The sequence below is a fragment of the Bradyrhizobium sp. NBAIM08 genome, from assembly GCF_020193935.1.
Taxonomy (GTDB): domain Bacteria; phylum Pseudomonadota; class Alphaproteobacteria; order Rhizobiales; family Xanthobacteraceae; genus Bradyrhizobium; species Bradyrhizobium yuanmingense.
This window is the reverse complement of sequence record NZ_JADYVR010000015.1, coordinates 1-57,671: the sequence shown is the minus strand read 5'-3', so window position 1 is coordinate 57,671 and position 57,671 is coordinate 1. Positions and strand designations below refer to the sequence as shown.

Sequence of the window (57,671 nt, the reverse complement as noted above, 5' to 3'; positions counted from 1 at the left end):
TGAGAAATTGATGGGGACCATTCGCCATTTTGTCGCTCCGCGGTCCGTCAGCTTATCGACAGCTAGCTCTCGTATCATGAACGTCGCTACTCGCTTGCAGGCTCGGCTCAATGGGCACAGATCTGGCAGGCGAGACCAGGGTGGACCTCAACATCAACCGATCCAGGAGGCGAGACTTCGCCCGGGTTCGCTGCACCGTCTGCAGTTCCTCGGTGTCGCAGCAGCGTATTCGCGCCAGTCGTGCGTGACGGCCCCGCTCTGTGATCGCAGCTCATTGCAGTTAGCCGGTGGAGCGCCATCCATGGTTGGGGATTACCGGTTCTAAGATGCGCCGCCCCGGCGAGTTCGCTTAATTTTTGCTACCGAAAAGACGACATCGATGAATGCAGAACAGCTCGGCCCTGGTACTCCTTCCGCAACTTCCAATTCGGAAAGCTCCGAACTGGGCTCTGCGGGCGCATCGCAATGGGGAGAGGCCTTGACGGACGTGCAGGCGTCCGCTGCCGAGGCCACTGCCTGGCAGGAGGAGGTGTTGACGGATTGGGCTGCCGAAGACGGGCAGGGGCAAAATGAGGATCGGCAACAGGCGGTCAGTCGAACGAGGGCTTGGCGGCGCGCGGGTGATATCAACGAGCTGCTAGATCTGTCGTCTCTGTCCCTGACCGCCTTGTCTGCGCCCATTCTGGCCGGGGTGCGCCGCCTGAATGTCGATGACAATCAGCTCAACAGCCTGCCCGAACGCCTACCAGCAACGCTTCAGGAGTTGGACGCCCGCGGTAACCGCCTGACCCAACTGCCCGGGCTTCCAGCAGGGCTCCAGCGTCTGAACGTCGAGTACAATCAGCTGACGGACCTGCCCGAACCTCTTCCCGGCGAGCTCGAATGGCTCAGCGCCAGCCACAACCGGCTGACCAGCCTGCCTGAGACGGTCCCGCCCCAGCTGATATGGCTCGGCGCCAGCAACAACTATCTGACCAACGTACCCGAGACCCTGCTGACGCAGCTAAGCAGTGACTCGAGCGTTGATCTGGAGAATAATCCGCTCGCCGAGCGGGTGCAGGCCGGCTTGGCAACGGCGATGCATGCCGGAGACTATGCCGGCCCTCAGGTTTTCTTCTCAACCGCGGATGGACCGGTGGAAGTTCAGCCGCGGTCCCTGCAAGAGGTTGCCGCGGACTGGCTCGAGGGCGAGCCCACGGCAATGGCCACTTGGCAGCACTTCGCCCATGAACCGGGGGCCGCGGACTATGCACGCTTCCTCGACAGGCTCCGGGGCACGGTGAACTATGGCAACGAGGCGTTCCGCCAAGCGGTCGCCGAAGATTTGCGGCAGGCAGCCGTCAGGCCGCATTTGCGCGAGGAGTATTTCGAGTTGGCTTCGGGAGCGAATGCGAGCTGCGAAGATCGCATTACTTTGGCCTGGAACGGCATGCAGACTGCACGCCTGAACGCTGATGTCGAGGACGGCGTCTATGATGGGCGACTGGGCGAACTGCTCCAGCACGGCCGCGTCATGTTTCGCTTGGAAGCTCTGGACGGAATCGCGCGCGAGAGGGTCAACTCGCTTCGTCGTGCCTATCCCGACGTCGATGAGATCGAGGTCTACCTTGCCTATCAGACCCAGCTGCGGGACGCGCTGGAGCTGCGGCACATCGCTCCCGACATGCGCTTCATGAACGTCTCTCACGTGAGCGAGGACGATGTGGCCAGGGCCGAGGCATCGGTGCGGAACCAGGAAGCCGCGGAATTTCCGGACTATTTAGCAGCGCGCTGGCAACCATGGGAAAGCGTGGTGAGGCGCATCGCACCCGAAGACTATGCTGAAATGCAGGAGCGCCTCGTCGACGCGATGGGCGTACAGTTTCAAACCCGCTTGGATGAGCGACTGGCCGAGCATGGTCTGACAGGCGATGCCGATGCCGAGCGGGTGCTCGGTGCCCAGATACGCAACGAGATCGCCCGCGAGATCAAAAGCGCGGTCATGCACCAGGTGCTCGGGAAACTCGGCATTGAGCTAAGAGCGCCCTCCGACGCAAGGGCCCGTCGATCTGCCTAGTCGTCCGTTAAGAAGGCGAATTGAGCGCGGCGCGACAGCCGAACGTGCGCCATAGCTGGAGCAGGATGAGGCACAAGAGTTCTCTGAGCCAGGCGAGGATGCGGCGGAAGTTGTGGCCCACGGCTGAGAGGATGACGTTAGCCGCATCGCCGGCGCGGCCTTTGAGGTAGCAGCGGCCGAGGTGACCATCGGCCTTCAGGTGTCCGATGATGGGTTCGATGGCGGAGCGGCGGCGCAGCTCGCGCTTGATGACACCGAAGACGCCGCGCTTCTGGCCGGAGATGAAGATCCGTCGGGGATTTTGTGCGTCGTGGCCGCGGTATCCCTTGTCGACATAGGCCCGCTCGATCGCGCAGCCGGTGAGTGTCTCGGTGCGGTCGATGACGTCCCGCAAGGTGTGACCGTCGTACGGGTTATCGGGTAGCGCCCTGGCGTGCAGCACGAACAGGCCCCCGGGAGAACGGCGGTTGTTGGTGACGATGGAGGCTTTGACGCCGAACTCGTAAGGCGCGGCTGCTTTGCCCTTGCCGATGCACTCCATCTCCGGGGCGTGGAAGGAATAAAGCTTGAAGCCGCGCTGGCGCTGCTGCTGCGAGCGGATCTGCGAGGCCCGGCTGAGCGGGAGGGCGAACGTGTTCTCAAGCACAGCCTGACCTTCGATCTTGCGGCGGATATCGCGGATGATCCGGCCCAGTCGGCTGCGCAGGATGCGCAACTGCCGCTGATGCCGCTTGAATTGCTTGGCATGGCCGTAGCGTCCCGCCATCATTGTCGCGGTTTTGGCAATGCGCAGATAGGACTGCCGCAGCTTGACCCCGTGCTTCCTCGCCAGACGGTTGAGCCCCTTGATCGCCGCGTGCAAGAGCTTGGCATCGGTCGGGAAGGTGATCGCCTTCGGCTGCACAGTGGTATCGACTGTGACCCGCTTGATGTCCTGGCTGCGTAACGCGCCGGCCTCGTGTGCCACCCGCAAGCTCTCGGCCAGCAACAGCTCCAGCTTGTCGCCGAGCCGCTTGCGCCAGTGGCTCAGGTCCGAGCGCTCGTGCGGGAATGCGTGCTGGAAGAACTCTTCGCCGGTGAAGTACTGGAAATATGGGGCGTGGACCCAGCGCTCGCACACCCCCTCATCGGACAGCCCGTAAATGTGCTTGAGCAGCAACAGCCCGATCATGAAGCGGCTCGCGATCCCGGGCCGACCATTCTCGCTATAGAGCGGCGCGATCTCGCCGTCGATCCAGTCCCAATCGACCTTGCCGGCGAGCTGAACCAGCTCGTGCTTCATATTGATGATTTGGTCCAGCCTGGCCCGGAACAGATCGCCCGATCCCGTCGTCCTGTGCTCCTTCGGTCGCATCGCCACCTCCGATGCGATGACGGAATCATGGTTGGCGATTCGACGGAATCCCGAAAATGAAATTGCAAGGTTCCGACGCCCGAAGCATCAAACCCCTGCAAACGCAAAACAGTCCACAACGACAAATGCGATTCTAGCTCAATCGGAGCCACTCTTCACGGACGACTGCCTAGCTGCTCACAAGGTCAAGACAGTCATCGATCCTTTCGAGGACGGGCGTGTCTACTTGCGGCATCCGGCGAATGAGCTGACGTCAATTACCGGTCGCGCGGTCCGTGCGGACGATCACGGTAAAGATGCGCGATCCAAGCGAAGAGTCGTATACCGCAATTCATGCGTTCGCGTTGCGAACGCCATTGAAGTCATTGGTCAACGACCACTCATAGGCCGGACGAATAGATGGCGAGCAGACCGAAATCTCAAGTGGTCCTTGTGAAACGTAGGCTATCGATATCCGTCCCCCGCGATCGATAGGACCCTCGCAGCATCACACTCAAGTCCAGATCGCGAAACATGCTGTAATTCCGTCGGATCCATTGATGCAGCTCGGTGGACCAGTCCTTCTCGTTGCGCAGATATCCCGTGAAGGAAAAGCCAAGACGGTCTATATATCTCTTGAGGAACAGCGGAAGTGCGGGAATCCGAATCACCCGCTCGCCATCCATCGGATCAGGTAATCCGCCGCGCAGCACGAATTCATTGTGGACGGTGACCAGCGACGCCGGCGGAATTCGCCGGCGCAGCATTTCATAACCGCGAAAGGAGATACGGTCTGCGCCCGCGACGTAGAGGATGATAGGGGCGACATAGCAGCGCGCCGTCTCCTTCATGAAGCCAATCTCCTCGCACATCTTGAAGAATTCGTCGAAGGCGTGAAATCCGAGATCAATCACCTTGGGTACCCGATCGTGGATGATAAGAGGGTCCATCAGCTGCATCTTGCCGTAAGTGTCGATCACATCCGCGGTTTCCGTGATGTTGGGGAGGTAGTCGAGCAACGATGGCTCTTTCAAGTTGACATCAAACGACAGCGCTGTGCCGTTTTTCAGCAGCAAGAACTCGCTCATCGCCCGAGCGATGAGGGTTTTACCGACCTGCGGGCTAGGAGAGCAGATAATGTAGATTGGGGTCGCTAACATAGCCAGCAGATCAATTTCGTTTCGTACGTGGGCCCGGCCTGAGCTCGCCGAATATGCGATTACTTCTCGCCGGCACGGGTGGCGGACTTGGCGCCGGCCAATTCCGTCAAGTTGATGCGATCAAATTCGTTCCAGACATTTGCCAGCCAGTGCCGGACATAGCCGCGCAGCACGAAGGAGTTGTTCGCAGGTTCATCGTTCCGCCCCTTGTTTGCGACGAAGTCTATGAATGGGACGGATGCGACTTCCACCTGCTCATAGGCCATCTCGTTAAGCTTCGGTATGACCAACTCGGTCGCATGTTTGATGCGGTGAAAATAGGAATTGTATGTCGCTTGATCCCACTGGAAGAATTGAGTGTCGTTGATGAAGTTCTTGACTAGGTAGTACTTCGCGCCGCTCATAAAGGTCGCGGTTTCCGCGATCTCGTCTAGCGAGGCGATGGACGATCCCAGGATATGGAACACGGCGAATGTTATCTGGCCAGACCGCGCCGAGTCCAGAAATCCGATGTCGCGCAAGGAAGCCAGCGCAGAGGACAGTAAGCCTGCGCGAGCATCGATGACAGTGACGGACAGCCCTGAGTTCAGGGTATCGAAGATCTTCATCTGGTCCGCCGTCGTCGTCATGTCGACGATCTCGGTGATCTCGGGATAAAAGCGCTTCAGCGTTCCCCGCGGCGACTCCGTGTCAAATGCGCGTGTTTGCACGTTGTTGACGCTGAAGTAGTCCAGTAGCGTTCGTGATACGGTCGTCTTGCCGACACCTCCCTTGTCCGCACCGACCACAATTACAACTGGCTTCACCATGGAAATCTCCTGAGACACTCGCTATCGCGGCGCGCAAAGTACGCAACCGGCGCGTCTCTGCTTTGGGTGCGAACATGGCAGAAAGAAGGGGCAATGAACCTTCGATGCGAGAGCTCTGCAACCGATGAACGTTTTCAACATCAAGCGAGTGACGTCCTTGGATCGCAACGACGATGCAGGCCGAAAATGGAGAGTAAATCACTTGTACTGGTGATCTACGTGAGGTTTGTAAACGGCTGGAATGCGCGTCACCAAGTATCAACGGCTGCCTGTGGTGATCGTGGCGATTGCCATAGGATATCTATCGCTGCTGCTATGATTGGCATGAAGCGGCCGAATCTTACGTAGCGTCAGATTGCGAGCTCGGTGGAAGCGCAATCGAGGCGGTGCTACGCGGTCCAACTATGACTTGGCAGATCATCAAAGGTATGCTGGATCAGATCGTCGTCTTTTCGGCAGACAGCGAAGTGGCTGGTCAATCACTGAGAGATGACCCTGAACGACCGAACTCTCACTCTGCTGAAGAATATCGAGATATGCGAGCGCTGATGCTGACGCAAACAGCAAGCATGCATCTGTTCGCGCCGAGGCGAGGTATCGTGTCATGGGAACAGGATCGAAGGGTGCACGGGGCTCGCCGGCCGATGGCGGTGACGAAGCGATATCGAGGACGCTTCGTCAAAAGAAAGTCGGCGTCGAGCGACCGGGACGATCTTTGTCTTGGGCACAGATTTCGCCGATGAGGCTACGTGCAGGTCGAGAAGAATCTGCAGGGAATGAACGATGGCCTGGCGCGTGCGCGCTCTCGCTGGGGGGTGCGGCAGACGGTGTACATTACACTTTTGAAGCGCCCACTCTGACCACCTTTTTGATTTGCTAGGCAAGCCCGCCGGTGCGAGATGCGCGTCCAGTTCTCGTTTCTTCTGGTCGGTCGCGCTTTAGATAATTGGTCTGCATATTCGGCCTGGGCGTAAAGCCACGTCATGCTCACCTTCATATCCTTCATGGGGCAACCACCGAAGCTTTGTTAGGCCCCTAGAGCTCTAGGCGGCATCGATCCCGCTGGCGCCACGGTACGCACGCCAGCCGACCAGGGTAACGCAACTCGAGCACAACTGAATGCGATCAAGGCGGATGCTTACTGCAACAATCGAGGGAGGGGTGGAAAACAGGAAGTATCGACCTCATTGCTGCCGCCGAAGGCCGCGGAAAGTAGCGATCCCCTGCCGCCGCGAAGAGCTCCGATCCGGCGATCGCTGGTCAGGCCGGAAATGAAAAGAAATTAAGAACAAGCTATTTGGTAAGCGGTTATCTCCACGTCTGTGCCATTCCTCCAATGGCACGACCACAGTGAAAGCTCTGCCTCAGCGTAGCCCCCGCCGAGGCCGTCTTGCTTGGTGATGGCTCTATTTTTGCATTTCGCTACGCTGAAGACTTCACGCCGGACTGCCGCCTTGTTTGGCAAAGCGATTGAGCAAAAGCGGCACTCGAGCGGCCGCATGGTAACTGCCCGATGATCGAATATCTCCGCGAGCTAAAGGCGGGGGCTAGACACTCTGCGCGCAACAGGGAGGCGCTTGCTAAGCGCCTGGGCTGCTAGAAAGTCAATTCGGTGGCGCCGTCGGGGCGGCGCCTAGCTGCTCGGCGCCTGGCGGGGGTGTTGTCCCCGCTGGCATGGTGTTCGGCCGCGCTGCGTCCTTTGGGGAGCGGCCGACGATAATTGTGAGCAGACCCCCGCCCCACAGCCGCTGCGCTGCTCTCTTGGCGTCCTCCAAACGTCACCAAATCGACCATGGTGTTGTGCTTTTCGAAATAGTCGATGGGCAGCTTGTCAAGCTGACGCTGCAGCAGCGTTCGTGCCAGCTTTGATGATGTGTTGAGAGCCAGCGCTTGCGAGCCCTTCAGGTAGGACTTTGCATCATCGAGCTCCTGCTGAGTCGGTCCTTCCTCGGCGACGTGGCGGACCTGCTTCTCGATTTCTTCGACCGTTTCGTCGGCACGATCGGCGCAGGTGGCGCTATTGCCGAGAAACATGGCTGAATGATCCAGCGGACCAGGTTCTCACGGATCGAATAGACCAGTCCGCGCTTCTCGCGGACTTCGCGGAACAGGCGCGAAGTCAGGCCGGCGCCGCTGGGGACGTCGCCTCCGAGGAAATCCGCTCGATGGTCAAGGAGAGGTTTGGCGCGCCAACCATCAGGTGAACGGCTCGCTGAGCAGATGGTGGCGGCGGCGACAATGCGCACGACGCGTCAGGACAACTTGGCGTCAACTGATAGAATGGTAAACTTGCAGAAAAGGTGGATTGATCGGCGATGTGACGCCGGTGCAACTTTCGCCAGGCTCGCTGCACACATCTCGCTCTACACGATGAGTGGCTTGGCAATATTTCTCATGGTCGCGAGGCGGGAGTCGGCGAGCAACTCCTTGGAGTAAACTGCGCCGAAATAGTCCAGCAGGAAGGTGCCAGAATAGCGTAGATTATCCGACGCGCGGATTAGGTTATCGAGAATTGTGGCGGCTTGGTCGATGCGGTCGCGATAGCGTGCGCGGATAACGTTAACCGCGTTCATCGAGTGGACCGCCTCGTCGGCAATAACCTCCCGCAGCCAATGATGGAACGTGTTGTTCCCAAGGGCATCATAAAATGGCTTTTCTGCTGCATAGGCGCGGCAAGTGCACATCTCATCAAACGCGATTATAACCATTAAGGAGAATTCGTCCTTCAGGTGTTCAACGATCGCACCAAAATCATGCGTGCGGGCGTCCAATCTCGCCCGAAGATCCTTTTCCGACCCGTTAGCGACAAGTTCAATGATTCGGATGAATCCGTCGGTGTGGCGCCGTTCGTCAATCGCCCAAGCGTTGAAGAATGCCGCAGCTTCATCGGAAGCAATAAGATTTCGCGCCACTAATTCTTGTTTCAGATACCGGGCGTCATCTTCTGTGTACAGATCTGGCCACAATTTGTCCCAACGTGCGCGGACAGCCGACGGCTCGGCGGCGAACATCGCTGGCGTAAGAGCATCGAATAATTCTTTTGGACTCCAGTTCCGTCGAAACGGCGTGATCATCAGTGCCCCTAATCGCGTACCGTCCGAGCGCTCCGGCGCAACATTTGTCATCTGTTGTCAGCCGTACGCTCGCACGGCATATGCTACAAACAAACAAGAGAGCCGTCGTCTCCTTGTTTTGGTAGGCTGATGGCCAGAGGCCTTTCGGCTGGCTGACGCGTCCGCTTGAATGGCGCAGTAGCCTTTCGTGATGCACACGGCCGCAAAAACCGGGGACACTCGTCATTGCTAGTCGCCGGTGCAACACGGCCTCACCTGACTCTGGCGGCGCCGCCATGCTGACAGGCACCATAGTTTCAGCAGATCCACGACGCCGCCTGTTGAGGGGGAGGACTGCGGCACGTTTTGAAGCACAATGAGCGGCACACGTGGCATCGGATGGGAGGCCGGGGCGTCAATCGGATGTGGACCAAGGGGTGGTTAGTCTACGTCCCAGGAGATCCCGGCCGTTAGCCTCGTTCGCATAGTCTTTCTTATTTTTCGGAACTTGCGGCGATACTACTTGAGATGAGCATCGATGAGTATCTCTGGCCTTCTTCGATTTCGCTTAATGAATCCCTGTGCACTCCCGCCGTGCAAGCGCACTGCTAGAGCGTTAGCCGATCAAGTTGCGAGTAGCCTGCGACGGCGAAGTAGTTTGTGGATTCTGCGGGCGTATAGGTATCGATGATGCGCCCAACAGCATCCCAGAGGCCGCCGACGGTGCGTTCGGCGGCCTCTCGCAAATTTGCTGTGAGCTTGGCGAAGGCATTTTCGATTGGGATTGAGGTCGGGACTGTACGGGCGGAAGAAAGAGAAGCGTAGCGCCGGCCGCCGCGAGCACCTCCCGTATGCGCGGCCCTTTGTGGCTGGAGAGGTTGATGGGGTGGACGCCCCCTCACGCCATCGCTGTGCCAAAGTGGTGTCGTTGACCATCACTTGAACGGAGGCGTCCATGTCGGAAGTTAGCATAATCGGGTTGGATCTGGCGAAGAATGTGTTCCAGATGCACGGCGCGGATGCATCGGGAACCGTACTTTTCCGCAAGAAGCTGCGCCGGGACCAGGTGCTCAAATTTCTTGCCGCGCAGCCGATTTGCACGGTCGCCATGGAAGCCTGCGCCAGCAGCCATTACTGGGCGCGCGAGATCGGAAAATTGGGGCATGCGGTGCGACTCATCGCGCCAGACTATGTAAAGCCTTTCGTGAAACGGCAGAAGAATGATGCCGCCGATGCGGAAGCGATCTGCGAAGCCGTCCAGCGGCCGACGATGCGTTTCGTGGCGTGAAGAGCGAAGAGCAGCAGGCGGCGGCCGTTGTGTTTCGCGCCCGCGACCTCCTGGTGCGTCAGCGCACCCAAACCATCAATGCGACCCGCGGCCATCTGGCCGAATTTGGGATGGTGGTTGCGCAAGGCCCCTTTCATGTTGCCAAACCTATGTCCGCGATCGACGACCGACATTCCTGAGTTGGCCAGAGCGATCCTGCGGCTACTCGCCGAGCAGTTGCGATCACTGGGCGAGAGGGTGGCGCTGCTCGACCGATAGCTCGCCCGACGCGCCAAGGAGGATGTCGAAGCGAAGCGGCTGATGACAATCCCAGGAATCGGGCCGATCACGGCGACGGCGCTCTTTGCCCTGGCACCGACGGCGCAGGCCTTCAAGAGGGGACGCGACTTTGCGGCCTGGCTGGGGCTCACCCCGCTGCAGCGCTCCACCGGCGGAAAGCAGAAGCTCGGCGAGACATCCCGCATGGGCGAACGAACCCTGCGCCGACTACTGATCATTGGCGCGAGCGCGGCCGTGCGCTGGGCAATGCGCAAAGGCTCGACAGCAAATCCTTGGCTTGCGCGCATGCTTGCCCGCAAGCCGCCCATGCTGGTGATCGTCGCCCTCGCCAACAAGACCGCGCGCATCGTCTAGGCATTGTTGGCGAGAGGCGGAACTTATCGGGTTCCGGCTGCGGCGAAGTAGCTCCGCGGCAGGGACCGTGAGAGTGTGAGAAGGTCAACCGGAGAGTATGGCGCAACGGTTAACGAGACGGGATCGGGAAAACCAGATCATGGATACGCGCCTCGAGCACGCGAGGCTGAATTGGACCAGTTGGGCGTCTGGCGGAAGCATCGGGGATGAGCACCTTTTCGACATAGGTCTCAGAGGCATCGCGGTTGATCGGGCCATCGAGTACCCAGGGGGCGATGATGCCGCGGTTGGTAGAGCGGCTACGCAAGTTATTGTTTTCCAGTGGCCGTGAGGGACGCTGGCCCGCAGGCGTTCTCCGCGCGGGTCAGTCGGAGCGTTGCGGACGGCAAGGAGTTGACGGCAGAGGACGATTTTATCGTTGCGCCCGCCATTGGCGAGGAAGCCATAGTGGCGGATGCGATGGAAGCCGTCCGGCAGGGTGTGCAGGAGAAAGCGACGAATGAACTCACCGGCATTAAGGGTCATCACTTTGGCTTTACGATTCTGCCGAAAGTCCTTCCAGGCAAAGCTCACCTTGTCGTCGGCAAGCGAGATCAGCCGACTGTTGGCGATGGCGACGCGATGCGTATAGCGGCTGAGACAAGCCAGCACCTGTTCGGGCCCGCCGAATGGCGGCTTGGCGTAGACGACCCAGTCGGTCCGTCGAAGTTGGGCGAGGCGCTCGGCGAATGCGGCGGGATCGGCGAGATGGACGAGATCGCCAAAGAAACCCAGCTGACCAGCCGCGAAATCAGCTTGCAGCTCTTGCAGAAACAGGCGGCGGAACAGCCGGGAGAGGACGCGCACCGGCAGGAAGAAGCCGGGCCGGCAAGCGACCCAGTGTGTGCCGTCGAGTGAAGGTCCACCACCAGGTACGACGCAGTGGATATGCGGATGGTGTTGCAGGGGCTGACCCCAAGTATGGAGGACGGCGGTCACACCGAGCTGAGCGCCGAGATGCTTGGGGTCGGCCGCGATGGTGGTGAGCGTCTCGGCCGCGCAGCGGAACAGAATGGCATAGACCACCGCCTTGTTCTGGAAAGCAATCTCTCTGGCCGGCGCCGGCAAGGTGAAGACGACGTGGAAGTATGGCACGGGAAGGAGTTCGGCTTGTCGCTCGGCAGGCCATTGCGCGCGCGCCGAGCCCTGGCACTTCGGGCAATGCCGATTGCGACAGGAGTTGTAGGCGATGCGGGTGGCACCGCAGTCGTCGCATTGCTCGACGTGGCCGCCAAGCACAGCCGTCCGGCATGCCGTGATCGCGCCCATGACGCGCCGCTCGACGCGGCCCAGATGCCCGGCACGGGCTTGCCGAAATTGCTTCGCCGTAGCGGCGGAAGATATCTGCCACTTCCAGAACCGGAGCCATCAGGTCCGCTCAGCCGGGCGGCACGACCTCCAGGCGGAGCCGGTCAAGTGGACTTGGGGTATTGCTGATGGTCTTTGTGGCGACTTGGGTATAGCGCGCCGTGCTGGCCACACTGGCATGGCCGAGCAGCACCTGGATGATGCGTACGTCGGCCCCGTTCTCCAGCAGATGGGTCGCGAATGTGTGCCGAAGCGTATGCACTGTCACCGACTTGCTCAAGCCGGCCGCAGCACAGGCTGAGCGGCAGGCGGCGTGCAGCACATTTGGGACGAGCGGACGCTCGTCGTCGCGGCGGGGAAATAGCCATCGTTTTGGCCGAGTGAGCCGCCAATATGTCCGCAGAATCCTCAAAAGCTGCGGCGAGAGCATTACGTAACGGTCCTTGCCGCCCTTGCCGTGCTCGACCCGGATCAACATCCGTTGGCTGTCAATGTCGACAACCTTCAAGAGGACCACTTCCGATACGCGCAAGCCTGCGGCATAGACAGTGGTCAACGCGGTACGGCTCTTGAGGCTCGGGATTGCTTCCAGGAAGCGGACGACCTCGTCGGCGCTCAGCACGACCGGCAGTTTGCGCGGTTTACGCGCATAGGCGATGCGCTTCGGAACGGTGTCATGACCAAGCGTCACAGCGTAGAAGAACCGCAGTGCGCAGACGATCTGGTTCAGCGCCGGCCAAGACATCCCCGTCGCAACCAGATGAACCTGGAAGGCGCGGATATCCTCCAGGTCGAGGCGGTCGGGAGAACGACCGAAATACCGGCTCAACTTCGCTACGGCGTTGAGGTAGGATTGCTGCGTCGCCGGCGACAGATTGCGGACCGTCATGTCCTCGATCATGCGGCGGCGAAGCGGGCTGATCTCAGCCATCGGAAAACCTCCTGTCTAAAGGGTTGGGCTTCGAAAACCCGCAATCCTCTCAGACAGGAGGCAATCCTTGCTATGCCTCCCTACATGCCGCGCCAGCGGCTTCGTTCAATCCCCGACGATTCAGTCAGATGGCCTAACGCTCTAAATCAAGTAAACCGAGCCGCGGAAGGTTATGCGATTACCTACACGACCTGGTAGATCGCCTAGGGTTGCGAGATTAAGAGGATCTGTCTCTAAGCAGCATTTCGGTTGTCGACCGGCGAGGTAAACAACTGCTCAGTCTCGCTAGCGTCGATGAGACGGAGGAAGTCACAGTTGCGTGCCGTTTGCTGTTTATGGAGGCAAAGGGATGCCGACAAAGCATCGGCCCTCTTCGTCCTTCAAATCACCAATAAACGGATTACTCATTACTTCTGAGGATTCGAAGACAGGCCAGATCACAGTCGTCTGATTGAGATTGCAAGCCGAAACGTGCTTCGTTGCCGTTAGCTATTTCTACATTCCGCTATCCAACCAATAAACTGAGACAACGGGGTGCAGAAGCGCCCGGATGGAGCACTGCCGAGCCGGGTGGATGTGCGCCTTGTGGAAGACGTTCATTATCGGTCCCCCTCATGCCGACAAGATTCTGCCAACCATTCACGCCTTCCACTCCGACTGCTAACGGATCGAAAACGGTTTTCGAGCAAGTTCTTGCCCGGGATAGCAGGGGAGGAGATCCACACATGACCGGACTGGCCGTTATGGAAAACGTGCGCCGCTATCGCGCGATAGCTTCGTTGTGCCGTCAGTCCGCCGCATTTCGGCCAATCCAACGGGACTCATTACTAGTGCAAGCTGCGGAATGGGAGGAACGCGCGATCGCGGAGCTCGAGAGATACTTTAGTTCCTCGGCCGCATGTTTTCGTTAACGGCAGCGGGCGCTTCGCAGATTTACGATCGAACAATAAGTAAGGTTCACGAGGGAGAACGGTGGCCAGGTGATCCGGTTGCGCAAGCCAGCCGTCGTGAAATCATGTCGGCGTTGGCGCTACTGTCTTCAGCTGCGGCAAAGATACAAGCTGCCTGCTGGCGCATTTGGCATCTTTGTTTCTTGTTCCACTTGTTGCCCTGCTTGGCGGGATCAAGCGCCATCATCGAGTCGCTTACCTCAGCAAAACCAAACGCTGCTGCGCGAGCTTTCGCTGGGCGATTGGATGAGGACGAGCGGTTCGTCGCCATTGAGCCGGAGCTGACGTTCCAGGAGGATATCGCCTGGGTTGTTGGCCAACGGTGAGTGACGCTGAGATCTATCGTCGAGGTGCTTTCATCTCATCCAGCAAACTGAAGACTTTGAGATATCAACCCTGGCGGCTTGGAAATGAGCGAGTACGGCGGGGTTGCCATCGAAGATCGACCCGGAGGAAGAATTCGATAGCGCCGAATTCTTAGTAGAGACTATGTCCTGGAAACGTTTGGCCATCAGTTCAGTACGAGACATTGTTCGTGAGTCACCTCATTCATCCGTCGCGGATACACTTGGCGTGTGGTTGGGTTACTGATCCTGGTTATACATGTCGGTTTCATTGTACGAAATGATGTCGCTTCGCAGGATATTTACGTCTTGAGCCTCCACGGCGGCTAATAATCCGCTAGCTGTCGGTAAGCTGACAGACAGGCACTGAGCAGCTGCGATCGGCTCTTGTTCGTTGACTACCTCTAACGGTACGGTGCGTGCCGGCCATCCGCTTGCAGTTGTGGGTCCGGATTGCCGTTCTGCGTCGTCCCTTCAAGGGCGAGCGACAGCTTGAGATTGTTGCTCAACATCGGATTTTCTGGGTCAATTGCCAGAGCTTGGCGGTATAGCGTTTGCGCCTCGTGATGGCGGCCCTCGTGATCGAGCACAACACCTTTGGCATTCAGTGCGCGCAGGTCGCCGGGTGCTGCAAGCAAGATGTTGTCGAGCACCTCAAGCGCCTCATCAGGGCTTTCACGCATCAGCAGGCCCCGCGCAAGAGGAATTGCCGCATCGACATTGTCCGGTCGTTGCTTCAGCGCATCGCGCAAAGCCTTCTCGTCAGCATCCCTACCGAGGGCGTGTGAGATGCGATCGCGCATAGCTGGATCGACCTCCTTGGCCCCAACGAGCTCTGCCGTAGACGTCGGCTGCTGTGAAAGTCCCGACGTGTGCGAGTTAGCGCAACCCGCGAGCAGCACAATAGCAAGCATGGGGAGAAAGGCCGAGCACGAATGGCGACGAAAGTTACGCCAGCGCCGCAGAACATTAATCTTACATGAATTCATAAGCGACCTCACGACCCCACACCTGTGCTCGTCAGCCGGCCGCAGGCAGGAGGTCACGATGCCCGCCTGTAGGAGTCTTGTCCTTGCCAGGCGCAAGTTTGACGGAGCCAATCGGCTGGACGGTGAAATCCGAGGCGAGATCCTGATACGAGAGAACAGGTAGGTCTATTCCATTGCGGGTGAGAAATCCGCGGACGAAGCGGCGGATATCCATCGAGCCCAGGATAACTGGCTGGTTCTGACTGCGCGCGATGCTCGAATGAATCTGGCGAAATTGTGCAAGTAGCATCTCGCTTTGCCGATCCTCCAAAACGAGGTAGGGACCGACAGCGGTCTCGCGCACCGCACCTCGCACGATATCCTCGGTCTCACGCTCGACGATAAAGGCCGCCACAACACGATGGGCGTTGGCATAGCGGTGACAGATCTGCCGCTTCAGAACGGAGCGCACATATTCGGTGAGCAATACGGCACTTTGCTCCCGTTCGCTCCATTCTGCAAGCGCCTCCAGAACCAAACGGGTGTTCCGGATCGGGATGCCCTCGTCCAGCAAGCGACGTAGCACATCCGCGATGCGAGGGATCGGTGTCGTGCGCAGCACCTCCTTCACCAGATCGGCATATTCCTGCTCCATCCGGCTAAGCAACTGACGCGTTTCCTGAATGCCCACCAGGCGCTGAGCATAGCGTGTCAACGTCGACTGGACGCGCAAGGCGATGATTTCGCTCGGACGGTGGTGCCCTATTCCGGCAGCTTTGAGAGCGGGCGCGTGGCCTTGTTCGATCCAGATCCGATTCGTGTCTGGATCCTGCCAAAAGGGGATCCCGCTCAGTTCAATGTTCGCCACGTCGTCGTTAAGTAAGAGTTGTGTCGGGTCAATGGCGCCCTCTTCCACCGGCACTCCTTCGACATCCACCCGGAATTGCGATTGGGCGAGGTGCTGTGCGCTTTGGGCGGGAATGCGTGGAATTGTGATGCCAAGATCAGCTGAAACCAGTGCCGAAACCCGTGCGACGCACTGCTCGAGTTCCCCTATGTCGATTGCCTGCATCAGGCTCGGCGCTAGCAACAGCGTAATCGGAAGTGCCTCCGCGGGCACGGTTTGCTTCTGACCTTGTGCGGAAGCGGCGGCCGAACCGGTGGGACCGGCGCCGGCCTTGGGAGCGGTCTTGCCCTCTTGCACGCCAACCTTGAGAAAGCTGGCGGCGGAGAACAGCGCGGCCAGTATGACAAAGGGCGGCAAAGGGAAGCCAGGAACGAACCCCATCACAAGCAAGACACAGGAGGCCAAGCGTAGCGCTTGTGTGCTGGCCGTAAGTTGCTTGACGATATCGGCGCCGAGATTGAGTCTAGAAGGACCGTTGACACGAGTGACAATGGTTGCGGCTGTAATTGACAGCAGCAGGGCCGGAATCTGCGAAATGAGCGCATCACCGATCGTCAGGATGGTATAATGATGCATCGCCTCCTCGAGGGACATGCCCTTGGAGAGCGATCCGATCGTGATGCCACCCAGCATGTTGATGCAGATGACTATTAGTCCGGCTATGGCATCGCCCTTCACGAATTTCATAGCGCCATCCATCGCGCCGTGCAGTTGGCTTTCTCGCTCCAGCGCGCCGCGCCGGCTGCGGGCTTCGTGCTGATCGATATGGCCGTTGCGCAGCTCCGCGTCGATCGCCATCTGCTTGCCCGGCAGCGCATCGAGCGTGAAGCGCGCCGATACCTCCGCCACCCGTTCGGCGCCCTTGGCGAGAACCATGAACTGCACCATGGTCACGATCAGGAATATGACAATGCCGACGGCGATGTTGCCGGATATGACGAAATCGCCGAACGTATGAATGATGCTGCCGGCATCGCCCTCGGCTAGGATCAGTCGCGTCGTTGCAACGGTAAGAGCGAGACGAAAGACGGTGGAGATCAGGATGACGCCCGGCAGGGACGAAAAGTCGAGCGGCGTGTTGAGATACAGGGCTACCATCAACAGCAATATGGCAAACCCCAGATTGAAGCCGATCAGCATATCGATCACGACGATCGGGATCGGCATGATCATCATTCCGATCGCCAGAAGAAGCATCAACGCGACCATCAAATCCGGGTGAGCCGGCGCGCGCGTGATGAGATTTCGTAGAAGGTTGGCCATGAGAAGCCTTATTGTTGTTTGACTGCAGCTGTGCTGCCCCGCAACAAAACATAGCGTTTGAAGGCGGCTTGCGCTTCGGTCATGCGGCCAGCGTGGCGCAGGGCGTGGCTGCGCATCAGCATCAAGGGCGGACACGAAGACGGCTCGTCATCCAGTTTGTCAAGCCTGTCCAATACCGACAGTGCTTCGTCACCGCGACGCTCCGAGATGAGAGCGTAGGCCAGGATGCGGAGCAGGCCGATGTCTTGAGACTGTTCGTGAGCGACCAGCCGCAACAGAGCCAGGCTCTTGGCGCTCTGTCCGCACGCAAGGTAGACATAAGAAAGCACGCAGAGCAAATCTCGCTCCGGCCCGGAGATCAGCTCGATAGCGCCGGGTTCGGAAACGATCGGCGGCTGTGTAGATGTGAAGTGTTGCACTTTGTCTGGCCCGACCATTGCTAGCCTTTGATCAAGCCGTTGTGACTCTGCCGGAGCAGGATTAAACGTTGCAGCTCCAGTTGGAGAAGGGCGGCCCCTTCACGTGGCACCAAATCCTCTGGCGCGGCTGATAGCGTATCAGCCAAACGCTCCAGAAGAAGGCCGTGTTGCTCTGGACGCAGAACATGCGAATGACGTAAGCGCGGCGTCACGAAGGAGAGCAGACTGTGCGCGAGATTGGGCTCGTTAAGCCAAGCGAGTTCCGAGCTTGGCTCGATCTGACCTGGCGGGGCGCGCGCCTCGTCTAGATTGATGCGCGAAACTGCATCGATCGAACTGAGCTCGAGCGCGCTCTCGATCGTGGCGTCCACCAACCGATCCAGCACGTCACTATGGCGAGAAATTGAGGTGTGGCTCTTGTGATCATTGCCGCGCGTCCGGTCGATCCCGATGGACTTGGCTCGAGAATTGACCCGCGTGATGGCAGATGCATGATGATCAACGTTTGGCTCCTGAAAAGAGGTGGCGGGCTCGACGGGATTGGGGGGCAGCCTAGTCATGGCACTTTGCTTCCTTACCTGCGGCCTAAAACGCTAATAGGGCAGAGTGGCAAGCCGGCCATCCCGGCTCAGCAGAACACGCCCTTCCTCAATCGCGTAGACGGTCCATCCATTGCTCAAGAGCGCGCCGACGAAATACTTTTGACCAGCAATGACAATATAGGGGTCGCTCCCGCGCCAAACAGCTTGGACCCCAATTGCGGGAGGCGTCTTCTCATCCTTGATAGCCACCGCATTGACGAGCGTATAAGCGCCATTGCTATTGTGATCAAACCGCTGCTGGACGTCTCGCCATGTGGCGAGCGAGGCGGGCGTAACTGAGCCATCGGCGGTGACAACGCCCGCCCCAGAGCCGACCTTGATGCCGACAAGTCCCGCTCTGTCAACTTCCTTTTGCAACCGTTCGGCAGCTGCATCGGTGGCCAGAGCATCAGGAGCGCTGAGCGCCAGCTTGGGCGCAATGTCCGGAGCAGGGGACGACGGACTTGACGCCACGGTGGTATCGGTCTGGACAAAACTGGATGAGACTGCGCCAACCGCGGCAGAGCTGATCAGGACCAAAGCGAGAAAGGCGAGCGATATATGCCGGCAGTCGATGGAGCCAGCTTGTTTGTAGTCCTCGATCGTCCAGCGAATGGACATCGCCCCGGCATGCAAAACGACAGGAAGAGGGACAACAATGGATTCGTTCGGTAAAACAGTCTCGTGCCCCTCGATCCTAACGTCCCTCGCAAGGGCCTCGATCTCGATTGAATTGGAATGAGGGGTGACACGAAGATGGTGCGGTTCGAGGCCTTGTTCGACGAAGATTAAGTCAGCATCGAGGCTGCTGCCAATCAGACACGATCCGACCCCCACTTTACTTGTCAGCCCGGAGTAACACCCCGACAACACTTCGAAATGCGGGCAATTTGGTTCATTCACGATCGGTTTCCTGAACAGCGAACGGAACCGTACGGCAAAACCGTACGGCCCGTGCGACTTCACAGACTAAGCAGCCGGGGAAAGTGGGGCGGCGACGTCGCCCCATCTCATCCCTTACTGCACCCGCTCATCGGCCGCTTTCTTGACGGTCGAGAGCTCGGTCGAGACGACGCGAAGTTCAACATCCCTCTCAGCAGCCTTTGTGCTGGTCAAGGTCAGAGCGGCGATTTGCCGTTGGAATGCCGCCTCTCCAGCAACTTCAGCAGCCGTGGAACCGGCTGCAGCAGTAGCGGTGCCGGCTGCCCCACCTGCAGTCGAGGTATGAGACGCACCAACGTTTTTAGACATACTATTCTCCTGTGTGCTCGAATTTCGCCGCGACGTGCGGCTCCTATTTCCTAACGTCGCAATATGCGACGTCAGGAATCCTCCTCTGTCTCGGCCATGACATCGTCGAAATGGCTCATTGCACTATTCGCAAATTGGAGAGCAACGGCTCCCAAAGCGACGCTGAACGCTTGCTGCATAGCGGCTTCTTGCGAGTTGCCGCCCATGGACGCGCCGCCATTTACGGGAATGTTTGCATCAGGCGATCCGGCATGATCGTCGCGCTCGCCAGGCTTGTGAGATCCTTTTTTGCCGCCGCTTTTGCCGCCAGCCGCATGGAGGTCAGCATCAACGTGCCCAGCGACGCTAGAGCTCGTAACGCGCATCGGGTTCTCCTATGTCAATTCGATCGTGCCAATGGAGGCAGTTTCCGCCCTCCACTATGCAAGTATTAGCTTTCGACAAGCTGACGAGTCGTAGAAAATGTAATGAGCCGATGGTCGATCATCATTATATGTCTTCACCAGCCGACCGTATTTGAACAAGTTGCCCGCGAAAGCTGGAGATCAGATGGTTAAGACAAACAATCGTTTGTGGAGCTTGATCGGGTGAGCACGTTGCTCATCGTTTCGAAAGCTTCAATAGCGAAATATCAAAGCCACCACTAACAAAAGCGTTTTGAGGCCGACGTGCTGCAATCTCGAACTCACGTCCCTTGCGATGCCTCCGAGCTCTTTCGACAATTTGCTTGGAGTCAGGCGAAGCGGCATGGAGCTTGACCTGGTCGGAGCGAGGCGGAAAGCCAGAGTGTTGACGGCCGATTCAGCGGCCAAGAGCGGTCTCTCGGTCCTGGCGGGCCCATAGCAGATCCGTCAATCGCGACTTACTTTCAGGGAGACCGAGCAGAAGCCCGCCACTCGAGAAAGAGCCCTTCGGACTTCTACCCGCTCTGGACCAATGTGCTCTCGATCCTTGCGCAACCGGCAGGCTCCGCGGCTGCGGCCGGTCTGTCGCGTAGTGTTAATGCATCGCGGTCTTGACAGGCGGCGTATGCAGTCGATGTGAACTTCACAGCGGCAGACTGGAGTTGAGGTCGGATTCGAACGATCGAGTGCGGCCAACATAGTTTGTACGCAGTGAAGAAGCCGAAATAAGTTCCTCGGATTCGGAGGCGGTCTCAAGTATGCTAGTAGAGCTTGCGCGACCTACTGCTCGGCAGAGAGGCCCAACCGCGCGGAGGCCGCGCAAGCTCGATTAGCGTTTCCAGCGTGATCCTGAGAAGATAGCGTCGCTCCGCCTAGGCATTAGCGCCTGCAGCTTGCAAGCGCTCGGATTCGATGCGAGCCTTCAGGTTATTCAGATAATCCTCCGCGTAGGACTGGGCCACCGAAACCGGCAGGTTGACGCCGGCCGTCGCGGCTTCTTGAATTGCCTGCTTCACCAAGCCTTCTCGCATTGCTAATTTGACTTCAGGTCCGGCGATGCAGCCCACCGCCTGTGCCGCAAGGCTCAGCCCGGCTTCTTCCAGCGCTTGCTTTATGTTGCCGCCACTGATGGCAGTGTGAAGAAGATTTGCAGCTTGCGCCTCGGCTTCGAGCACCATTGACGCCAGATCGGCCAATTCACCCAAGCCTGGAATGAAGCCAAGTACACCGACTGCTGTCGCGGCCCAGTCGAATACCTTAGAGCCAACTTTGAGCACGTCATTAAGTGCGTGCATGAAGGCGCCACCGTTCTTTTTGGGAGACTTGATGTCGGGCTGGTCTGCCACTCCCATCGTCATGTCCGCGACCGCGTCCTGCTCGGCAGGCGTTCGGACGGCATGCGTCTTCACTTGGTGAACGGTGCGGTTCGCACCCGACATGTTGTTGAAGAACTGGTTGAAGTCGGTGTTGCTGATGTTGCCGGAATCGACCGTATGGCCGCCGCCGAAGTCGAAGAACTTATGGTGGGTTTTGTAGCCCGTAATCGCGTTGTTCATCAACCCGAACAACACAGGATCGGAGAGCAGCTGGGAGGCCGCCTTTCGCACCTCGGGCGCGAGGCTCTTGTCATCCACCATGCTCGCCAGCTTTTCCCGGGTCAGATCACCCTTCCCGAAGAAAGCGTCTTGGTTCTTGCTGATCGTATTGAGCGTATCGAGCTCGGCTTGCGTGAGATTCATCGATGATGAAGCAACCTGCAGGAAGTCCTCTTTGTGGACCTTGTCTATCGAGCCTCCGTACAAGTGCTTCCATTCATCCGGGTGGTCGAGGAAGTATTGAGCGGCCGCGAGGACCTGTGGCGGGCATTTGCCGGTCTTAGCTTCGCCGTCGACGATCCGCTTTAAATCCGCAAGGCTCAGGTTCTTAGGCAGGTTGTCGGAATACCGATAGAGCTCGCGCAATGCATCGGTCTGGGTCATCACCGATGGCTCGCCATTCCGGGTGCCGTCGGAAGGGATGTAGTTTTGCGTATAGCTCTTTGCCCGCTGCTCCTGGAAAGCAGAAACCTGAGGGTGGTGATCGGAGAAGCCGGAGAGATCACCTGCTTTGATCTTCCCGCCGCAGCGGCCGTCACCTTGCGAGCCTATCGCATAGAAGAGCTCTGGGTCCTGTTGCAGAGCCTCGATCGCCGCCTTTAGATCCGGCGGTGTGGAGGGATCGTTGGCCAAATCTCCAAGAGATTTCCAATCCAGCGGGCATTTGTCTTTGTGTCGGTTCAGCACCGACACAATCTGCAGCTCGGCATCAGTCAGCGTGCCGCTGTTCCACGTGATCCTGGAGCTTTGTACGGGTGCCTCTGCAATCTTCGGGGCGCTCGCAGCGGAGGAGGACTCCGCGGAGGATGGCTCTGGGGCCTGCTGACATGCGTCCAGTGCAGCCTTGATCTCCGGCGGGAGGATGTTCCGCACCTCCTGCGTGAGTTCCTCCGTCAGCTGCTTGGCTGAGTCTGCAGCCGGCGGATCCTGTGCAGTCGAACGGTCATCGTCTTTCAACGAGAAACTAGCCAGCATCGCCTCGAAGTTTGAAAGATCCCGCGCCGATGAGGGTCCGGGGGCCAGCCCGGACAAGCTCGAGTTGGCGGTTAGTGACAGGTTGTTGACTGACATTATACGTCCTCTGATTTGAGATCGCACCACAAGCCGGTCATGTGGCGCAGCCCGAGAATCGCGACGAACAACGAGCAAGAAATGTCGATGGGCTTCGATGGCTCCTACCACTTGCTTCCGATTGCTCAGTGCGCCCCCAGCGCTCAGTTCCGCTACAATCTATAGGCACATCGCCGTCTAGATATTCACGCCACATGGTAGGTTCGATTAGCTTTCCAAAAGCTGACGGCGCTCAGAGGTTTCACAACGAGACGCGCAATGATGGTGTGAGAGGCGGTGATGGGTTCTCGATATCGGAATTGCCTTGCTTGTTATGCTCGATCGCTCGCCTCCGGGCCCACTAGCTCAAATTACAGAGGCCGAGTCTGCCGCTCTGCGGATGGTCACGTGCGATGATTCGTGAAACAAGGTCGCAGGTCTCCGCAGCATCTTATGGTGGAAATCACCCACGCGTAGCGACCTCGCGCCTGCGCCCCACCAGTTGGCGCTTGCGTAGATGCTCGAAGAGTCCGACGGTATTGTGCGGCCCCTATTGCCCCGAGCGGATCGAAGCTCAGCTGCACTCGGCATTCTTCATGTCATCATGCTTAGCCGCTTGGCGAGTGTTCGCTCGAACCCACAGGCCAAAGGGAAGGGTCCAGCGACGGTATGAGACGAATAAAACCTTCTTCTCGCCATTCCGCCGTGTGAGGCACACCCAGGATGGTGAACGTTGTTGTCCGGACACCCCTGGTAGGTATGAGATCGCGGCTTCTTAGCATTTCGATCTGAGCGGGCGTAGCTGTTTGGCCAGTGAAGACCCAGTCGTCCTTGGCGCGACGACCGTTCGCCATGGCGAAATCTCCAATTTCCGGCGGAGCAACCCCTGCGTGCAACGCGGGCCCAGCTTGAGACGGTCCAGCGTGAGGTGACCCGGCCCGCATGAGCCAAGGCTCAAGATCTTGCCAAACAAGGTCGTTGCCGAAATCGGAGGCGTCCGCGCGGTGTTGAGCGATCGGCTGTTGGGAATTGGACCGCTCGCCGCCGCTCAATGATGGCTCGACACGCGATGATCTGCCTCCGAGTTCCTGCCAAATTAGGTCCTGGCTGTATTCGGGTATTTCATGCAATGCCATTAGTTCACGCTCAAACTCCCTTGGACCGGCGGGCGATGAGGAGGAGTGGGACGCTGGGCTGTTGTCCGCCCGGCTTAGCGCGTTGAAGTCCATCCTGTTCCTCCTTTTGGACAGCGGAGTGGCTTTCATTCTTATGCGACGAAGCTCGTTTGCATGACGGACTTCGTGGAGTTGTTCAAAAGCTCGCATGAGGCGCTAAAGTGGAAAAGCACGCTCACCGATGCTGCTGGCATATTGCGCCACCCTGCGGCATCGGCCATCTACACATCCGCGCTCTGACAATGGCAGCAGTAGCTTTCGAAAAGCTGACAGAGGGCATAAGCAGACGCATTGCATCTCTTCGAGGCCATCTGTTGTCATCAAGTCATTTCTTACCTGCATCGGGTGTTTGGACCACGCCGTCTTGATGTGGTGCCTCCGGCGAAGGAGCGTCATTCGGTCGTCCTTCGCGAATGACCACGCTGGAGGATCCGCGAAACAGCATCAAAACCGACTCGTGCGGCGGCTTTTCGGCACCGCTCGGGTTTCGCCGTGCCTGTGCCTCCGCCGCAAGTCCTTTTACTGTTTGCTCCACAAGCGCGACAAAGCGGGGTGGACCAGAGGCGAAGACGAGGCCATCTCCCGGTACGGGTCTCACGATGTAACGCTCGTCGGAGATGTCGAGCGCATCGAGTGCCGCCTTGAACGCATCAAAGCTGATTGGACTCAAGACCAAAAGGCGGCTTTGCGCCTCATGCGCATCGGATACGTAGAGCACCAGCCCATCGTAGTACCATTGAAGATTGTAGAGATTAATCAGCCGTTCGAGGAACTCTCGCGGTGGTAGATCCGGCATTCGCCCCCGAATCCGACCCTTCACCCCGGTGCTGATATTGACTCTGATATTTAGGTTGTTGCCGAATTCCTGCAGTGCGGCCGCGAGGTCCTGATCCAGAACTGTGTAACTATAAGGCGTCGATGGCAGCGCCAGGGGAGCGCCGAGCGCCTCGACGACGCCAAAGCAAATGAAAACACCAGCATAGAGAACTTTCTTCAAGATGTGCAGCCTTGTGGATGGGATGAGCATTCCTGCTATTTTTACACTTGAGAACAAGCACCGGAATTTGTCCCAAAATTTGGAAGCCGATGCTTCGTCCCAAATTGGAAGCTAACCGTGATCATTAGATGACAGATGCTCGTCAGTTTTTGGTCAGCTTGCTTCTCTAAGGTGCGGCCCATTCGTGTGAACGAACGGCTCATCTCACCACGTGACAGAAATGATTTCCTCCATGTTGTTTGGCGTTACGTCGATCCCTGCCAACTCCGTAGAGTGTGCCTCTAACGGCTGTTCGCCGGCGCACACTCAGTTTGGCGAGAGTCTTGCGCAGGTGGCCTCGAACCAAGGTGTCGTCTCTTCTGTGACCGAGCACGCGCCAGCTCCATCGCTGCCGGAAGTGCAGCGCGCAGTAGCGCCGGCGAGCCCGCTAGGCGATCGCGTCCTTCAGAGCATTTCTGCTATCCACCAGGGCAAACCATTTCCGTCGGGTGCAGTTTCGCCGACGCTCGTCGGCGAGCCTAATCCTACCAAGAGTCTGCAGCTTGGGCCGGCCGCACAACCGGTCTTGCGTGTGCAGCAAGTGGAGGTGCATCCAGTGGGAAAACCGGAGGGTGCGGATCATTTCGACTCGGCGCTGGCGAATCTGCGGGATGTTTACAGCGGCGTCATCCAGGTTTCGCTCATCTCCAAGGGGACAGGTGCTGTCAGTTCGTCTCTGAATAAGCTTCTATCGGCGGGCTGAGCGGGCCGTTGGCTGTCTTGACGAAAGACAAGATCGGTAATGGCCGGCCCGCAAGAAAGCGGCTTGATGCTCTCGTCCTGTTGCTGCTTTTGCTGACCCTCGCCGGTTGCAAAGCTGATCTGTATACCAAAGTTCAGGAGCGTGAAGCCAACGAGATGCTTGGGCTGCTCCTGAGCAAGGGCGTCGATGCCATCCGTGTGGTCGGTAAGGATGGGACCAGCACGATTCAGGTGGAAGAAAGGCAGCTCGCCTACTCAATCGAGCTGCTGAATGACCATGGCTTGCCGCGCCAATCCTTCAAGAGTCTTGGTGAGGTGTTCAAGGGGGCGGGCCTCGTTGCCTCTCCGGTTGAGGAGCGAGCCCGCTACGTCTATGCTCTCAGTGAAGAATTGTCGCGCACGATCAACGATATCGATGGGGTTCTCTCCGCCCGTGTTCATGTCGTTCTGCCGAAGAATGATCTTTTGCGACAGGATGCAACCCCGTCCTCGGCGTCGGTTTTCATTCGACACGCCTCGAACGCGAAGCTCTCAGCCTTGCTGCCGCAGATCAAGATGCTCGTCGCCAACAGCATCGAAGGTCTATCGTACGACAAGGTGGCGGTCGTGTTCGTGCCGGTTGAGCGAGCTCAGCATGAGGTCTCCGTTGTGCCGGCGGCAGCTTCCGCCGCACCAACCAAATTCATCGCAACTCACATTGCGATCGGTGCAGGAGGTGCGCTCGCCGCGTTGGGCATTCTATCTTACGTGCTGCTGAGCACACGTGGGCGACAGCTTCGTCAATCCTGGCGCAAAGTGACAAATCTCGGCAGAGGTGCCAGCAAGCGAGCGGTCCAGTCCGCCGGCAAAAAACCGTCCTCCGATTCGAAATAGGCGGCAAGCAGGTCCGTATCGATGGCATCCACTGACCCAAATCATTCACTCAACCCGCATCCCGATCGCCTGCGCGAGCTTGCCGCTTTGATTCATCCCGGCCGGTTTGCCGGCCATCTTGATGAGCTCCTGTCGGCCGCCACAGTGCTGCAGCTGCAGAAGACTCCGAGACTGCAGCAAAGACTGGTCGAATTGCTAATGGGCAGTGAGCTGGTCTCGAACGGAACCGACTGGGGTAGGGACGTTCTGCTCGGGCATGATCCGCGTCGGGCGGCCCTGCTCGCCGGCAGTATCTGGCATGCCCGTTCGGTGCTCAAGCTTGTGTCAAAGCACGATGTAGCGATTCTGATCGAAAATATTGGTGCGGAAGCTCATGCTTTCGCAATCCGACACTCATCCATCGCCGTCGCAACCACATCGATTGACGATCCGCAGAAGCTCGCGAGCCAGATTGAACATGACGGATGTGCCTGCCTTGGTGCTTGGCTCAAGGACGCATCAGAGCTTGACCGTGTGCGCGTTCTTTTCCGCTTACCTGTGGGGACCACCGCCGAATCCCCAACAGCCGAACACCACAATTCAGCGGGTCAGTTACTGTCTTTGGTGGTGGCCCACTTGGCCACGGAGGAGCCAGCGGCATGACGGCCAACGAAACAGACTTGCCAGATAGCCCGCGGATACGGCCGCTTGGTCCGCTGATACCATGCGCGGAACTTGGTATCTGGTACGATGCGGTGCAGACGCTCGCGCTAGCCGAGCGATATCTGCGGAGGGTTCGCAGTTGGGCAAGGAGAGCCTATCAGCAGGAGCGGGAGCGCGGCCATTGCGAAGGTCTTAGGTCAGGCTCGGACGAAATGGCACAGCTGGTCGCCCGAGCTGCTTCCGATGTGGCCCGGCGAAAAGCCGTTCTGCAACAGGAGTTGCCACAGCTCGTGATTGAGATATTGACCGGTTTGTTGGGCTCCTTTGATCCGGGTGAGATGTTGGTAAGGACCGTTCGTCACGCCATCGAGCAAAGGTATGGCAGCGCAGAAGTATGCCTTCACGTGTCTCCTGTGAATGCTGATGCACTAAGGCGTGAATTCGTGGCGTTCGACGGAACGGATAGTCGGCCGAAAGTCAGAATTGATCCGGACCCGGCCGTGGGGCCTGACCAGTGCGTCCTGTGGAGTGAGTTCGGCAGTGTCGATTTAGGACTTGCCGCGCAGCTCCGCACATTGCGTCTCAGCCTTAATCCATCTTCTCAGGAAAGCGATCCGTGACGACGCAACGATCAGGCCATGATCAATCGGCCGGAGAAGGAGATGTGCATGCGGCGATAGCATCTCTAAGATTCGCAGCAAAGGATGTCGATACGCGTGCCGTGCGGGGACGGATCACGCGTGCGATCGGCACCTTGCTCCATGCCGTGTTGCCGGGGGCCCGTGTTGGAGAACTTTGCCTGTTGCAGGATCACGCTTCCGGATGGTCACTTCAAGCGGAAGTCATCGGTTTGCTGCCGGACGGGGTATTGCTGACGCCCATTGGCGATCTGGTAGGCTTGTCCCACCGCGCGGAAGTGCTCCCGACCGGGCGCATGCAGGAGGTGTCAGTCGGGCCCGACCTGCTCGGCCGCGTAATCGATAGCTTCGGCCGTCCACTCGATGGCAAGGGGCCGATAAAGACGATCCACACGCGTCCGCTCCGCGGCAAGGCGCCCAACCCGATGAGGCGGCGTGGCATCGAGCAGACGTTTCCGCTCGGCGTTCGCGTGCTGGATGGACTTCTGACGTGTGGCGAAGGGCAGCGGATCGGAATCTATGGAGATGCCGGTTGCGGTAAGTCGACGCTGATGTCGCAAATCGTAAAAGGCGCGGCCGCAGATATCACCGTGGTTGCGCTCATAGGAGAGCGTGGACGCGAGGTACGCGAATTCATCGAACGTCATATTGGAGATGCCCTCGCTCGCACGATCGTTGTCGTTGAGACATCCGATCGATCGGCAATGGAGCGGGCGCAATGCGCTCATATGGCGACCGCACTCGCCGAGTATTTTCGTGATCAAGGGCTGCAGGTCGTTCTGATGATGGATTCGCTGACGCGCTTTAGCCGTGCGATGCGCGAAATCGGCCTTGCCGCAGGAGAACCTCCTACCCGGCGCGGCTTTCCTCCTTCCGTCTTTGCGCTGCTGCCTGGTCTGTTGGAGCGTGCCGGTATGGGCGAGCGGGGCTCGATCACGGCATTCTATACCGTGCTGGTCGAAGGTGACGGCACGGGCGATCCGATCGCCGAAGAGTCGCGCGGCATTCTCGATGGTCATATCATGCTTTCGCGCGCGCTGGCCTCGCGAGAGCATTTTCCCGCCATCGATGTGCTGTCGAGCCGAAGTCGTGTCATGGATGCGGTCGTCTCTGGTCCACATCGCAAGGCGGCATCCGTCTTCCGCGATCTGCTCTCGCGCTACAATGAGGCTGAGTTCCTGATCAAGGTCGGTGAATACAAGTCGGGCAGCGATCCACTGACCGATCGGGCAATCGATTCGATCGAGGAACTGCGCGCATTCTTGCGCCAAGGACAGGACGAGCCGTCTAGCTTTGAGGAGACCGTTTCATGGATGTCGCGTCTGACGGCCTAAATCTCGTGCAAGCGTCGAAATTGCGGCTGGTGAAAGACATGAGAGAGCGAAGCGCGCTTCGTGAATTATCCAACATGGAAGCCAGGCGCCGAATTGCGGTCGAAGCGCTGCAGCGAGCGTCTGAGAATCTTGAAGGCGCGGAGAATCGTCGCGCCAAGGTCGAAGCTGAACTTTATCAGGAGCTGGCGTCGCTCAAGACGATGTCCGTGACCGAGCTCGATCGTCGCTGTCAACTCGTCCTTGGGCGACTGGCAGCACAGATCGAATCGGCACGCCAGGCGCGTGAGCAGGCGCGCGTCGCGCATGACCAGGCTCAGCGGTCAGTGAATGAGGCGCGGACCATATGGGCCAAGCGTTCGGCGGCGAGCCAGAAATGGGAGGAGATTGAGGGCGATGTCCAGCGCACCACCGCTGTCCGTTCGGAGTGTGCAGCCGAAATCGATGCCGACGACGAGGTTTTGCTCCGATATCAGGGTGGTTCGCGCAGCCAAGCGGTCGGTGGCTCGAACTGATGGCTTGTTCTCTTATGACGTCGCGAGCTGCCGTGGAACCTGTCGGTAAATGCCGTGGGTGAACCCGCATTATTTCAGCCAGCGGTAAAGTTGTCGCATGGCGTGGTCTCGTGGCTCAACGAGGTCGCCGCACCACGCACGGTTCTGCAGAGCCGCCTTCGCGATAAGCCGCTATCGATCCGTATAAGCCGGCTTGTTTGGCAGGCCGAGCCATATGCCATGTCGATGCTCGACTGCGTATTTTGCGCCGGAGGCGAGACCGCTGTCTTGTCCTTGCCCCGCCTTCTCGTCGAGGCGCTGATTTCAATGGTCCAGTATGGCCTTACTTTACCTTCCGACCCAACCCGCTCGCTGCTTCTAGAACTTGCTCTGGAACCTTGGCTCGCTCGATTAGAGATCATGCTCGCGCGGAATTTGCAGCTGATCCGCATCGAAGACGCGACGGCCAAAGACCCCTATTTGGAGTTCGACGTTACTTTCGGACCGCTGGCAGCCAAGGCCCGCCTGTTCTTGTTCGCGCCACTTGACGGTCTGGTTCCGTCTGCGTTTCGTGTGTTAGGCGAGTTGATCGGCCAATTACCGCGAGACTTAGGCAAGATTTCTTCGGAATTGCCGGTCGTGATTGCGAGAGAGATCGGCTCGCTGCGGGCGCCCGTCAGGCTTCTTCGTCAAGCACAGGCCGGCGACGCACTGCTGCCCGACGTCATTCCATTTGCCCATGGCCAGCTCATCCTCGCTGCGGACAAGTTGTGGGCGCCGGCGCAGGTCGCGGCCGACAGACTTATCCTTCGCGGACCATTCCGCCTGCAGTCCCATCCTCTAAGGTATGCAAATATGACGATACGACCCCAAGCGGAGCAAGCAATCCCGCCCTCGGAAGCCGACATCGACAGTGTTGAGATCACGCTTGTGTTCGAATGCGGCCGCTGGCCCATCCCGCTGGGTACGTTGAGAAGCATCAGCGAGGGGCACGTGTTCGAGCTTGGCCGGCAGCTGGACGGTCCGGTCGACATTGTCGCCAACGGTCAATTGATCGGCCGCGGCGACATCGTACGTGTCGGTGAAGCGTTGGGCATCCGGTTACGTAGCAGGTTGGCGGTCAATGGTTGACATTCAACCGAGCATCCTTGCGCTTGTTGCGACGACCGTCGGCCTTGGCCTGTTGACGTTCGCAGTCGTCACAACGACGGCGTTCATCAAGGTTTCCGTTGTTCTCTTCCTGATCCGCAACGCGCTCGGCACTCAGTCCATACCACCGAACATCGTTCTGTATGGCGCTGCATTGATCCTCACCGTGTTCATAGACGCCCCGGTATTCGAGCAAACATACAACCGCGTGACCGATATGCAACTTCGTTACCAAACCGCCGACGACTGGTTGACCGCCGCCAAGGAGGGCAGCGAGCCGCTGCGCGCCCATCTCAAGAAGTTCACCACTGAGGAGCAGCGCACGTTCTTCCTGTCGTCGACGGAACATATCTGGTCGGCGGAGATGCGCGGCAACGCAACAGCCGATGATTTTGCGATCCTCGTGCCGTCCTTTTTGATCTCGGAGCTTAAGCGCGCGTTTGAAATCGGTTTCCTTCTCTATCTTCCGTTCATCACAATTGACCTGATTGTGACGACAATTCTGATGGCCATGGGCATGTCAATGGTGTCACCAACAATGATATCCGTTCCTTTCAAGCTTTTTCTGTTCGTCACAATCGACGGCTGGTCACGGCTCATGCACGGATTGGTCTTAAGCTACGCATCTGCGGGGAGTTGAGATGCACGAGGCCAGCATCCTCACCCACCTGAGCCGATCACTGGTCCTGTTCATGATCTGGGTTCTACCGCCGCTCCTGGCAGCCCTCGTGGCGGGATTGGGTATCGGCATCGTGCAGGCAGCAACCCAGCTCCAGGATCAAACCTTGCCGCTTACCGTGAAGCTCCTCGTCGTCGTCGCCGTGCTCGTTCTGTTTGCTCCGGTGCTGAGCGCGCCGCTGATCGAGCAAGCCCAGCAGATCTTCACTGAGTTCCCCGCGCTCACAGCGAGGTATTAGAGCGCGGAACGCACGGCTGTCTGAGTTTTAGCTATAGCGCGCGTTTGTCGGCCTTGATCGTGAACCACAAAAGGGCGAGTTCGTCAGCTTATCGAAAGCTCGCCTCACTAGCATGCGACGGATAGGTATCCGAACTGTCCTGTTCGGCTCCGTGAGCCTGCCTTATTCGGAGGAAGAATGACCCTATTTGGAAGTTCTATCCATTCGATTTGGGTTTTGCTTACGACGTGACGGAATTACCTGCTGAGACCTGGTCCTCGATGCATTGCCTGGCGAGTTGTCGACGCAGTGAACGGGCGAACTGCTTTGATTGCAAGCGGCCCCACGATTCTGGCGTTCTGGTGAATGAGCCTGCGAATGAAGGTGCCGCTCGAGCCGATCTCCATAGACTGCGAAATTGATGGAAGCTTTGAGGCCCTCAGATCTCCAAACCGCGCTGCGGCCGGTGAGAGCGGAAGAAGCGTGGCTTGTAGGCGCGCAGCGGCTTTCGCCGGTGCTCTCATCGAATGGTCATACCTCTGCGCCGGATGGCTGTAGTCATATGGATGGTTGAAGCCGAAGTCATCTGCCTTGTGGGAGACCTGTCGCTCTGCAACCGCTCGGACACGAGATCTGCAGAGTTCTTGACGTCTCACATCATGGCGACGTGAGTGCGACGGTTGCATTGGCTGAAGGAACGCCGAGCTGAGCTCAAATGGATGCCTTGTCACCTACCGAGACGCAAACTCTGATTCAGACTGCTGTCGAGTTCGTCGTTGCGGCCGGACTTGGTGGGGCCCGGGCCCTCGGCATTATGCTGGTTCTTCCGGTATTCACGCGACCGCACATTAGCGGGATTATCCGCGCAAGCGCGACGGTTGTGATTGGATTGCCTTGCTTGATGCAGATCAGGAACGGCTTGCAGACACTAGATCCGGGTACCCGTATGGTTGCGGTCTCGCTCCTCGGCTTGAAGGAGATATTTATCGGCCTGCTGTTCGGTTTTCTGCTTAGTATACCACTCTGGAGCATCCAGGCCGTTGGTGACATCATTGATACCCAGCGCGGCATCTCCAACCAGGTGGACGATCCTGCCACACGCAGTCAAGCCGCCCCGATGGGGCTCTTTCTCGGGACTGCCGCGGTTACGATCTTCGTTGTATCAGGAGGTCTGCAGACCATGGTCAGATGCCTCTATGGAAGTTATCTGATCTGGCCCGTATATCGGCTGCTACCGCCCCTGACCCACCACGGGGCAATGGAGTTTATCGGGCTTCTCGACCATATCATGCATACGACCCTCGTGGTCGCCGGGCCCGTGCTGGCTCTGCTGCTTCTGATCGACGTATCCCTCATGCTGCTCGGGCGCTTTGCGCCGCAAGTCAAGCTGAACGATCTCTCTTCGACCATCAAGAATGCCGCCTTTGGCATCATTATGGCCAGCTACGCCGTCTTCCTGATCGAATATATGGGAGCAGAGATCATTCGGTTCAACGGCGTGCTGGAGTGGCTCGAGAAGTTCTTGAAATGAACGACACGAGCGAAGAGAAAAACCTTCCACCAAGTCACAAGAAGCTGAGGGACGCGCGGAAGAAAGGGCAGAGCCCGCGGAGCGCCGACTTTGTTACCGCGGCAAGCCTTTGCGCTGGTTTCGGCTGCCTGTGCTTCAGGGCGGGCCCGATCGAAGACGGATGGCGCGAAGCCGTGCGGTTCACCGACAAGCTGCAGGAACAGCCCTTCAACAGTGCGGCCCGGCAGGCGTTGGTCGGATTGATGGACCTTTCTATAACAGCCGCGGCTCCCATCCTAGGTGCGGCGGTTGCTGCGGCGATTGTGGCCGGTGTCTTGGCCGGCGGCGGGCTGACGATTTCGGTTGAGCCGCTTAAACCCAGCTTTGAGAAATTGGACCCCGTCAAAGGGCTGAAGCGGATTGTCTCCCAGCGGTCGGTTGTCGAGCTTGGAAAGTCTATCGTCAAAGTTTTGGTTCTTGGCGCTACGTTCGTTTTCACTGTGCTCGCAAGTTGGAGGGCACTGGTATACTTGCCCGTGTGCGATTTGAGCTGCTTTGGTTTTGTCTTTAAAGAGCTCAAAGTGCTGATCGCGATTGCTGCCGGCGCTCTTCTGATTGGCGGCTTGGCCGATCTGCTCATTCAGCGTTGGTTGTTCTTGCGCGACATGCGCATGACGCAGAGCGAAGCCAAGCGCGAGTCCAAGGAACAGGATGGTAATCCGCAGATCAAGGGTGAACACCGCAGGCTCCGCCGGGAGTCGGCGAACGAGTCTCCGCTCGGCATTCATCGGGCGACAGTGATACTGACGGGGCGAGCGACATTGATTGGACTGCGCTACGTTCGGGGCGAGACCGGCGTCCCGGTACTGGTGTGCCGCGGCGAGGGCGAAACGGCTTCACAGTTACTGGCGGAGGCGCGCGCCCAACGTCTGAGCATTGTCGAGGATCATGTGTTGGCGCGTCAGCTGATCCGGAAGGGTGCGATGGGCAAGGCCGTTCCGATGGAGTGTTTCGAGAGGGTTGCAAAGGCAGTCTTTGCCGCCGGCCTAGTTTAGCGTCGCGCAAAACAGCGATGCGCTCAAATCTCTGGTCAACGACCCAACTGTCCCAGAACCTGATCGGCAAGCTGCACGATCCCAAGAAAAGGACCGGGCAAAGATTGGATTCCAGGAGGCTCGTCGGCCGATTCCAAGACTGATATGGACAAGAATGGCCAACCGATGTTCATGCTGCTCGGGTCTTACGAGCCGCTTATTGGATTTCTGGCGCAACCCTGCTATGCGTTTCATTCTCCAAATTGCTCCTGTTGCCCGCCGACGTGGCCCCAAGTGCGGTGAAGGGAAGCACTGCACGATCACCACTGGTCGGCATGACAGCGCCATTGCCTAACAAGTCGCCAGGTTCATTGACCATAACCGCAAGGTTATTCCGGACTGAGCAGCCAAGGGTTGGATTGAACGAATTGTCGTTCACTGTAGGAGCGACGATGGAGAGCGAGGGGCAGACCGGAGGATGGGCTTCGAAAGTGATCGCTTCAATCCTCCCCCCGGAACGAGCCGGCAAATCCACACGAGAAGCGGACAGGTGGATGTTGTAGGTGGCAACGCCCATGGCGCGAGCCTCGTGGGCCACCTGTGCAATGAGTCTGGGTGGGCCGATGACACGCACATGGAGGGCATCTCGCCGGCCGCGACTGGTCGCTGCAATAAAGCTTCGCAGCCGATGCCGTTCGGGGCCACGAAGGCTCTGCAGGAACAGCACGCTACTCTTCTGCTCGACCCGGATCTCTTGGTCAGCCGGCGCGGGCTGGATCGAGGCAGTATTTGCGCAGCCCCCCAATGTTGCTCCAATAACGATCGGGTAGCACAGATGTCGCAAAGTCATTTGGCGATCCTCATTCGATAATAAAGCCGGCGCTGCCGGTCAATCCTGGTGTGCTGGCGCGAGGCGCATCGCGATCTCGCGGCGGCCGGGCCACCGTGTTTGTCAAAATCCGCCCCGCATCTGAGGGCGGTGCGATGCGGTCGCTTGGCGCACTCATCTTGTTCGGGTTCGATGCGGGCCGTACGATGTAGGGCGTGACAATAATGACCAGCTCGGTTTCACGTTTTTGAAACGATGAGGAGCGAAAAAGCGCGCCCAGGATCGGCACATCGCCGAGCCAGGGAAACTCGCCGATATCAGTGTTGAAGTTGCGCCTGATGAGGCCGCCGATTGCAAAGCTCTGACCGCTGGCGAGCTCGACCACGGTGCTGGCCCGCCGAGTCGAGAGGGCAGGGACCGCCATGCCATTGATTTTGACCTCGCCTTCGCTCGACAATTCGCTGACTTCGGGCTTCACACGGACAATGATCTGATTATTGTTGAGAACCGTCGGAACGAACTCGAGGCTCACGCCGAACTGGCGAAATTGGACGGACACCTGCCGGTTGTCCTGCATCACCGGAATGGGGAATTCGCCGCCGGCGAGGAAGCTTGCGGCTTCGCCGGACATGGCCGTTAGATTCGGCTCAGCCAGGATTGAGGCGAGGTGCTCGCTCGCGAGAGCGTCGAGAACAGCGCTCAGGTTGGTATTGCCGGCGCTAAACCCAATCCCGATCGTGCCGCCGCCGCCGGCCGCGCCGGACCCGCCCCCTTTGCCGGTCACAAGGAAAGCGCCGTTTGGGCTCGAGGCCGTGAAGTTGATGTTGAGATCCTTGACGGCGCTGCGGGAGACTTCTGCCACCCGTACGCTGAGATTCACTTGCAATGAGCCGGCGACCTGGATCTTGTTGACAACCAGCGCGCCCGCACCAAGAAACTGCTCGGTGACCTTCCTGGCGGTCTCGACGACATCGGCACTAGGCGCCGTACCGCTAAGGATCGCGCCGCGCGGGGTATAGCTGACCTGAATTGGATAGTCGCCGACCTCGGCCTTAAGCGCGGCCCGCAGATCCTCGATCGGTTGGGTAACGACAACACGCAGCTCGGCGAGAGCCTCTCCGTTGTCGTTCAGGGCAAACAGGCTCGTCCGTCCGGCCTTTTTGCCAAACACGAAAATCGTGGTGTTCGATGGCGCCTGATAATCCGCAATCGCCGGGTCGGCTATAAAAATGCTCGCAGCCGGTCCGGTCAGATGAACTGTTTTACCCTGTGAGGAGGTTAGGTTGAGCGTGCCGGTGGTGCTGCCTGGCGCCGCGCGTGGCGGTTCTCCCTTGCCATCCCGCTTTGTCTGAGCTGTGACTGCAAGCGGAAATAGCAGAGCGACTGCGCACAGCACGTAGCAGAGGCGGGGAAAAGCGGCACACTGCAACCCGCTGGCGACCATCGACGGCTCATCAGCGCCGGCGGCATTGTTAATGACGTTCAAGGGAGTGTAGCTTTCAAGTTGGATCGGCTTAGGCAGCCGATGCTGCGCCAATGAGTTCAAGAGTGTAACCGACACCGCGCGCGGTCTTGATCCTTAGCGTTGCACCGGCCTGGCTCAAATGCGTGCGTAAGCGATAAATCCCGACTTCCAGCGCATTGGTCGAGACCTCGTCGTCAAATGCATACAAGCTATCTTCGAGCGATGCGCGCGGCACGGTACGGCCGGCGCGGTTGAGCAGATGTTCAAGAATGCACACTTCGCGGCGCGCAATTCTCAGTATTCGACCACCGACCGAGACCTGTCGCGCGATCGGATCGAAATGCAGATTCCCGAATGTCACTACCGGCGCCATCATCTGCGTTGACCGTCGCAAAATGGCCCGCATGCGAGCAATGAGTTCGTCGATAGACACGGGCTTGGGCAGAAAATCATCCGCGCCCGCATTGAAAATTGCAATCCGCCGTCCGAGATCATTGAGACTGCTCATCATCACCGCCGGCATTGACCGTCCCTCGCGCCGCAGCTGCTTCAGCCAGTCCAATCCGTCTCCATCGGGCAAATCCGTTTCGACCAGGACCATGTGGTAGTTCGCGCAATCGAGCGCGGCCGCCGCCTCATCCAGCGTGCGTGTCACGTCGACGGCGAAGCCGCAATTTAAGAGCGCTTCCTTCACGGCGCGGGCAAAGTCCGCATGATGATCAACCAGGAGAATTCGCATTTCATCGCCTCTCGTCCATCCACGTCAAGACCTGAGCGCGTCACGATTGACCATGGGCTCGATGGAACTGAGAGGCGGCTGGATTGGTGTGAATTTGAACAGCCCGAAACGAGAGGGCGGAACATGTTGACAGTCGATCCGTCTCTGCCGGTCCATTGTCGTCAGATGGACCACGGACCCCTCGGGGCTGCTTACGACCTCGGCGCCGCTCAACATGCCGCTCATGCGAGCAAGAGAGCTGATTCTGTTTGAACCGCGGCAGCTCGCTGACGCGTTCGCAGGCCGATCACAGCCGTTCTTGCGTGCACTGAGCCAACGCCTGCAGTGCGAATAGCGCCAGGCCGCGCAATCTTAACCAAAGCGCGGGAGACGATCGGATTTGTGACTGAACAGATGAGCGAAACCGACATTTGGAAACTTCCCCAATTCGTCTTGGTCTGCGGTCAGTCTTGCTGGGCTGTTGAGCCTGTCGTGTCGTGAAGTCACGACAATGCAAGTCTTTCCGCATTCGAAGACACATCACGCGACGCACCTGGCCAATGGCTTCACAGGCTGAGATGCTCGACGAAACGATCAATGCCCCTCCCGGTTTGAAGAACACCCTCTCGCAGCCGACTCTTTGCACGCAAGACGTCGACCGCCCTGAAGTTCCGTCGCGCCCGAGGTCCCCTCGTCCGCCGCAGCCCAGCGGAAGCTGCGAACGATCCAATCGAGCTCCTCGTGGTTGTCATCGCGCATAGATCCAGGTGACTACACCAGCACCATTTCGTCTTTCGGGGTGCACGGCGCCAGAATGTTCGGGTCTCGCCCAGTAAGGGCCAGATGGCGACCGCCAGCGTTCCGGAGAGGAGCAGTCCAGCAGCGTGAGGGACGGAGCGGCTTAGCATTGTGCTTTTGAGACGTTCGCAATTCTTGCTACCTGTCAGGAAGGGTACACGCGAGCTGGTTCTGTGTCGCGGGGCTGTCGGAAATCCTACAATCTGACGCTAGGTGAGATTCAAGTGCTTTGACCGCTGGTCGTAGCAGTGCTCTCGACCTCGCAAGCATTCTGAAACGATGGCGACCTCTGAAGCCAGACTATCGACCTGCGGAACGCTCGGCCCTCTCGCCAGGGTCATGAGCGTTTCGTCGGTCCAATAAGGCGTAGCTTGAGCCAAAGCCGATGACAGTGTGTGAAGGCAGTCGTCTTTGCTAGGCCTTAAGGCGTGACCTCACGGTCGTCAGAGATCTCATGCGTGTCAATCTAGCAAGGAGACGGTGGCGAGATGCCTCTATGTGACGCACAGGGACAGCTAACTTCTGGGATGCAGACGCCGGAGCGCGCAAGCCGATTTGACCGGAAAGGGACTGAAGAAGGAATCGATTGCCAAGGGACATTCTTGAATGCTGCCTCCATACATCACGAGAGATTATGGGGCTTTAGGCGCGATCGACAAAATCGATTGTTTTGATGGAACGCATCCAGGTAGCGAATAGCTTTGGAATGAGTCGAATAGATTCCGTCAACGACGCGAACGGTCAGCTGGACGGAAGCCGCGCGAAGCGACGGATCATAATAGGGTGCTACCTTGTGCCTTCCGACATTGGTGTTCGATCAGGCCGAGATCGGGTCCCCTGATTGAGCTTTTTCGGACCGCCGCGTCAGGTTCGCTCCACCACCTCATTGCGGACGCGTCATCTAGGGAGACGGTGCACAGCAAGGCGGACGAACTGGCGCTTGCGGCTGGTCGAATTTCTTTCCTGGATCGTCTCCTTATGCAGATGTGAGAACAGCATTCTCTCGCCCGTTAGGACTGCGACGGACAAGCGCAACCGGCTGCCGTTTTGTGGTTTCCAAGCGGAGGAGACGCTGCATCAAATCGTTCAAGTCGGCGCGCGAAGCTAAGTCACTCCAGCAAACCTGACCTACGAGGTTGTGATGTCGGAATAGCCATCACGGCGACTTGCGCCTCGTTGCGACAGGCTGCTTTTGTACCGGCGCGAGCGCGCGTGTGTCTGGAAGCAGACAAACGGCTTGCGAGCACGACGTCCTTAAAAGCGCAATCTGCGGTACTTATCGAGGGAGAAGAGCATATGAAGTTTACTGGCCGAGCACTACCGATCCTATTGTCCTTGCTTTCGGCCGCGAGCGTGAGCGCGCCGGCGAGAGCCGATGAGCCCTCGCCGAAATACACTGAGGTGCTCAGTGCCCTCCAGGCGGGGAAGAATGTAAAGCTCATACTGGACATGAGCCGCTGTACCACAGCGGAGGGTGTCAAGCCTGCGTCCGCGACGCAAGCCGGTCTGGTCATCACTGCCTTCAGGGTGACCGTCCATAACGGCATCAGCTTCGCCAATGCTCATCAAACGGTCGACAGCTCCGGGCATGCCGTGACCGAGTACATCCGCCATAGCCTTAGCCGCGAAGGCAAGCTGACGGTGCGAGCCTCGAAACTTGTCGTCGGGACCACCGAACTCGTGAACCAGGGAGAATTCATCTGCGAACTGCCGGATGGCGCAAAGTTCATCTGGTAACGAAGAGCACAGAGCAGGGGGCGCTTCGAAGACTTAATCCTTTCGTGCGGACACCTTCGCACGGATACCAATCCTTTCGATCGTCAGGAAAGATCAGAGTGTTTCTGACGGTCGTTTCGTCGGACGAGGATCAAGTTGTACGAACTTGCTGCTCAGGTAACTCATGAGGGCCGCCGATCTCCATTCCATCTCAGGGATTGGAAGGTCGGCGGTTCAGGTAGTCGTCTTATGGGCGGACCCAAGGCTCTCAGTTGAACGCTTCAGATGAGTTCGAAGGACGTCCTCACGGCTGCGGTTATCGTAAGAACATTATTCCCAAGTCGCTCCAGCCGCGGGCCCGCAATGATGACGACCTTAGGCCCGGGTGCGCTCTTATCTTTCATCCGCCTCTTTTTGGGATCCTTTCACCTGAAATCTCAGTACTGCCGAATGCAGCCACAAGGTGAATGAACGATCCCGCTTAAGATCATCTGGGCTGGCTGCTATGGGTTTGCTCACCGCTCGTAAACTGCGTTCGGGCGCAGATCTAAGCTCTCTGAGCAAACGATCCGTGGTTTCGAAAGCTTGAGCATCCGCCCGAGGTGCCGACGAGCACCTCGTTCAGCCAAATTGCGGCCAACGGAAGAGAAGAGCGCGGCCGTCGGTTGGGCTGATTTCGTTGTATCGATCCATGCTGCGGTCGGCGGGCATGACTACCTCGTTCTATCGCTACTCATGTTAGCTTCGCAAAACCTGACCTGGCCAGACGGAAAGCTAAAGTGAATAATGATCGGCACGGGCCCTTCCAACCCGAGGATAAGTGGGCGAACTTTAGAGACCATACAGGTTTGGGCTGAAACTCTCATTCCAAGCGCGGAACGCGGCCGGTCGCCCGCGCTGGCCAGTTGGACCGGAGTATTATTGGTAGCGCGAAACGCTGCGTTCGATGTTTCCGAGCGCCGGAAAAGGCAAATCACCCTTTCCGTAGCCCGTACCTCAGCCTTTTGTTCCTGACTTTCTATATGGATTAGATGCGCTAGCGGTCCGATAGTCGTCCAAGTTTCCGCCCAGAAATAGTACCTCACGCTCCTCAGTCGGGGTATCACTCATCCATGCCAGAGCGGGTTCATCATTCTCAGTCCGTCCTCGAGAATACTGACGATCTCTTCCGCCGTCCAAGTTGTGACCCTCGGCACCGTGTAGGTGTGCAACTCATTCGCGTTTTCCGCGATGACTTTGGCGCCATACTCGTTGTCATCGTCCGGCGAAAGGAGCAGTTGTGAGGCCTCCTCTGACAGCGACACAAAAGGCGAACAACTGGTATCGCCCCTCACGTGCTCTGCCGCTGCGCGACCCAGATCAAGTCGTTGGCCTCCCCAGATATTCCAAGGGGCGGCGTCGTAACGCAAAGCCGCCATGGAACGCAAATGGGCCATCGCGCTTAGACGGTCCAACGCATGTGGTTTGCAATGACTGGCGTGGTTTTGAAAGCGCTGCAGCTCCAGGTATGATGATACCATCACGTCGTCGTAAACGCGGCCAATATCGACGCGGTCGACTGACGATCCACTCACTCGTGACCATTTTGCTGATCTTTGCGCAGCGAGTTCGATTTCTCTTCTGAGTTCCGCAATGTTCGCGCACGTCAGCGTTGCGGCAAGTTGAGCGCGCGTTCTGACAAAGGATGGAGCCGTGCACCGTTCATTCTCCAGTATAGCTTGCGCTCTCTTGTTACCATCCGTTACCGTCCGGTTCGATCCAGCCACGGGTGAAGCCGATGCTGCGAGGATTGGCTGAGACTCTTTAAGCCGCTGCTCAAAGTCTGCTTGCGCTGTCTCTTCCTGTCGCGGCTCGAGGTGATGCATCCGAGCCTCGGATCGGTTGACGTCCTCAAATGGGTCCATGCCCTTCTCCCTTTGGTAGCCTTGTCAATATCATTCGTACGAAGTTGATCCGATAAGGATCAGAAACCGCGACCCGCGCAATGTCGATAAAACACACCGAGGCTGTTCTCGAGCGGATCGGTGTGTTGAGGGCGTGCGGGCCGGACTGACCGGGGATCCAAGTCATTCTTCTGTTCCAGAGTTTGGGCCATCAAGTCGGCCTCCTGTCCGGACAAAGTCTTGCCATGCTAGAAGGGTTAGCTGTCGAACACCTGACCAGCCTCATTGAAGAAAATTCGGGGCCCTTCCGACTATGCCAGCGAGCCTGTTGTTCATTGCAGAGCGGAGTTTGGAGATGGGGCCATCGTCGGTATCCGCTCCACGGCAGCGCCGTGTGAAGGTCCGGCAGAAGCAGCGCGGCGGAAGCGCGGCTATCGGTGGGCTTGAGCGGCGTGGAGAAGTATGCCTGGGCCAGCTTGCATCGGCTCCCAGTGGAGCTCCTTTAAATGCTCGTCAAGATGCTAGCTGTGGTCCGAACAGCTTAGTCTGGCCGCAGCCGTCGGGCTCGTGTCCGGGCTGGGATGGCTGAAGCTCATTGTCCTCTGTCGGGACCGCTGATGCGGGGCCTTGCGTCGGTACGCGGGGCGCTGGCCGTAAAACAAGAGCCGGGCGTGCGGCTCCGATCCAGGCATCCGCAACACACGGTTAGTGGCTTAACTCGCAACGTTAACAGGCTGTGCGGCCGCGAGACGTTGAACTGCCAACCAGACGTGGCTGGGGCCACAAACGATTCGGGTGTATAAAGAACGTGGCGGCAAGGACTGGCGCTCGGGCGCCTCAGTTCGGAAAAGAAAAATGGGGCGTTGACGCTTGCAGCCGATGCGCCACACAATGCACCACAACGTTAGTCGCGCCTTATAAACATCTCGCCGCGCAAGCCGTTGGTGTGACCTGCAGGCGCAGCTGAACAAAAAGACCTAGGGCAATCTCGCGGTCGGTCGTATCGGCCCCTCCTTCCTCCGAGCCCGGCGCGTTTCCGGTCAAAGTAGCGATAGATACCAGGCACCGACGCATGAAAATTTGACAAGCATCAGTCTTCCTGGGTTGATCCAAAGCCGGGATGGCCGAAGGAAGCGGCTCTTGGCGCTCGCGGGTTGCACTCCTGTTGCTAATGGCAGGACGGTGATGGCTTAGGTCAGAACGCCGGGGGTGCGGTCGGCCAAATCTGTCGTGTGTTCTCGAGCGCATCAATTCATGTTCCTCGCTTTGAGCCGGCGCCGAGCCTGATCAGAGACCATTTGGGCTAAGCGATGGACAGATAGACGTCGCAATAGAAGGGATGCCAACAGACGATAGTAGATTGAAATACTCAACTATTGCGTTTGCGTGGTTTCGACCTGTAAAGATCCTCTATCGATCCTTGCTCGCTCGCTCGCGAGTCCAAACGTTCCGATCGCGAATGGGCATCAGAACTCCTTCCTGAGAAGCAGCTGGCTTGTTGATGAATTCTGGAGCGCCGACCACCTCGGCATAAGTTATCTCTTTATCTCGCATGATCTTAGTGTTGTTCGTCATATCAGCGATCGCGTCATAGTTATGCGCCGGGGGAGAATCGTCGATAGTGGCCCCACTGAAGAGATATTTCGTAATCCACTGTCTGAATATACCAAGAGCCTTATCGCCGCCATGCCGCGTCTTGTGCGCGAGCAAGAGATAGGTCAGTTATCTACGATCCTCGAAGAAGGCATCGCGTGAATGCCTTCGAATTCGATCCTCTACGGGCATTCGCCTTGCGCGCCGATTTGGTGACGATTGCGCGCTCGATCATCGCTCGACGAGGACAGCTGTGGCCCGGGCTCCCATTTAGATGGACCGGCGGGCGCGCGGAGCAGGACTAGCCGAGTTCGAACACTCGCTAACCGTGAGGTCGGCGATCCGCAAGTGTTGCATTGCAAGTCATCGATGGGTGCCCGCAAGGATTCGCGGCTCTTGCTCTCCGGCAAACGAGCTCGGAATTGTCGCTTTCACGATAGCCTTGCGATGATGGTGCGGTCTCTGACAATGAGACCGTGTTTGTCAGGTTCAAAACATTCGGCGTCAATATCGATTTCATGACGCCTACTCAGCCATTAATACGACTGATGCGGCTGGCACGGTCATTGCTATCAAATTGATGTAATGCCGAGGAAAGGCTGAGAGCAGCGCTGTGAATGGTCACGTTTCAGCCGGCAAGCCGTGGGTCCATTTCTGAAAAAGAAGCAAGACCTTGAATTCTTCGCATTCGGTTTGATGGAGAGCGATGTGGATTTGCCTATAAGAGCTGACGAGCCAAATCGCAACTTCTGGACATATCGGCACTGTCAAACGACCGTTGCGCTGCCAGCGTTAGCCGGTCTCGGTAAACAATGGCAGCGAGCGGCAGTGGGGACGCAAGACGAGAATTCGGCTGACGTGCTCAAGCGTGCCGGCTGCGGAGGCCACCGACACAATAGGTGTCTCACCGACGCATCTTGTCGCCATTTCGCCGACGAGTTCGCCACAAATCGCATAGCGTAACTCCAAGGACTACCAAAAAAGAGGTCAATAACAGGCCCCCCCTAATCCGGGCAATACGGAATCGTCGACATGTCGCAAACAATCGGCGCTGATAGCGAGTGCACCGCGAATGAAGGGGCAGAGCACTGGTCAGAGTCGAAAAACAAACTTTCATCAGATGGCGAGTTTGTTCGGTACTGGAGCCGAGCTGCCGATCGGCTGCGCGCAGTGGCCGCTGTCGGGAGGCGAACCGAGGAGGCGATCAGAATGACTGGAATTGGTTTGCAGCTATCCTCCGAGAACTTTAACGGTCACGACCTGTCAGATTTCCCGTTGCGACGCTGTACCCTCAATCGTGCGCAGCTCTACGGAGCAAAGTTGGATCGGGCAGACCTTTCTGGGGCAAACCTTATCTGCCCAGGGCTAGAGAGGGCAAGTTTCCGCGGGGCCAAGCTCGATTTTGCGTATATGCACGCGATTGCAGCGCAGGTCTGCAATTTCGATGATGCCAGTCTGCGCAGTGTAATTGATGCAACCGGAAGTCTGTTTCACGGTTGCAGCATGAAAAGGACACGCTTTGACAACGCGATGCTAAGCGGACTTCTCATTTACCAGTGCGACGCGAGTGATGCTGTATTTGATGGCGCGGAATTACAGGGTTCGACCATCAATGAATGCTTCCTTCCTTCCGCTTCCTTCCGCTTTGCCAAGCTGAGCCAAGTCACGATCACGAAAGCGCACCTGGCGGCTTGCTCGTTCTTCCAGTCAAAGGGGGACTGTTTATCGATCTTGCGTCCCACCTCGGTCGACGGTCTCACCCTAGAAGGCGCTCATCTTCCGTATCTGAGACTCTCAAAGGTGAGCGGCCGCATTGCGGCGAGGGCTCTGAGCGCTCCCTTCGCTGATGTTCACCTGTCAAATCTTTCAAGTGCGGAGCTTGAGCAGGCAGACTTGACCAAGGCGCGGCTTCTGTCCGTAAGCTTGTCCAACGCGAACCTAATCGGTGCTGTGTTGGACGGTGCCTCTATTCATTCCTGTCAGCTCGATGGAGCGGACCTGTCTCGGGCATCAGGCGAAAGCATTTCGATTACAGAGAGCACAATGCGAGCCTCCAAATTGACGGGCTTTCGTGGCCGCTGTGCCTTTGTGCGCGACTGCGATCTTGAATATGCCGACTTATCCCAGGCTTACCTCTACAGGTCGATGATGACCGGTGATCCCCCGCAATCAATGGCATTGGATCACGCAAATCTCGAAGGATCCAATCTCGTTCAGGCATATCTCGCCGCGGGAATGACCGACACCAACCTGGAGGCAACGCGCGTCGCATACGTTCGCATGAACCAATCGTCCTTGCGCGACGCGAATCTGAGTGGGATATCGCCGTTCCAGGCCAGCTTCGTAAAGGTCGACTTTTCGGGCGCTAAGATAACCACATTCGAGCCACCGTTTTTTGCCGACCGATGTCCGGGACTGCAGACCGCTTTGAAGGCTGATCAGCCGCGCGAGTCATCAAGCTATCTGGCTGAATTCTCATCGTTGATCAGACGTGGTCGAGAAGGCTCGACCTGACGGCTTTGGAAATCGCAAAATAGAAGGGCGTACAATGTCGGTGAGCTTAGAGCAGCTTGGTGCGGTGGTCCGAGCTGTGAGCGGGCGTTAAAGCTCTTTGGGGCTCGGAGGCGTGCGCGGCCAATACGACACCAGGGCCTACCTTCTGCGATCCGACCGATCAGACCACTCTTTCGGGGTCCAAAAGAACTGGAGTAAGAAAATGCATCTGGGATGTCTTTCCGCAGGCAAAGCGTTCATCCGGGAGGTGGCGAGAACAGGTCAGAGTATTGGGACGGTACACACCCTAGGCGCCCTGCATCATGGGCATGCAGAACTGATCAGAAGAGCGGCATCGGAGAATGACGTCGCGATTGTCACAGTCTACCCGAACAAGACTCAGCTTAGACCAGGTGGGAGCTACGATTTCGATTTGGACGCTGATATTGGACTTGCCCTACGTGCGGGAGCAACTGCCGTGATTTCCTCGAACGACACCGAAATGTTCCCGCCTGGCTATCGAACGTTCGTATCGCAAGGCGACTATCATTTGCGTTTAGATGGGCCTGAGGCGTACTTGAAGGAAGCCGTTACGGGGGCAATCCGCTGGATTTGTTATGCGCGACCAACTCGCAGCTACTTCGGTCTCAAGGATATCGGTCAGGCGATCCTGGTGAAGCGCGCTGTCGCAGACTTGCTTCTTGATTGTGAGATACGATTTGTGCCGACCGTGAGATACAGGAACGGAGTTCCCATTTCGTCGCGCTTGCGAAGATTTAGCCGATCCGAGCTTGATGAGCTTTCGTGTCTCTTCACGGCCCTCAACCATTCGAGAAAAGAGATCGCCCAAGGGGCGTCGAGCGTCAAGGATCTTGTCGCGTCGGCTACAACTCAAATAGCGTTCCGACAGTTTAAACTCGATTTTGTTCGCATTGTTGGCGCTGATAGCTTCGCAGACCTGGAGCAGGTCAAGCTCCCCTTCATAATTGTTGCAGCGGCAACGGCTCATGGCCTCAGGGTCTTCGATAATATCTACGTTCCGGATCAGGATACACTCCTGAATGGTGCTCCGGATATCTGGATCGATCTACCTGAAAAGTCCTAGCCAGACGATTATGAATGTCGTGATTTTGACAAAAGTAGTCACTCCGGCCGCGCCTGAACGCAGCGCCTACGTTATGACTGTGCATTCCGCTTTGCGCTGCCCAAGCGCACAGCCATCGTCCCACCAGCGGTGAAGCTCTCACGATCCACTGAGTAGATCAACTTGAAAAGTCAATCCATACCGAACTGCCCAATATGGTAGGGTCGGCTAGCCGCACGTTGAGATAGTCTGCTCGAGCGGCGCGTCGCAGCCAAACGTCACGGCAGCTCGAAAACGGTGAATCGCGACCTTTGGATCCGTAAGCTCTCGAGAGCAGAATCTGCGGAGATGATATGGAAAGGCGATTGGAAGATTATAGAGCTGACGACGCGTGTGTTGTCCCGCTAAGAAATCTGGATGTAAGCGAGGCCAAGCGCTTCCAAGACGACAGCATATGGGGGTGCTTCGAGCGGTTGCGAAGGGAAGATCCCGTTCACTACTGTCAAGACAGCCCTCATGGCCCATATTGGTCCCTGACGAAATACCGGGATATCGTAGCGGTAGACACAAACCACAAAGCATTCTCGTCAGAGCAAGGTGTCACTATTGTTGACGTGCCTGCCGAGCACTGGACCCAGAGTTTCATCAAGATGGGACCTCCTCAGCACGCCGAGCAGCGTAATACCGTGGGTCCAATAGTCGGACCGGAAAGCTTGGCGAAACTCGAAATCTTGATCCGCTCTCGGGTCAGGGCGATTCTAGACGGCTTGCCGCGCAATGATGCCTTCAATTGGGTGGAGATGGTCTCCATCGAGTTGACGACGCAGATGCTCGCCACGTTGTTCGACTTTCCATTTGAGGATCGGCGACTCCTGACCTATTGGTCAGACGTAGCTGTTGGAACTCCGAAAGCAGGGCATGCGATCGACAGCTGGGATAAGCGAAGCACAATCTTATCCGAGTGCCTGGATTATTTCACACGGCTTTGGAACGAGCGCATCAATGCCGAGCCGCGCCTCGATCTGATTTCCTTGATGGCGCATTCGCCCGCCACACGCCATATGGAGCCGAATGAGTTTCTCGGGAATCTGATTCTGCTGATCGTTGGGGGGAATGACACCACGCGCAACTCGATTACCGGCGGCCTCCTGTTCATGAGTCAGCACCCCTCCGAACTGAGAAAACTAACCGACAATCCCAAGCTGGTCTGGAGTGCCGTGTCCGAGATTATTCGATACCAGACGCCGATCGCACATATGCGCCGCACCGCCGCGACCGATAGCATCGTAGGCGGGAAGCAGATCAGGAAGGGCGACAAGGTCGTCATGTGGTACATCTCCGGCAACCGAGACCAAGAGATCATTGAGAACGCCAACAGTTTCGTCATCGACCGCAAGAATGTACGGCAGCATCTCTCGTTCGGATTTGGTATCCATCGCTGTCTTGGTCGACATCTTGCGGAACTGCAGTTGAGAGTCCTCTGGGAAGAGATTTTGGGTGCGGGACTGGAGGTCAAGGTTGTCGGCGAACCCGAGCGAATTGCGTCCAACTTCGTGCACGGCTATTCCGCTCTCCCCGTGCGGATTGCAGCCTAGGCCCTGGTCGCTCCCGGTCTGGCAGCCGGCACGCGGTGGGGTGGGCCGTCCTGAACCATCTTCGCTTCTGCAAGCAGCGAAGATGGTTTGGTCGGCGCGAAACAATGGCTGCATGTAGGAATCTATATCAGCCGGGCAGATGTTCGAAGTACACGTGAGGAGCGATAGTGTAGCGCGCGGACGACTTGCAAAGCGCCTGACGCCGAAAAGCCAACCGCCACGGTAACTCCGATGCCGCGTCTCCGGGCTGCCTTGGGTAGCCGGGACCGCAGAGGCTGATGAATTTGATGTTGAAGATTGTAGCGGTGGCAGCGATTTTCCTTGGAGAAGCGCTTTCGATATTCGCCGAGCTGATTGCCTCACGGCAATTTGGAAAGGCCGGCGGTGATCTGGCAATGCTGTTGCCGATGTTTCTCCTGATATCGTTCGGCGGCATCCTCCTCGTGTTCGGATACGCGCTGGGCTACATGCATCTGAAGAATATCTGGATCATTGTCGCGATATCGATGGGAGCGATTCTGGTAGTGGAACCGATGCTCACCCTCCTGCTCTTTAGAGACGTGCCGACAGCCGGTTCGTTGATAGGCTTGATGTTCGGTGCGATTGGTACCCTCGCTGCCATATTTCTATGAGTGTGATTTAACCGGCCTGGGCGCGGCCCGGCTTTGGCGAGATGTAGTTTGAAGGCTGCGCAACGTCGATTCTGCTCAGTTCGGACCTGGAGAATGTTGTTGCTGATGGCCTCCGGCGTCTCGCCACGCCCGTGTATGGCTGGTGACTTGGTAAGCTCTTCGGTCGAAGTCTGTTTGCTGGATAGCGGGACGCGTGTTGCGAGCGCAGGTCTGCCGATAGACATACGCTAGCCATTCCTGCTTGGCCAAAATTGCCGTCCAGGAGGCGGTTGGGGATGACTTGGCCCAGTTCGCGTGCACCGAGGCACCGCATTGGGGCGGGACTATCTCGCGGGCAGGGCAGGTCGGGCCCCGGTCACGTCCTAGCTGATCACGCCGGCACTGATGCGGCTCGTTCAGCAACACGAGGAGCTGCGATGGAAGTCGAACACAAGGCGAGATCTTCTTTCTTGTGCATCCAGATGAATGCTCTTGGTCAGCTAGTCGTCAGCTGGGGGGCCTATCCAGACAGGCTGCGCACTCTCGACTATTCGGAGATGAAGTATGAAAGGTATTGGCCGAGCTGATTCATCACAGGGTGAGGCGGCGGGAGCCGACAGCGCCGGGGAATTGAGCCGTTCGAGCCTGGAGCCTGGTCTCTTCCCTGGGGAACGCGGTCAATCCTTCGATGCCGTCCTGGAGCGGATGCGCTCCGGGCCTCAAGACAGAACTGCGGCTTCAGATATGGCGGCGCCAACGCGCAACGAGATCAAGGCGGCAAAGCGAAACTTGGACAGCCTGCTTGAGAAGTTTGAAGCTTGCCGTCGAGCGGCCACGCAACGCTGCAACTTGGAAAAGGCGCAAGAGCTGATCGATCGAGTGGTCGAAGCAGGCTCAGCAGTTCTGGAGCATTACGCGAATCTGCCTGCCAATTTGGCGCGTCGTATCCTGCCTGACGATCAGGCTCGCCGGCTCCGCGACGACACGCTGGATGCGGGGAACCAATGTAACAAAGCGGCCACCCATATCATTTACCAACTTGAGAACAGGAGAGAGCAAGCAGCAGCCCTGCTCGACCATGTCAAAGACACCGCTCCGCCCGAGCAGCTGAGCCGCGTCGTTGCGGGCGTCGCCAACCAATATGCTGCCTGCATGGAGTGGTGGGGAAAGAAGGCGCTGCGCTTCGAGCGGATGCAGTCAGTCTGTGCGGCTACTGCCCACTTGCCAAGCAGCACGCCCGAGATGCGCAAGGCCGAAGAGGCGGAACTCAGGCTCAATACAGGCTGGGCGCTCACTACCAAGTGTATGTATCTGCAATCGCGGATCGCTCTCGCGCAGCTCTTGATTGAGTCGCAAGCGAGCACGTTAGCACCAGAGGCGCGAGCCGCCCTCATGGACGAGAGCGGGAGGGTGCGTCTGCTCGGGACTTTTGTTGGAGATGTTTTTCCGGCATTTGTTTCGACGGGCGACGCCGTTCGCGGAGGAGCGGTGCTCGACGCCGAGCACCGCGCCGTTCTGGAAGGAGTGATGGAACGGCTTTCGGAATTTGCATCCCAACTGAGGGGCATGCTTGCCCCCCTGAGGGAGGCTGGAACGCAAGCTGACCTTCCTTTGCAGTTGCTTGGCGAGATCGTGGACGGTGCGTGGGTGACGGCGAACGACGTCATGCGGCTGCTGGCATTGCAGCCAAAGACGGAAGTGACGATTGAACCGCCGGCTTGGGCTGCGCTGCCAGAAAACACTGCCCTGGTGGGTGAAGGCACTCCAGTGCGCAGAAAGGGCAAAGCAAGGCGCGGAGCAGCCGCAGGCGAGGGGAGTTCGACGGCCAGCCCGCCTGCGGCGCAACTCGCCAGGCCCGATGTCACGACGGCCCCCACGGGCAAGGTCATCGTGCTCTCGGATCTCGGTACAAAGAAACTCGCCACGCCGGAGGAGGCAGCTGCGTCATCCTCTGCGACCGATCACCTCCAGATGTGGCAGGCTCCGCCCTCCAGGAAGGCACTGCCGGGATTACTTGAGCGATTGGACGAGCTGCTGCAGTTCGATCTGCGGGCTCAGCAAAGCGCCGTCTCGCAAGCGCGCCAGATGAAGCCCGAGGACGCCGAACATGTCCTGAATCGCGTGATCAAGCGCTTGCAGACGCAGTCCTCCGAGATTGAGGCCTGTGTAGTCGCGCTGGAGGAGCCTCGCCGACGGGGCATGCTCACGGCTGCGCAGGTGCCCGAAGTGCACGAAAAGATAGTCCGGCTTCAAAGGATGGGGTCCGAGGTTCAGGGGCAGGCAAAGTCATTGAGCGCGCGAAAGGCAGCAATCACGAGCGATTGCATGAAGAGCTATGCGTTTCCATCGCAGAAATACCTTGCACAGTTGCGGGCAGCGGGGGAACTGGCGTCAGTGGATCCACCTCGCGCCTTGAAGGGAGAGCCAGGGACGCTGTTCGAAATCAAGCTACAGCCCATGGCGCTGAGCAATGGCGGGACGCCAAGGCCGATGTGGGTACACATCCATACCAAGCGGCCGGTACATGCCTGGCAATTGGCAACGCTGGGCGATCGCGAATTCGCCGCTAGCCACGTGAAGTCTGACGAACAGCGCGGCTACAATCAGCACTGGCAGAACGCTCGAGCCGCCGAGGGGCACGAGAACGTCGTGGTCCACCGCGGCAAGCTTACTCCTGCGTTCTGTAGGTCCTTGTTGAGCACCGCCGCTGGCCAGCCGTGGCAGCCCCTTCCCGACCCGGAGCACGCTTCAGCTCAGATGGCTCGACTGGGGATCTAGTGAGCTGGTTGTCTTGCGGCGGTGAGCCGTCGGCGTGAGTTCATGCCTTTCGGACCGGCTCGGCGGATTGCCTGAGCTGCGCTGAGCGTCGTCGGGCTCCAGCTCACAGAAGGCTGGAGCCTGGGAGAGAACACTGCTTACGGGAGGGGTATCGGCTGGCGATCCGGAGGATGGTGGGTCGTCGTACAAGCAAGCTGCCATTCTCTGCTGTGGCGAACATCGGCGCTCGGACGAGAAGCTGGGCCGCTGACTATTGCAGGCGGGAGATATACCAGATGCTGGCGGCGATACGCCCGGTGTCACAGTGCTTTCACCAGCCTGCCCGCGGCGAACTGGCGCGCAAACTCTTCGGGCGAGCTTCAACGGATCGCGGATGGTCCGGATGTACGGGAGCTGAGCGTCCCGGCCGCTTTGACGAATCAAACCGGGCGGTGCACAACAACGCCGCCTGTTTGCTACTCTAGCATCAGCCTACGACGGCCCCAGCATCACGCCTCCTTGGCCCCCCAAAAGATGCTGGGCTTGTCGTTCTTCGTTGAGCGTCTCAATCCGAGTAAGTCGGAGCTTCTTCGTTTCAACTGCAATGGCGCCGGGCGCCGCGGAGACAATTTCAGTACACCGGCGTATGGTCAGTCATTTCCCTGCTTTTTTCACTCGCCGCCACGAGTGAGCAACGGTGGCACCGTCGGAAGAGCAGGCTGCGCCGCACGATCAGCTTGGTGGGACTGTTCATTGTGTCATGGCGCGAGCTCGCGACAGCAATCCGTAAGACGGGCCTGGCCGAGCTTTTACAGCTGGATGCCGTGCTCCCTAAGCACCCGGTGCATCACCTCGCTTTTGATCTCGCAGGCGATCTCGTTGACGATTTAACCTCGGCATCGTCCGTCAGACCCGCTTCGGCCAGCCGTTGCTTCAGCCAAATTTGAAACTCGTCGCCCATCGCATCGATGAGCCGATCGTCGATTGCTGCATACTTATCCATTCGGTCAATAGATCTGATCAAGAAAATCAATTTTACCGCTTGCAACGTGGTCATATAGACCCTCGAGGGCGGCTGGGGCTAACCTAGGGAAGCGATATCTCGAATGAAAAAGTCTGTGTTAGTGACCGCGAGCGCCCTCGCGCTTGCAACGGCGGTAATGCCTCCTTTTGCTGCAAACGTTGCCGCGCAGCCGGTTGCGGCGAGTGCGCCGGTAGCCGATACATCATATCCTGAGTGCGTGGATGACCCGTTGAATGGTATCTGCGATCTGTTTTTTTGCTTGACGGATCCCTCGTGCGTCCAGCACTGACAGCGGGAAACATATCAAGCAGAGATGAGGATTGACCCTCGTGCGGCCGCTGCTCCGACAGCGGCCGCATCCTCATGCCGTACTTGCGCTAGTAGATAGTACAAGCCGCGCCTTCTTGTTCTCTAAACGACGATCAGAGTGACGGCTCACTTACAGCCTTTCGGTGACATCCGCCGATCGTGCAACTGCCGCATCGGCCAAGATCGGGTAAATGGGGAAAAGTCATTTCAGACGGAGACGCTGCGCTCCGACAGGAGCTGCTGCTCGATGTAAAGCTGCTCGAATTTTCAGGATAGATTCTCTTTTACGTGCTGGCTCCATACCCGTCCTCCGGCTCGATGTTTCGCATTTCGGACATCATAGATGTCATCCTTACCTGTTCGGGCATGACTAGGGCAGCGGTCGTGCCGGTACGGCCATTCGTCTATGGTCGGGCACATAATTGAGTGGCGCCGTCTCCGGCATCATAAGCATGGCACAAAGCGCGGCCGCGCCCGCGAAGAGCATGTACCAGGCGGGCACGAGTGCACTCCCGGTAAGGTGGATGAGCCAGGTGACGATCGGTTGAGCTGTGCCTCCAAAAATCGCTATCGCAAAAGCGTAGATCGTCGCGAACGCGCGACCACGAATGTACTTGGGCAAACCTTCGGCCATGCTCACGTAGAAGGCGCTATACGGAATCGTTCCGATCAGGGTGAGGACGCCGAGACCTCCTAGAAGTGCCAAGGCACTGCGGCTTTCTGCAATCCACAAGAATACCGGATAGGTCATCAGTAATGCAGTGACCTGCGGCCATATCATGATACGCCGACGGCCTACGCGGTCGGCGAGCAGGCCGCCCAGCAGTGCTGCAGAAATTCCGACCGTGTTGCTGATGAGCGTAGTAGCAAAGGCGAGAGGCGTGGAAACGCGGAGGGTGTTCAACGCGTAGGTCGTCATGTATCCCGTAACATAAGTCGTGATCGTGCAGCTGGCCAAGATGACAAATCCCAAGCTCATGATGCGGCGATCGGTAGGTGGTCGCCCCTCGGGCTGGGTGACAAGAACCGGCGCCTCGGGGCGGTGCAGCGTTTCGGGCAGGACGCTCCGCAACCAAAGTCCAAACGGCAACGTAGCCGCGCCGAGCAACAGCGCGACCCGCCATCCGTACGCATTGAGCGCTTCGCTTGTCATGGTGAGCGAGAGTATTTCTCCAACCAACGCTCCGGCCGTCGCAGCTACCTGTTGGCTCGCGGGCTGAAAGGAGACCGCAAGACCGCGGGCTTTGGTGGGGGCCGCCTCCATCAAGTAGGCTGTCGTTGGACCGACTTCACCTCCGAGAGCAAAGCCCTGCAGCAAGCGTGCGAAAATGGCTAGCAACGGAGCGGCAAGTCCTATTGTCTCGTACGATGGCGTGATAGCCAATAACAGGACCGCGGCGCTCATCATGGCAAAGCTGGCGGTCATCGCGGGTCGGCGGCCGGCCCGATCCGAATACGAGCCGAGCACGATGGCTCCGATCGGCCTGGTCACAAAACCTGCGCCGAAGGTTCCGAGTGACAGCATGAGGCTGACGAACTGGTCAGTTGCCGGGAAGAACGCCTGACCGATCTGTATTGCGAAAAAGCTATAGGTCCCGAAGTCGTAGAATTCGATAATGTTGCCGATGGTTGCGCCCAACACCGCGCGGCGTGTCAAGCGTTCGTCTGCCGGACCGAGGACCGGCTCCAGCCCCTCTGGAGTAAATTGCCTCGCCATCCTCGACCTGATCTGGAGCGCGATCCATGGCCCGAACATTTCGACCAGACAGGTCGCGCAAAGTTGCATTCCACTTGCCCGAGCTCGTCCTCACGGCCATCGCCTGTTCACATGTAGGCTGAAGCGTGTCACGACGAACCTCACGGTAAGCTCTGCAATAAAAATGCCCGCCTTTCGTGGCCCATTTTACCCTTGATCTGATCGCTGGCCTTCCCGGCAAGACAAATATGAGACCTGCTATAGTTGTCGGGCACCCAGACATCGCGCTGCTTTGGCGAGTTTGGGACAAATTGGCGGGCGCCGAACACGATTGGCGATGTCTCGCGCCCTTTCAGCCTCGGCCAGGTTGCGTCCGCTCCTTAAGGAGTCAGCGTGCCACGCCCTTCGTCGCCAAGGCGCTTGCCGCCGCTCAGCGCTCCTGCCGCTCTCTCTCGCGCGGCGGACAAGATCCACCAATCATCAGTGCTCCACCTTTGCGTCCCGGCCGGGTCGCCGGCGAGTGGGCGAACGCCTGCTCGCGGGACGCTCGCGTCTGGCGACCATCAAGACCTAGGTCGTCCAGTCATAACGTGCGTTCGGCGCCGCTCGCCCGCATCTTGGCTATCTCCTGCGCGAGGGCATCAGCCGGGACGGGGAGAAGGCCCGGCTATTCGGCCCCGACGCCGACGAGGCCGATCTCAAGTCGTTCGGGGAGCGCTGCCAAAGGTTCAGGGGGCGTACATCTTGGTCAACCACTTAGAGAGCTGTTAAGGCAAACCAGTGACGCATCCCCAGGAGCTACTGTTCGTGCGCCCGCAACGGGCGAGCACGAATGTGGCCTACGGTTCTTCGCCAACGGACGCTTGGAGGAAGCGGACATTTCAGCGGCGACCTCGCCACCGCGCGCACGAATTACGACGATTTTCCTTATTCAGGACACCAGTGAATTCTCTTTCCAACGCCCTGACACGAGTGCCATCTGCATGACGCAGAGCGTCGATAGCAGCCGGGACAAAGTTGGCGGTTCGTATTGCCTCACCTGAGGACGTAGCGTTCCGCTTGACCGATGTAGCTCCGGCTGTCACTCGGATGTTGTATCATGGCGCGCAGGGTTCGAGGCACTGGGGACTTCGCGGACTACCCACTACACGCAGCGGCGGCCGCAGTCCCCGGATCACCGGCACCGCCGCACCTTTAGCCGTGCTCGGGATGATCGTCTCGGCTGGTTTGCGTCTCAGCGATTTCGTTATCTCAGGTGAACACTTCGCTCCGCGCTTGCCGGACTCTCACGTAGGTCTCGCTCTCGTCTGTTCTCGCGCTCGCGCGACTATCGTGGCCATTCTGGTTAGCGGCCCCGAGCATAGGCTCGAAGCGTCAGCCAGAACGACGGGTCGAGGGCAGAGGTCGAAATGCACATGTTCGGTGCAAGACTGAGTCTGGTCGCGGTCCGCATCACCTGGACCTCCTAACCAGCTTTACGCTCAGGTGAACGCAATGCACGACGCAGACCCGCGCGCCGACTGCGAGGCCAGGCGGAATGAGACTTGGCCCGGAGATGATCGCATCAGAGGGGGCAGCTGCGGCCGCGGGTTTGTCTCCTTTTTCGACCTTTGTCAGCTTCTCGAAAGCCAGCCTCTTTAACATTCGAACTTGGCCTCTCGATGACGAAGCCACCCATCTCTGAATTCGTGACGAACTTCAGCTCATTCCCTGGGGGCAGATCTTCAAGAGGCCTTTGTTCTTATAACAGAAAGGAGAGCTTTCTGGATCCGAACCCGATCGATAATGCCCGTTCACCGGAATCGCCAACGGCGCACATCTGGACACAGGAAGATCATGATTTGTTCAGTCAGATCATGAATGAAGCTGGACCATCATCACCTGCCGCACCTGAGGAAGCGGTAGATGTCTCATTCGCCGCTCCACAGAGATTTTCACACGGTTCGCAAATCGCCCCTGACGCCATGGTTGAGAGGCTATTCCACCACGGTCTCTTGCCGGACTCGGACCAGCCGACGATGACCTATGAAATCCAAGGTCACCGCTACACGGCCGGTTTGGATGAGTCCAATCGCGTTCGTCTTGTTCATAACCCCGCGGAGGACCAAGTGGTTGGGGCCGGCCGGGCGGGAGTACCGGACTTCGGAGCCTTCTTTGCGGAGAAATGGCGCTACGGAATGCCGCTAGGACAGCAATGGGCCACACCTGCCCTAATGGACAAGCTGCGCGAAGAAGGTTTCATGCCGACCGCAGATAACCCCGCCACAATCCTACTTAACAATCGGGCCTACAAAGCCGAATTAGTGGAAGGAGGGTTCGTTAGGCTTACAAGGGTATGAGACGCAACCCGACGGTGAAGCGATCGCGCCGGACTGGAGGCCTGCGATCACTTCGGTTGTCCTTACCTGGAGAGACATTCGCCGCTTAACAGTGGACTGTTCGCGCCGCCAGTGGGTACGCATCATTGGACCCCCTGGCAGCCCACGAGATGCACGGTCATCCTTGCCATTTCATCTGCGTGGTGCCGGCCCGTCATCCGGCCTGCCATATTGCGCCCGTATTGCCTCCCCTGCCGGTGTGACTTTCGCTTAAACGATGTAGCTCCCGCTGTGGGCCAGTCCGAGATTCCACGATGGCGCGCAGAATCGGAGGGACTGGAGACGTCGCGGAATGCCCATTACACGCGGCCAGCGTCGCAGCTTTGCGCCGTGCGGGATGATCGTTTCGGCTGATTTGCGTCGGAGCCATCCCAACAAGCGCTGCACGATGGTGTGCTGCGGGCCGAACTGTTTGGGGCGTTGCTCAGCGAGGCGACCGAGAATTGCCAGCGCCCTCAGACGGGGCTCGGCCGCCAACCAGCGCTCGACGTCGGCTGGATTCGCGCAAATTGGGCAGCGAAACCGGTGACCGTGGAGGGCTTACTCGGAAACGGCGTAGGCCCTGCCTGTGCGAGCGTCAATAACTTGCGGACGCGGAGGTATTCTCAAGGAGCTGGCAGCAAAGGTCGCGTAACCGAGAACGACGGTCGCAAGTGGCTTTGCGTGGCAGTGCAATCGCGTGAGCGTATTTATCGGATGGAAATCCTATCAGTTGGCACTACCAGATCTGGGCGTTTTGCAAGCAGCACCTGAACCGTAGGATTACGACACAGTGAAGTGGACCCCGGGAGCAGGACCACTGACGCCGCCTTCTTAGTTGGAACTCTCGCCGCTCCGATTTTCTGATATGAGGCCGCGAGGGCCTCTGTCTGCGTCTGTTGTTGAGGTTGTGGGCATGTG

At 58.3% G+C, this 57,671-nt stretch carries 41 protein-coding genes and 5 pseudogenes; 22 read left to right on the top strand and 24 right to left on the bottom strand.

The window, feature by feature from the left end; all coding sequences use genetic code 11:
• The first annotated feature begins 487 nt into the window (after window positions 1–487).
• Window positions 488–2,056 (top strand): NEL-type E3 ubiquitin ligase domain-containing protein, encoded by a 1,569-nt coding sequence (locus I6F37_RS33605; RefSeq protein ID WP_225129640.1) that lies wholly within the window; start codon window positions 488–490, stop codon window positions 2,054–2,056.
• A gap of 7 nt (window positions 2,057–2,063) precedes the next feature.
• Here the strand turns inward: I6F37_RS33605 and I6F37_RS33600 are convergent, their stop codons facing one another.
• From I6F37_RS33600 to I6F37_RS33575, 6 genes and pseudogenes are all read right to left on the bottom strand, one after another.
• Window positions 2,064–3,410: an IS5 family transposase gene (locus I6F37_RS33600; RefSeq protein WP_225129532.1), complete on the bottom strand. Its 1,347-nt coding sequence runs from the start codon at window positions 3,408–3,410 to the stop codon at window positions 2,064–2,066.
• Between the two features lie 419 nt (window positions 3,411–3,829).
• A complete protein-coding gene (locus I6F37_RS33595; protein WP_225129530.1) occupies window positions 3,830–4,549 on the bottom strand; it encodes a hypothetical protein in 720 nt (239 codons plus the stop codon).
• 59 nt (window positions 4,550–4,608) lie between these two features.
• Window positions 4,609–5,358, bottom strand: coding sequence for a hypothetical protein (locus I6F37_RS33590; RefSeq protein WP_225129528.1), 750 nt, complete (start codon window positions 5,356–5,358; stop codon window positions 4,609–4,611).
• Window positions 5,359–6,962: 1,604 nt separating this feature from the next.
• Window positions 6,963–7,490: pseudogene (locus I6F37_RS33585) on the bottom strand (M16 family metallopeptidase); the annotation flags it as partial.
• Window positions 7,491–7,721: 231 nt separating this feature from the next.
• Window positions 7,722–8,432 carry a hypothetical protein gene (locus I6F37_RS33580; protein WP_225129526.1) on the bottom strand — a complete coding sequence of 237 codons (711 nt, stop codon included), beginning with the start codon at window positions 8,430–8,432 and terminating at the stop codon, window positions 7,722–7,724.
• Between the two features lie 587 nt (window positions 8,433–9,019).
• Window positions 9,020–9,294 (bottom strand): annotated as a pseudogene (locus I6F37_RS33575) (IS630 family transposase); the annotation flags it as partial.
• A 72-nt stretch (window positions 9,295–9,366) separates the two neighbouring features.
• Here I6F37_RS33575 and I6F37_RS33570 point away from each other — a divergent pair.
• Window positions 9,367–10,332, top strand: a pseudogene (locus tag I6F37_RS33570) (IS110 family transposase).
• Between the two features lie 199 nt (window positions 10,333–10,531).
• Here the strand turns inward: I6F37_RS33570 and I6F37_RS33565 are convergent.
• From I6F37_RS33565 to I6F37_RS33555, 3 genes and pseudogenes are all read right to left on the bottom strand, one after another.
• Window positions 10,532–10,692: pseudogene (locus I6F37_RS33565) on the bottom strand (IS630 family transposase); the annotation flags it as partial.
• Window positions 10,693–10,761: 69 nt separating this feature from the next.
• A pseudogene (locus I6F37_RS33560) lies at window positions 10,762–11,743 on the bottom strand (IS91 family transposase); the annotation flags it as partial.
• Window positions 11,744–11,749: 6 nt separating this feature from the next.
• Window positions 11,750–12,610 (bottom strand): site-specific integrase, encoded by an 861-nt coding sequence (locus I6F37_RS33555; protein WP_225129524.1) that lies wholly within the window; start codon window positions 12,608–12,610, stop codon window positions 11,750–11,752.
• A 725-nt stretch (window positions 12,611–13,335) separates the two neighbouring features.
• Here I6F37_RS33555 and I6F37_RS33550 point away from each other — a divergent pair.
• Window positions 13,336–13,521 carry a hypothetical protein gene (locus tag I6F37_RS33550; RefSeq protein WP_225129522.1) on the top strand — a complete coding sequence of 62 codons (186 nt, stop codon included), beginning with the start codon at window positions 13,336–13,338 and terminating at the stop codon, window positions 13,519–13,521.
• 787 nt (window positions 13,522–14,308) lie between these two features.
• On the opposite strand, the gene I6F37_RS33545 is transcribed toward I6F37_RS33550, so the two are convergent.
• The 9 genes from I6F37_RS33545 to I6F37_RS33505 form a co-directional block, all read right to left on the bottom strand.
• Window positions 14,309–14,707 carry a tetratricopeptide repeat protein gene (locus I6F37_RS33545; protein WP_225129520.1) on the bottom strand — a complete coding sequence of 133 codons (399 nt, stop codon included), beginning with the start codon at window positions 14,705–14,707 and terminating at the stop codon, window positions 14,309–14,311.
• Between the two features lie 217 nt (window positions 14,708–14,924).
• The gene (gene sctV, locus I6F37_RS33540) at window positions 14,925–17,042 is read right to left on the bottom strand and encodes a type III secretion system export apparatus subunit SctV (RefSeq protein WP_225129519.1); all 2,118 of its coding nucleotides are present in this window, start codon (window positions 17,040–17,042) and stop codon (window positions 14,925–14,927) included.
• 8 nt (window positions 17,043–17,050) lie between these two features.
• Window positions 17,051–17,479 (bottom strand): M48 family metallopeptidase, encoded by a 429-nt coding sequence (locus I6F37_RS33535; protein WP_225129517.1) that lies wholly within the window; start codon window positions 17,477–17,479, stop codon window positions 17,051–17,053.
• A 2-nt stretch (window positions 17,480–17,481) separates the two neighbouring features.
• Window positions 17,482–18,021 (bottom strand): hypothetical protein, encoded by a 540-nt coding sequence (locus I6F37_RS33530; protein WP_225129515.1) that lies wholly within the window; start codon window positions 18,019–18,021, stop codon window positions 17,482–17,484.
• A 33-nt stretch (window positions 18,022–18,054) separates the two neighbouring features.
• Window positions 18,055–18,945: an FHA domain-containing protein gene (locus I6F37_RS33525; RefSeq protein WP_225129513.1), complete on the bottom strand. Its 891-nt coding sequence runs from the start codon at window positions 18,943–18,945 to the stop codon at window positions 18,055–18,057.
• Between the two features lie 114 nt (window positions 18,946–19,059).
• Window positions 19,060–19,293 carry a nodulation protein NopA gene (locus tag I6F37_RS33520; protein WP_225129511.1) on the bottom strand — a complete coding sequence of 78 codons (234 nt, stop codon included), beginning with the start codon at window positions 19,291–19,293 and terminating at the stop codon, window positions 19,060–19,062.
• Between the two features lie 71 nt (window positions 19,294–19,364).
• Window positions 19,365–19,658: a hypothetical protein gene (locus tag I6F37_RS33515; protein WP_225129509.1), complete on the bottom strand. Its 294-nt coding sequence runs from the start codon at window positions 19,656–19,658 to the stop codon at window positions 19,365–19,367.
• Between the two features lie 911 nt (window positions 19,659–20,569).
• On the bottom strand, window positions 20,570–22,363 hold the full coding sequence (locus tag I6F37_RS33510) for an HrpF/NolX family T3SS translocon protein (RefSeq protein ID WP_275945353.1): 1,794 nt from the start codon (window positions 22,361–22,363) through the stop codon (window positions 20,570–20,572).
• Window positions 22,364–23,842: 1,479 nt separating this feature from the next.
• Window positions 23,843–24,544: a secretin N-terminal domain-containing protein gene (locus I6F37_RS33505; protein WP_225129507.1), complete on the bottom strand. Its 702-nt coding sequence runs from the start codon at window positions 24,542–24,544 to the stop codon at window positions 23,843–23,845.
• Window positions 24,545–24,734: 190 nt separating this feature from the next.
• On the opposite strand from I6F37_RS33505, the gene I6F37_RS33500 reads away from it, so the two are divergent.
• The 11 genes from I6F37_RS33500 to I6F37_RS33450 all read left to right on the top strand — a co-directional run bounded on the left by I6F37_RS33500 (window position 24,735) and on the right by I6F37_RS33450 (window position 33,843).
• Entirely contained in the window at window positions 24,735–25,256 is a 522-nt protein-coding gene (locus tag I6F37_RS33500; protein ID WP_225129506.1) for a nodulation protein NolB, read from the top strand.
• A gap of 17 nt (window positions 25,257–25,273) precedes the next feature.
• Complete coding sequence (gene sctJ / locus I6F37_RS33495) at window positions 25,274–26,128, top strand: type III secretion system inner membrane ring lipoprotein SctJ (protein WP_225129505.1); 855 nt, start codon at window positions 25,274–25,276, stop codon at window positions 26,126–26,128.
• A gap of 21 nt (window positions 26,129–26,149) precedes the next feature.
• Window positions 26,150–26,770 (top strand): nodulation protein NolU, encoded by a 621-nt coding sequence (locus tag I6F37_RS33490; RefSeq protein ID WP_225129503.1) that lies wholly within the window; start codon window positions 26,150–26,152, stop codon window positions 26,768–26,770.
• The gene (gene sctL / locus I6F37_RS33485; RefSeq protein ID WP_225129501.1) at window positions 26,767–27,390 is read left to right on the top strand and encodes a type III secretion system stator protein SctL; all 624 of its coding nucleotides are present in this window, start codon (window positions 26,767–26,769) and stop codon (window positions 27,388–27,390) included. The genes I6F37_RS33490 and sctL overlap by 4 nt, the downstream gene beginning before the upstream one ends.
• Window positions 27,387–28,742: a type III secretion system ATPase SctN gene (gene sctN / locus I6F37_RS33480; protein ID WP_345944107.1), complete on the top strand. Its 1,356-nt coding sequence runs from the start codon at window positions 27,387–27,389 to the stop codon at window positions 28,740–28,742. Before sctL ends, sctN begins: the two co-directional genes overlap by 4 nt.
• Window positions 28,718–29,254, top strand: coding sequence for a hypothetical protein (locus I6F37_RS33475; protein WP_225129499.1), 537 nt, complete (start codon window positions 28,718–28,720; stop codon window positions 29,252–29,254). The genes sctN and I6F37_RS33475 overlap by 25 nt, the downstream gene beginning before the upstream one ends.
• Before the next feature lie 54 nt (window positions 29,255–29,308).
• Window positions 29,309–30,364 carry a type III secretion system cytoplasmic ring protein SctQ gene (sctQ, locus tag I6F37_RS33470; RefSeq protein ID WP_225129497.1) on the top strand — a complete coding sequence of 352 codons (1,056 nt, stop codon included), beginning with the start codon at window positions 29,309–29,311 and terminating at the stop codon, window positions 30,362–30,364.
• On the top strand, window positions 30,357–31,022 hold the full coding sequence (gene sctR, locus I6F37_RS33465) for a type III secretion system export apparatus subunit SctR (protein ID WP_225129495.1): 666 nt from the start codon (window positions 30,357–30,359) through the stop codon (window positions 31,020–31,022). Before sctQ ends, sctR begins: the two co-directional genes overlap by 8 nt.
• Before the next feature lies 1 nt (window position 31,023).
• On the top strand, window positions 31,024–31,299 hold the full coding sequence (locus I6F37_RS33460; RefSeq protein ID WP_225129493.1) for an EscS/YscS/HrcS family type III secretion system export apparatus protein: 276 nt from the start codon (window positions 31,024–31,026) through the stop codon (window positions 31,297–31,299).
• 694 nt (window positions 31,300–31,993) lie between these two features.
• Window positions 31,994–32,809 (top strand): type III secretion system export apparatus subunit SctT, encoded by an 816-nt coding sequence (gene sctT, locus I6F37_RS33455; protein WP_225129491.1) that lies wholly within the window; start codon window positions 31,994–31,996, stop codon window positions 32,807–32,809.
• Complete coding sequence (locus I6F37_RS33450) at window positions 32,806–33,843, top strand: EscU/YscU/HrcU family type III secretion system export apparatus switch protein (protein WP_225129489.1); 1,038 nt, start codon at window positions 32,806–32,808, stop codon at window positions 33,841–33,843. Before sctT ends, I6F37_RS33450 begins: the two co-directional genes overlap by 4 nt.
• Window positions 33,844–34,039: 196 nt before the next feature.
• Here I6F37_RS33450 and I6F37_RS33445 read toward each other — a convergent pair whose 3' ends face one another.
• The 3 genes from I6F37_RS33445 to I6F37_RS33435 are packed head-to-tail and all read right to left on the bottom strand — an operon-like array spanning window position 34,040 to window position 36,855.
• Entirely contained in the window at window positions 34,040–34,672 is a 633-nt protein-coding gene (locus tag I6F37_RS33445) for a CpaD family pilus assembly lipoprotein (RefSeq protein ID WP_225129487.1), read from the bottom strand.
• A gap of 10 nt (window positions 34,673–34,682) precedes the next feature.
• On the bottom strand, window positions 34,683–36,137 hold the full coding sequence (locus I6F37_RS33440; protein WP_225129485.1) for a type II and III secretion system protein family protein: 1,455 nt from the start codon (window positions 36,135–36,137) through the stop codon (window positions 34,683–34,685).
• A 28-nt stretch (window positions 36,138–36,165) separates the two neighbouring features.
• Window positions 36,166–36,855, bottom strand: coding sequence for a response regulator transcription factor (locus tag I6F37_RS33435; protein ID WP_225129483.1), 690 nt, complete (start codon window positions 36,853–36,855; stop codon window positions 36,166–36,168).
• A 2,073-nt stretch (window positions 36,856–38,928) separates the two neighbouring features.
• Between I6F37_RS33435 and I6F37_RS33430 the strand changes: the two genes are divergently transcribed.
• Complete coding sequence (locus tag I6F37_RS33430) at window positions 38,929–39,369, top strand: VirK family protein (protein ID WP_225129481.1); 441 nt, start codon at window positions 38,929–38,931, stop codon at window positions 39,367–39,369.
• 1,085 nt (window positions 39,370–40,454) lie between these two features.
• Here I6F37_RS33430 and I6F37_RS33425 read toward each other — a convergent pair.
• Entirely contained in the window at window positions 40,455–41,252 is a 798-nt protein-coding gene (locus tag I6F37_RS33425) for a hypothetical protein (RefSeq protein WP_225129480.1), read from the bottom strand.
• 1,365 nt (window positions 41,253–42,617) lie between these two features.
• On the opposite strand from I6F37_RS33425, the gene I6F37_RS46015 reads away from it, so the two are divergent.
• The 6 genes from I6F37_RS46015 to I6F37_RS33395 all read left to right on the top strand — a co-directional run bounded on the left by I6F37_RS46015 (window position 42,618) and on the right by I6F37_RS33395 (window position 51,385).
• Complete coding sequence (locus I6F37_RS46015; protein WP_225148666.1) at window positions 42,618–42,986, top strand: hypothetical protein; 369 nt, start codon at window positions 42,618–42,620, stop codon at window positions 42,984–42,986.
• 870 nt (window positions 42,987–43,856) lie between these two features.
• A complete protein-coding gene (locus I6F37_RS33415; RefSeq protein ID WP_225129478.1) occupies window positions 43,857–45,338 on the top strand; it encodes a pentapeptide repeat-containing protein in 1,482 nt (493 codons plus the stop codon).
• Window positions 45,339–45,540: 202 nt separating this feature from the next.
• Window positions 45,541–46,422: a pantoate--beta-alanine ligase gene (locus tag I6F37_RS33410; RefSeq protein ID WP_225129476.1), complete on the top strand. Its 882-nt coding sequence runs from the start codon at window positions 45,541–45,543 to the stop codon at window positions 46,420–46,422.
• A 332-nt stretch (window positions 46,423–46,754) separates the two neighbouring features.
• Window positions 46,755–47,996, top strand: coding sequence for a cytochrome P450 (locus tag I6F37_RS33405; protein ID WP_306469169.1), 1,242 nt, complete (start codon window positions 46,755–46,757; stop codon window positions 47,994–47,996).
• 278 nt (window positions 47,997–48,274) lie between these two features.
• Entirely contained in the window at window positions 48,275–48,628 is a 354-nt protein-coding gene (locus I6F37_RS33400) for a hypothetical protein (RefSeq protein WP_225129472.1), read from the top strand.
• Between the two features lie 543 nt (window positions 48,629–49,171).
• Entirely contained in the window at window positions 49,172–51,385 is a 2,214-nt protein-coding gene (locus tag I6F37_RS33395; protein ID WP_225148665.1) for a hypothetical protein, read from the top strand.
• Window positions 51,386–52,211: 826 nt separating this feature from the next.
• Here the strand turns inward: I6F37_RS33395 and I6F37_RS33390 are convergent.
• The gene (locus I6F37_RS33390) at window positions 52,212–52,421 is read right to left on the bottom strand and encodes a hypothetical protein (protein ID WP_225129470.1); all 210 of its coding nucleotides are present in this window, start codon (window positions 52,419–52,421) and stop codon (window positions 52,212–52,214) included.
• Between the two features lie 646 nt (window positions 52,422–53,067).
• Complete coding sequence (locus tag I6F37_RS33385) at window positions 53,068–54,414, bottom strand: MFS transporter (RefSeq protein WP_225129468.1); 1,347 nt, start codon at window positions 54,412–54,414, stop codon at window positions 53,068–53,070.
• Between the two features lie 1,640 nt (window positions 54,415–56,054).
• On the opposite strand from I6F37_RS33385, the gene I6F37_RS33380 reads away from it, so the two are divergent.
• Window positions 56,055–56,732: a hypothetical protein gene (locus I6F37_RS33380; RefSeq protein WP_225129466.1), complete on the top strand. Its 678-nt coding sequence runs from the start codon at window positions 56,055–56,057 to the stop codon at window positions 56,730–56,732.
• Window positions 56,733–57,671 lie beyond the last annotated feature (939 nt).

What these genes read in the sequence shown, in the direction of transcription:
- I6F37_RS33530 (WP_225129515.1), bottom strand. Translation starts at nt 18,021, where the DNA reads ATGACTAGGCTGCCCCCCAATCCCGTCGAGCCCGCCACCTCTTTTCAG.
- I6F37_RS33390 (WP_225129470.1), bottom strand. Translation starts at nt 52,421, where the DNA reads ATGACCACGTTGCAAGCGGTAAAATTGATTTTCTTGATCAGATCTATT.
- I6F37_RS33545 (WP_225129520.1), bottom strand. Translation starts at nt 14,707, where the DNA reads ATGCGCGATCGCATCTCACACGCCCTCGGTAGGGATGCTGACGAGAAG.
- I6F37_RS33385 (WP_225129468.1), bottom strand. Translation starts at nt 54,414, where the DNA reads ATGGCGAGGCAATTTACTCCAGAGGGGCTGGAGCCGGTCCTCGGTCCG.
- I6F37_RS33535 (WP_225129517.1), bottom strand. Translation starts at nt 17,479, where the DNA reads ATGGTCGGGCCAGACAAAGTGCAACACTTCACATCTACACAGCCGCCG.
- I6F37_RS33490 (WP_225129503.1), top strand. Translation starts at nt 26,150, where the DNA reads ATGGCATCCACTGACCCAAATCATTCACTCAACCCGCATCCCGATCGC.
- sctL (WP_225129501.1), top strand. Translation starts at nt 26,767, where the DNA reads ATGACGGCCAACGAAACAGACTTGCCAGATAGCCCGCGGATACGGCCG.
- I6F37_RS33435 (WP_225129483.1), bottom strand. Translation starts at nt 36,855, where the DNA reads ATGCGAATTCTCCTGGTTGATCATCATGCGGACTTTGCCCGCGCCGTG.
- I6F37_RS33500 (WP_225129506.1), top strand. Translation starts at nt 24,735, where the DNA reads ATGATTTCCTCCATGTTGTTTGGCGTTACGTCGATCCCTGCCAACTCC.
- I6F37_RS33450 (WP_225129489.1), top strand. Translation starts at nt 32,806, where the DNA reads ATGAACGACACGAGCGAAGAGAAAAACCTTCCACCAAGTCACAAGAAG.
- I6F37_RS33425 (WP_225129480.1), bottom strand. Translation starts at nt 41,252, where the DNA reads ATGGACCCATTTGAGGACGTCAACCGATCCGAGGCTCGGATGCATCAC.
- I6F37_RS33415 (WP_225129478.1), top strand. Translation starts at nt 43,857, where the DNA reads ATGTCGCAAACAATCGGCGCTGATAGCGAGTGCACCGCGAATGAAGGG.
- I6F37_RS33600 (WP_225129532.1), bottom strand. Translation starts at nt 3,410, where the DNA reads ATGCGACCGAAGGAGCACAGGACGACGGGATCGGGCGATCTGTTCCGG.
- I6F37_RS33555 (WP_225129524.1), bottom strand. Translation starts at nt 12,610, where the DNA reads ATGGCTGAGATCAGCCCGCTTCGCCGCCGCATGATCGAGGACATGACG.
- I6F37_RS33505 (WP_225129507.1), bottom strand. Translation starts at nt 24,544, where the DNA reads ATGCTCATCCCATCCACAAGGCTGCACATCTTGAAGAAAGTTCTCTAT.
- I6F37_RS33520 (WP_225129511.1), bottom strand. Translation starts at nt 19,293, where the DNA reads ATGTCTAAAAACGTTGGTGCGTCTCATACCTCGACTGCAGGTGGGGCA.
- I6F37_RS33405 (WP_306469169.1), top strand. Translation starts at nt 46,755, where the DNA reads ATGGAAAGGCGATTGGAAGATTATAGAGCTGACGACGCGTGTGTTGTC.
- I6F37_RS33590 (WP_225129528.1), bottom strand. Translation starts at nt 5,358, where the DNA reads ATGGTGAAGCCAGTTGTAATTGTGGTCGGTGCGGACAAGGGAGGTGTC.
- sctV (WP_225129519.1), bottom strand. Translation starts at nt 17,042, where the DNA reads ATGGCCAACCTTCTACGAAATCTCATCACGCGCGCGCCGGCTCACCCG.
- I6F37_RS33410 (WP_225129476.1), top strand. Translation starts at nt 45,541, where the DNA reads ATGCATCTGGGATGTCTTTCCGCAGGCAAAGCGTTCATCCGGGAGGTG.
- I6F37_RS33550 (WP_225129522.1), top strand. Translation starts at nt 13,336, where the DNA reads ATGACCGGACTGGCCGTTATGGAAAACGTGCGCCGCTATCGCGCGATA.
- I6F37_RS33445 (WP_225129487.1), bottom strand. Translation starts at nt 34,672, where the DNA reads ATGACTTTGCGACATCTGTGCTACCCGATCGTTATTGGAGCAACATTG.
- sctT (WP_225129491.1), top strand. Translation starts at nt 31,994, where the DNA reads ATGGATGCCTTGTCACCTACCGAGACGCAAACTCTGATTCAGACTGCT.
- I6F37_RS33400 (WP_225129472.1), top strand. Translation starts at nt 48,275, where the DNA reads ATGAATTTGATGTTGAAGATTGTAGCGGTGGCAGCGATTTTCCTTGGA.
- I6F37_RS33515 (WP_225129509.1), bottom strand. Translation starts at nt 19,658, where the DNA reads ATGCGCGTTACGAGCTCTAGCGTCGCTGGGCACGTTGATGCTGACCTC.
- I6F37_RS33460 (WP_225129493.1), top strand. Translation starts at nt 31,024, where the DNA reads ATGCACGAGGCCAGCATCCTCACCCACCTGAGCCGATCACTGGTCCTG.
- I6F37_RS33595 (WP_225129530.1), bottom strand. Translation starts at nt 4,549, where the DNA reads ATGTTAGCGACCCCAATCTACATTATCTGCTCTCCTAGCCCGCAGGTC.
- I6F37_RS33395 (WP_225148665.1), top strand. Translation starts at nt 49,172, where the DNA reads ATGAAAGGTATTGGCCGAGCTGATTCATCACAGGGTGAGGCGGCGGGA.
- I6F37_RS33380 (WP_225129466.1), top strand. Translation starts at nt 56,055, where the DNA reads ATGACGAAGCCACCCATCTCTGAATTCGTGACGAACTTCAGCTCATTC.
- I6F37_RS33475 (WP_225129499.1), top strand. Translation starts at nt 28,718, where the DNA reads ATGGATGTCGCGTCTGACGGCCTAAATCTCGTGCAAGCGTCGAAATTG.
- I6F37_RS33580 (WP_225129526.1), bottom strand. Translation starts at nt 8,432, where the DNA reads ATGATCACGCCGTTTCGACGGAACTGGAGTCCAAAAGAATTATTCGAT.
- sctR (WP_225129495.1), top strand. Translation starts at nt 30,357, where the DNA reads ATGGTTGACATTCAACCGAGCATCCTTGCGCTTGTTGCGACGACCGTC.
- I6F37_RS33510 (WP_275945353.1), bottom strand. Translation starts at nt 22,363, where the DNA reads ATGTCAGTCAACAACCTGTCACTAACCGCCAACTCGAGCTTGTCCGGG.
- I6F37_RS33430 (WP_225129481.1), top strand. Translation starts at nt 38,929, where the DNA reads ATGAAGTTTACTGGCCGAGCACTACCGATCCTATTGTCCTTGCTTTCG.